The organism is Staphylococcus sp. ZWU0021 (assembly GCF_000798895.1).
GTDB lineage: Bacteria > Bacillota > Bacilli > Staphylococcales > Staphylococcaceae > Staphylococcus > Staphylococcus saprophyticus.
This window is the reverse complement of record NZ_JTLN01000023.1, coordinates 1-57671: the sequence shown is the minus strand read 5'-3', so window position 1 is coordinate 57671 and position 57671 is coordinate 1. Positions and strand designations below refer to the sequence as shown.

At 33.5% G+C, this 57671-nt stretch carries 60 protein-coding genes and 1 pseudogene (1 of these 61 running past the window's edge); 53 read left to right on the top strand and 8 right to left on the bottom strand.

Annotation, left to right across the window (positions count from 1 at the left end; translation table 11 throughout):
• A protein-coding gene (locus L987_RS05275; RefSeq protein ID WP_011302638.1) for a PTS mannitol transporter subunit IICB crosses the window boundary here: on the bottom strand, positions 1-615 show its beginning. It extends 912 nt beyond the left edge of the window; the window shows 615 of its 1527 coding nt (coding positions 1-615); its start codon is at positions 613-615; the stop codon falls past the left edge of the window.
• Between the two features lie 667 nt (positions 616-1282).
• Between L987_RS05275 and glmS the strand changes: the two genes are divergently transcribed.
• The 4 genes from glmS (at position 1283) to L987_RS05255 (ending at position 5630) form a co-directional block, all read left to right on the top strand.
• Positions 1283-3088: a glutamine--fructose-6-phosphate transaminase (isomerizing) gene (glmS, locus tag L987_RS05270; protein ID WP_047503342.1), complete on the top strand. Its 1806-nt coding sequence runs from the start codon at positions 1283-1285 to the stop codon at positions 3086-3088.
• A 415-nt stretch (positions 3089-3503) separates the two neighbouring features.
• Positions 3504-3860: a DUF2200 domain-containing protein gene (locus L987_RS05265; protein ID WP_047503340.1), complete on the top strand. Its 357-nt coding sequence runs from the start codon at positions 3504-3506 to the stop codon at positions 3858-3860.
• A gap of 60 nt (positions 3861-3920) precedes the next feature.
• Positions 3921-4706: an ABC transporter ATP-binding protein gene (locus L987_RS05260; RefSeq protein WP_011302641.1), complete on the top strand. Its 786-nt coding sequence runs from the start codon at positions 3921-3923 to the stop codon at positions 4704-4706.
• Positions 4707-4772: 66 nt separating this feature from the next.
• Complete coding sequence (locus L987_RS05255; RefSeq protein ID WP_047503338.1) at positions 4773-5630, top strand: HAD family hydrolase; 858 nt, start codon at positions 4773-4775, stop codon at positions 5628-5630.
• Between the two features lie 116 nt (positions 5631-5746).
• On the opposite strand, the gene L987_RS05250 is transcribed toward L987_RS05255, so the two are convergent.
• On the bottom strand, positions 5747-6853 hold the full coding sequence (locus L987_RS05250; RefSeq protein WP_047503336.1) for a hypothetical protein: 1107 nt from the start codon (positions 6851-6853) through the stop codon (positions 5747-5749).
• A gap of 131 nt (positions 6854-6984) precedes the next feature.
• On the opposite strand from L987_RS05250, the gene L987_RS05245 reads away from it, so the two are divergent.
• Complete coding sequence (locus tag L987_RS05245; protein ID WP_011302643.1) at positions 6985-7716, top strand: metallophosphoesterase family protein; 732 nt, start codon at positions 6985-6987, stop codon at positions 7714-7716.
• Between the two features lie 181 nt (positions 7717-7897).
• Here the strand turns inward: L987_RS05245 and czrB are convergent, their stop codons facing one another.
• The gene (czrB, locus tag L987_RS05240) at positions 7898-8863 is read right to left on the bottom strand and encodes a CDF family zinc efflux transporter CzrB (RefSeq protein WP_047503333.1); all 966 of its coding nucleotides are present in this window, start codon (positions 8861-8863) and stop codon (positions 7898-7900) included.
• 19 nt (positions 8864-8882) lie between these two features.
• On the bottom strand, positions 8883-9182 hold the full coding sequence (locus L987_RS05235) for an ArsR/SmtB family transcription factor (protein ID WP_011302645.1): 300 nt from the start codon (positions 9180-9182) through the stop codon (positions 8883-8885).
• A 153-nt stretch (positions 9183-9335) separates the two neighbouring features.
• Between L987_RS05235 and L987_RS05230 the strand changes: the two genes are divergently transcribed.
• The 9 genes from L987_RS05230 (at position 9336) to L987_RS05190 (ending at position 17488) form a co-directional block, all read left to right on the top strand.
• The gene (locus tag L987_RS05230; RefSeq protein WP_011302646.1) at positions 9336-9995 is read left to right on the top strand and encodes an NAD(P)-binding oxidoreductase; all 660 of its coding nucleotides are present in this window, start codon (positions 9336-9338) and stop codon (positions 9993-9995) included.
• Positions 9996-10125: 130 nt separating this feature from the next.
• A complete protein-coding gene (locus tag L987_RS05225; RefSeq protein ID WP_002482685.1) occupies positions 10126-10824 on the top strand; it encodes a FadR/GntR family transcriptional regulator in 699 nt (232 codons plus the stop codon).
• Positions 10825-11429: 605 nt separating this feature from the next.
• Positions 11430-12368, top strand: a complete 939-nt coding sequence (locus L987_RS05220) for a type I phosphomannose isomerase catalytic subunit (RefSeq protein ID WP_002482686.1) — start codon at positions 11430-11432, stop codon at positions 12366-12368.
• 24 nt (positions 12369-12392) lie between these two features.
• Positions 12393-12620 (top strand): hypothetical protein, encoded by a 228-nt coding sequence (locus L987_RS05215; protein WP_011302647.1) that lies wholly within the window; start codon positions 12393-12395, stop codon positions 12618-12620.
• A gap of 206 nt (positions 12621-12826) precedes the next feature.
• Positions 12827-13807 (top strand): YeiH family protein, encoded by a 981-nt coding sequence (locus L987_RS05210; RefSeq protein WP_011302648.1) that lies wholly within the window; start codon positions 12827-12829, stop codon positions 13805-13807.
• A gap of 72 nt (positions 13808-13879) precedes the next feature.
• A complete protein-coding gene (locus tag L987_RS05205) occupies positions 13880-15247 on the top strand; it encodes an EVE domain-containing protein (RefSeq protein WP_011302649.1) in 1368 nt (455 codons plus the stop codon).
• Between the two features lie 330 nt (positions 15248-15577).
• Positions 15578-15961: a thiol-disulfide oxidoreductase DCC family protein gene (locus L987_RS05200; RefSeq protein ID WP_002482690.1), complete on the top strand. Its 384-nt coding sequence runs from the start codon at positions 15578-15580 to the stop codon at positions 15959-15961.
• Between the two features lie 33 nt (positions 15962-15994).
• Complete coding sequence (gene rbsK, locus L987_RS05195; protein ID WP_011302650.1) at positions 15995-16858, top strand: ribokinase; 864 nt, start codon at positions 15995-15997, stop codon at positions 16856-16858.
• A 180-nt stretch (positions 16859-17038) separates the two neighbouring features.
• Complete coding sequence (locus L987_RS05190; protein WP_011302651.1) at positions 17039-17488, top strand: Dps family protein; 450 nt, start codon at positions 17039-17041, stop codon at positions 17486-17488.
• A 184-nt stretch (positions 17489-17672) separates the two neighbouring features.
• Here the strand turns inward: L987_RS05190 and deoD are convergent, their stop codons facing one another.
• Complete coding sequence (deoD, locus tag L987_RS05185; RefSeq protein ID WP_011302652.1) at positions 17673-18383, bottom strand: purine-nucleoside phosphorylase; 711 nt, start codon at positions 18381-18383, stop codon at positions 17673-17675.
• Between the two features lie 184 nt (positions 18384-18567).
• Here deoD and deoC point away from each other — a divergent pair, with 184 nt between their 5' ends.
• The 4 genes from deoC (at position 18568) to L987_RS05165 (ending at position 22149) form a co-directional block, all read left to right on the top strand.
• Positions 18568-19230, top strand: coding sequence for a deoxyribose-phosphate aldolase (gene deoC, locus L987_RS05180; protein ID WP_002482694.1), 663 nt, complete (start codon positions 18568-18570; stop codon positions 19228-19230).
• Positions 19231-19297: 67 nt separating this feature from the next.
• A complete protein-coding gene (locus tag L987_RS05175; protein WP_011302654.1) occupies positions 19298-20599 on the top strand; it encodes a pyrimidine-nucleoside phosphorylase in 1302 nt (433 codons plus the stop codon).
• Positions 20600-20611: 12 nt separating this feature from the next.
• The gene (gene deoB / locus L987_RS05170; protein ID WP_047503331.1) at positions 20612-21799 is read left to right on the top strand and encodes a phosphopentomutase; all 1188 of its coding nucleotides are present in this window, start codon (positions 20612-20614) and stop codon (positions 21797-21799) included.
• Positions 21799-22149 (top strand): DoxX family protein, encoded by a 351-nt coding sequence (locus L987_RS05165; RefSeq protein WP_047503329.1) that lies wholly within the window; start codon positions 21799-21801, stop codon positions 22147-22149. The genes deoB and L987_RS05165 overlap by 1 nt, the downstream gene beginning before the upstream one ends.
• Positions 22150-22242: 93 nt before the next feature.
• Here the strand turns inward: L987_RS05165 and L987_RS05160 are convergent, their stop codons facing one another.
• Positions 22243-22713 (bottom strand): S-ribosylhomocysteine lyase, encoded by a 471-nt coding sequence (locus L987_RS05160; RefSeq protein WP_002482698.1) that lies wholly within the window; start codon positions 22711-22713, stop codon positions 22243-22245.
• A gap of 283 nt (positions 22714-22996) precedes the next feature.
• Between L987_RS05160 and L987_RS05155 the strand changes: the two genes are divergently transcribed.
• From L987_RS05155 to L987_RS05145, 3 genes are all read left to right on the top strand, one after another.
• The gene (locus tag L987_RS05155) at positions 22997-24181 is read left to right on the top strand and encodes a M20 family metallopeptidase (RefSeq protein ID WP_041080792.1); all 1185 of its coding nucleotides are present in this window, start codon (positions 22997-22999) and stop codon (positions 24179-24181) included.
• Positions 24178-25374, top strand: coding sequence for an L-aspartate--L-methionine ligase LdmS (gene ldmS / locus L987_RS05150; protein ID WP_011302658.1), 1197 nt, complete (start codon positions 24178-24180; stop codon positions 25372-25374). Before L987_RS05155 ends, ldmS begins: the two co-directional genes overlap by 4 nt.
• Positions 25375-25732: 358 nt before the next feature.
• Positions 25733-26398, top strand: a complete 666-nt coding sequence (locus L987_RS05145) for a DUF2750 domain-containing protein (protein WP_047503326.1) — start codon at positions 25733-25735, stop codon at positions 26396-26398.
• A gap of 480 nt (positions 26399-26878) precedes the next feature.
• Here L987_RS05145 and coaW read toward each other — a convergent pair whose 3' ends face one another.
• Positions 26879-27676: a type II pantothenate kinase gene (gene coaW, locus L987_RS05140; protein ID WP_047503324.1), complete on the bottom strand. Its 798-nt coding sequence runs from the start codon at positions 27674-27676 to the stop codon at positions 26879-26881.
• Positions 27677-27891: 215 nt separating this feature from the next.
• Here coaW and L987_RS05135 point away from each other — a divergent pair, with 215 nt between their 5' ends.
• From L987_RS05135 to fabZ, 30 genes are all read left to right on the top strand, one after another.
• Entirely contained in the window at positions 27892-28752 is an 861-nt protein-coding gene (locus L987_RS05135) for a GNAT family N-acetyltransferase (protein ID WP_011302661.1), read from the top strand.
• A gap of 109 nt (positions 28753-28861) precedes the next feature.
• The gene (rpoE, locus tag L987_RS05130; RefSeq protein ID WP_047503322.1) at positions 28862-29407 is read left to right on the top strand and encodes a DNA-directed RNA polymerase subunit delta; all 546 of its coding nucleotides are present in this window, start codon (positions 28862-28864) and stop codon (positions 29405-29407) included.
• Positions 29408-29726: 319 nt separating this feature from the next.
• Entirely contained in the window at positions 29727-31337 is a 1611-nt protein-coding gene (locus tag L987_RS05125; RefSeq protein WP_047503320.1) for a CTP synthase, read from the top strand.
• Positions 31338-31594: 257 nt separating this feature from the next.
• A complete protein-coding gene (fdaB, locus tag L987_RS05120; protein WP_011302664.1) occupies positions 31595-32455 on the top strand; it encodes a class IIb fructose-bisphosphate aldolase FdaB in 861 nt (286 codons plus the stop codon).
• 380 nt (positions 32456-32835) lie between these two features.
• Entirely contained in the window at positions 32836-34095 is a 1260-nt protein-coding gene (locus L987_RS05115; protein ID WP_011302665.1) for a UDP-N-acetylglucosamine 1-carboxyvinyltransferase, read from the top strand.
• 86 nt (positions 34096-34181) lie between these two features.
• Entirely contained in the window at positions 34182-34505 is a 324-nt protein-coding gene (locus L987_RS05110) for a winged helix-turn-helix transcriptional regulator (protein ID WP_011302666.1), read from the top strand.
• A 412-nt stretch (positions 34506-34917) separates the two neighbouring features.
• Positions 34918-36345: an aldehyde dehydrogenase family protein gene (locus tag L987_RS05105; protein WP_011302667.1), complete on the top strand. Its 1428-nt coding sequence runs from the start codon at positions 34918-34920 to the stop codon at positions 36343-36345.
• 210 nt (positions 36346-36555) lie between these two features.
• On the top strand, positions 36556-37872 hold the full coding sequence (gene rho, locus L987_RS05100) for a transcription termination factor Rho (RefSeq protein ID WP_011302668.1): 1317 nt from the start codon (positions 36556-36558) through the stop codon (positions 37870-37872).
• 144 nt (positions 37873-38016) lie between these two features.
• Positions 38017-38274 (top strand): type B 50S ribosomal protein L31, encoded by a 258-nt coding sequence (locus L987_RS05095; RefSeq protein WP_002482711.1) that lies wholly within the window; start codon positions 38017-38019, stop codon positions 38272-38274.
• Positions 38275-38616: 342 nt separating this feature from the next.
• Positions 38617-39216, top strand: coding sequence for a thymidine kinase (locus L987_RS05090; RefSeq protein ID WP_011302669.1), 600 nt, complete (start codon positions 38617-38619; stop codon positions 39214-39216).
• A complete protein-coding gene (prfA, locus tag L987_RS05085) occupies positions 39216-40292 on the top strand; it encodes a peptide chain release factor 1 (RefSeq protein ID WP_002482713.1) in 1077 nt (358 codons plus the stop codon). The genes L987_RS05090 and prfA overlap by 1 nt, the downstream gene beginning before the upstream one ends.
• Positions 40279-41115: a peptide chain release factor N(5)-glutamine methyltransferase gene (prmC, locus tag L987_RS05080; RefSeq protein WP_047503317.1), complete on the top strand. Its 837-nt coding sequence runs from the start codon at positions 40279-40281 to the stop codon at positions 41113-41115. Before prfA ends, prmC begins: the two co-directional genes overlap by 14 nt.
• A gap of 93 nt (positions 41116-41208) precedes the next feature.
• Positions 41209-42252, top strand: coding sequence for an L-threonylcarbamoyladenylate synthase (locus tag L987_RS05075; protein ID WP_047503316.1), 1044 nt, complete (start codon positions 41209-41211; stop codon positions 42250-42252).
• Positions 42249-42671 (top strand): low molecular weight protein arginine phosphatase, encoded by a 423-nt coding sequence (locus L987_RS05070; RefSeq protein WP_011302672.1) that lies wholly within the window; start codon positions 42249-42251, stop codon positions 42669-42671. The genes L987_RS05075 and L987_RS05070 overlap by 4 nt, the downstream gene beginning before the upstream one ends.
• Before the next feature lie 145 nt (positions 42672-42816).
• On the top strand, positions 42817-43341 hold the full coding sequence (locus L987_RS05065; protein ID WP_047503313.1) for a TIGR01440 family protein: 525 nt from the start codon (positions 42817-42819) through the stop codon (positions 43339-43341).
• Positions 43342-43363: 22 nt separating this feature from the next.
• Entirely contained in the window at positions 43364-44602 is a 1239-nt protein-coding gene (gene glyA, locus L987_RS05060; protein WP_047503311.1) for a serine hydroxymethyltransferase, read from the top strand.
• A gap of 20 nt (positions 44603-44622) precedes the next feature.
• A complete protein-coding gene (upp, locus tag L987_RS05055) occupies positions 44623-45252 on the top strand; it encodes a uracil phosphoribosyltransferase (protein WP_002482718.1) in 630 nt (209 codons plus the stop codon).
• Positions 45253-45274: 22 nt separating this feature from the next.
• Positions 45275-46405 (top strand): non-hydrolyzing UDP-N-acetylglucosamine 2-epimerase, encoded by a 1131-nt coding sequence (gene wecB, locus L987_RS05050; RefSeq protein WP_011302676.1) that lies wholly within the window; start codon positions 45275-45277, stop codon positions 46403-46405.
• 159 nt (positions 46406-46564) lie between these two features.
• Complete coding sequence (locus tag L987_RS05045; protein ID WP_011302677.1) at positions 46565-46915, top strand: ATP synthase subunit I; 351 nt, start codon at positions 46565-46567, stop codon at positions 46913-46915.
• 27 nt (positions 46916-46942) lie between these two features.
• Positions 46943-47671 carry a F0F1 ATP synthase subunit A gene (gene atpB, locus L987_RS05040; RefSeq protein WP_011302678.1) on the top strand — a complete coding sequence of 243 codons (729 nt, stop codon included), beginning with the start codon at positions 46943-46945 and terminating at the stop codon, positions 47669-47671.
• Positions 47672-47710: 39 nt separating this feature from the next.
• Positions 47711-47917, top strand: a complete 207-nt coding sequence (gene atpE / locus L987_RS05035; RefSeq protein WP_002482721.1) for a F0F1 ATP synthase subunit C — start codon at positions 47711-47713, stop codon at positions 47915-47917.
• 98 nt (positions 47918-48015) lie between these two features.
• Entirely contained in the window at positions 48016-48543 is a 528-nt protein-coding gene (locus L987_RS05030; protein ID WP_011302679.1) for a F0F1 ATP synthase subunit B, read from the top strand.
• On the top strand, positions 48543-49082 hold the full coding sequence (locus L987_RS05025; RefSeq protein WP_002482723.1) for a F0F1 ATP synthase subunit delta: 540 nt from the start codon (positions 48543-48545) through the stop codon (positions 49080-49082). The genes L987_RS05030 and L987_RS05025 overlap by 1 nt, the downstream gene beginning before the upstream one ends.
• A 20-nt stretch (positions 49083-49102) precedes the next feature.
• A complete protein-coding gene (gene atpA / locus L987_RS05020; RefSeq protein WP_002482724.1) occupies positions 49103-50614 on the top strand; it encodes a F0F1 ATP synthase subunit alpha in 1512 nt (503 codons plus the stop codon).
• A gap of 31 nt (positions 50615-50645) precedes the next feature.
• Positions 50646-51512: an ATP synthase F1 subunit gamma gene (atpG, locus tag L987_RS05015; protein WP_047503309.1), complete on the top strand. Its 867-nt coding sequence runs from the start codon at positions 50646-50648 to the stop codon at positions 51510-51512.
• 21 nt (positions 51513-51533) lie between these two features.
• Complete coding sequence (gene atpD, locus L987_RS05010; RefSeq protein WP_002482726.1) at positions 51534-52946, top strand: F0F1 ATP synthase subunit beta; 1413 nt, start codon at positions 51534-51536, stop codon at positions 52944-52946.
• A 19-nt stretch (positions 52947-52965) separates the two neighbouring features.
• Entirely contained in the window at positions 52966-53370 is a 405-nt protein-coding gene (locus L987_RS05005) for a F0F1 ATP synthase subunit epsilon (RefSeq protein ID WP_002482727.1), read from the top strand.
• 261 nt (positions 53371-53631) lie between these two features.
• The gene (locus L987_RS05000; protein WP_011302682.1) at positions 53632-53865 is read left to right on the top strand and encodes a DUF1146 family protein; all 234 of its coding nucleotides are present in this window, start codon (positions 53632-53634) and stop codon (positions 53863-53865) included.
• Between the two features lie 106 nt (positions 53866-53971).
• Positions 53972-55237, top strand: coding sequence for a UDP-N-acetylglucosamine 1-carboxyvinyltransferase (gene murA, locus L987_RS04995; protein WP_047503307.1), 1266 nt, complete (start codon positions 53972-53974; stop codon positions 55235-55237).
• Between the two features lie 54 nt (positions 55238-55291).
• Positions 55292-55729 (top strand): 3-hydroxyacyl-ACP dehydratase FabZ, encoded by a 438-nt coding sequence (gene fabZ / locus L987_RS04990; RefSeq protein ID WP_002482729.1) that lies wholly within the window; start codon positions 55292-55294, stop codon positions 55727-55729.
• A gap of 57 nt (positions 55730-55786) precedes the next feature.
• Here the strand turns inward: fabZ and L987_RS04985 are convergent, their stop codons facing one another.
• Positions 55787-56227: a YwpF-like family protein gene (locus L987_RS04985; RefSeq protein ID WP_002482730.1), complete on the bottom strand. Its 441-nt coding sequence runs from the start codon at positions 56225-56227 to the stop codon at positions 55787-55789.
• Positions 56228-56417: 190 nt separating this feature from the next.
• Between L987_RS04985 and L987_RS04980 the strand changes: the two genes are divergently transcribed.
• Together L987_RS04980 and L987_RS04975 are read left to right on the top strand one after the other, a co-directional pair.
• Positions 56418-56837 carry a single-stranded DNA-binding protein gene (locus L987_RS04980; RefSeq protein ID WP_011302684.1) on the top strand — a complete coding sequence of 140 codons (420 nt, stop codon included), beginning with the start codon at positions 56418-56420 and terminating at the stop codon, positions 56835-56837.
• Positions 56838-57262: 425 nt separating this feature from the next.
• Positions 57263-57671 (top strand): annotated as a pseudogene (locus L987_RS04975) (transglycosylase); the annotation flags it as partial.

The following is a 57671-nucleotide window of genomic DNA, read 5'->3' as shown; positions in this document are numbered from 1 at the left end:
AACCCCATGGTTAATTGCATTGTTCAAGAAGACAATCTTAGCAGGTTCAACGATAATACTTACTAATGGAAGTAAATGTGCATGTACCAATGCTTCAACAGCAAGTGACAAGATATGCATAATAAATTCCATAATTGGAGCTAATATTTTAAATCCAACAATAGTCATGATGAATCCTAAGATACCAGCTGAGAAATTATTGAATAACATCTCAAAACCTTGTGGTGTTCTAGGTTGAATAAACTCATCTGTTTTCTTCATTAACCAACCTACAAGTGGTCCCATAATCATAGCACCAAGTAACATTGGTGTATCAGGTAATGCTACGATAACACCCATAGTTGCAACAGCAGCAATAATACCACCGCGCATTTCGTGAATTAAACGACCACCACTATATGCAATAAGCAAGGGAATTAAATATGAAATCATAGGTCCAGCTAATTCACTTAAATCTTTATTAGGCCACCAACCACCATCAATAAAGATTGCAGCGATAAAGCCCCATGCGATAAATGCACCGATATTCGGCATAATCATACTACTTAAAAATGAACCAAATGCCTGTACCTTACGTCCAAGACCTTTGTTTTCTTGCGTCTCTGTTTGTGACATAGAATTGCACCTCTTTTTCTCTTTTTATTTATAACTTTATTGTATGGGGGTACAGGGGAATAAACAATAGAAAGTAATTTCAAATTTGTCACAGTATCTTTGACAAGTTTGTGAATATAACTGGACACTTCATAAATATGGATATTACATGTTAAATGTCACTGATTAAGCACAAAGTTATTTTGTAAATAAATTGTTAATAAATTATTTGCATTAAGTAATAAGAACATTGTACAATTAATAATATTGATAGGAAGGAGGACAGTTTAAGCGTTAGTTCAATTAAAGCGCCTGTACAAGTGAAGAGGTTATGTGTTTGTAATTTAAGGTTTATAACAGAAATCTTAATAGACACGATAATCGAAGTTTGTAGACGAGGAGGGTAGTTATCGAACCATCGGCGGATGCTATCCCGGATGTGGCTCATTCGTTAACTTATTAAGGAAAACATTAGGGTAACCTGGTGCACAAAGTTAATAAGATAGCCAAAAATTAAATATAAAAATATACGGTGAATGAGATAACCATTGCCATCAAGGTATTTTCAATTTCTATATGATAAATATAGGGAGAAGTCTGCCTTCGATGGTTTATATTAAATTGGACAGGTTCGAATTCGCTAGAAGTTCAATTATCTCTTCACCATTAAATTGGAGGAAATTTTAAAATGTGTGGAATTGTTGGATATATTGGGCAAGATAATGCCAAAGAATTATTATTAAAAGGTTTAGAAAAATTAGAATATAGAGGTTACGACTCAGCTGGTGTAGCAGTGGTAAATGATGAAGGTACTTCAGTATTCAAAGCAAAGGGTCGTATCGCAGAATTAAGAAAAGTTGCAGATAGTGAAGCTACTGACGGTAATGTAGGTATTGGTCATACACGTTGGGCTACACATGGTGTGCCAAATTATGAAAATTCACATCCGCATCAATCAACGACGGAACGTTTTACATTAGTTCATAATGGTGTAATTGAAAATTATGAAGAATTAAGAAACGAATACTTATCAGATGTATCATTTATTTCTGAAACAGATACAGAAGTCATTGTTCAACTTGTAGAATATTTCTCAAATAGTGGCCTTGATACAGAAGCAGCATTTACAAAAGTTGTTTCACTATTAGACGGTTCATACGCTTTAGGATTAATTGATAATGAAGATAAAGATACAATTTATGTAGCTAAAAATAAATCACCATTATTAATCGGTGTAGGTGATGACTTTAACGTTATTGCATCAGATGCAATTGCTATGTTACAAGTTACAAATCGTTATAAAGAAATTCATGACCATGAAATCGTTATTGTTAAACGTGACGAAGTCATTATCAAAAATCAAAAGGGTCAAGTTCAAGAAAGAGAAGCATATACTGCACAAATAGATGCAGCAGACGCAGAAAAAGGCGTTTATGATCACTATATGTTAAAAGAAATTCACGAACAACCTGCAGTGATGCGTCGTATTATCCAAGAGTACCAAGATGAAGAGGGTAACTTGAAGATGGATCCAGAAGTGATTAAAGATGTTGCCGAAGCAGATCGTATCTATATCATTGCTGCCGGAACAAGCTATCATGCTGGTTTAGTAGGTAAAGAATTTATTGAAAAATGGGCTGGTGTCCCTACAGAAGTGCATGTTTCTTCTGAGTTTGTATATAATACACCTTTACTTTCTGAGAACCCACTATTTATCTACATTTCTCAATCAGGAGAAACAGCAGATAGCCGTGCCGTGCTTGTTGAAACAAACCGCTTAGGTCATAAATCATTAACAATCACTAATGTAGCTGGTTCAACATTATCACGTGAATCAAATCATACATTATTGTTACATGCAGGTCCTGAAATTGCAGTAGCATCTACTAAAGCTTATACAGCACAAATTGCAGTATTATCTATCTTGTCACAAATCGTTGCTAAAGAGCATGGTAAAGATGTTGATGTAAGTTTATTACGTGAATTAGCAAAAGTAACAACTGCAATCGAAACAATCGTAGATGATGCAGATATTATGGAACAAATTGCAACAGATTTCTTAAGAACAACGCGTAATGCGTTCTTTATCGGTCGTACTGGAGACTACAATGTCAGTTTAGAAGGCGCATTAAAATTAAAAGAAATTTCGTACATTCAAGCTGAAGGATTTGCTGGTGGTGAATTAAAACACGGTACGATTGCTTTAATTGAAGAAGGTACACCAATTATTGCACTTGCTACACAAGAAAGAGTCAACTTGTCTATTCGTGGTAACGTTAAAGAAGTAGTTGCACGTGGTGCAAACCCATGTATTATTTCAATGGATGGCTTGAACAAAGAAGGCGATTCATATGTTATTCCACATGTGCACGAACTATTAACTCCATTAGTTTCAGTTGTTGCATTACAATTGATTTCATACTATGCAGCATTACACAGAGATTTAGATGTTGATAAACCACGTAACTTAGCTAAATCAGTAACAGTTGAATAAAGAGCATATGATTAACAGCTAATTAGTAGTGCTATTGTAATATCTAATTTAAATGCATGAAATCATATATTGTATAAATAGGGCAAGAATGAAATCAAACTTAAAGTTTTGATTTCATTCTTGTTCTTTTTTTATAATAAAAAATATGACTTTGATTTATATTTCAGTGATATACAGTGCAATAGGCAGTATATTGAGAACTAAATGTTTGAGGTATGTAGTTAAATGATAGTTATTGTGGATTAATCATGAATTGTATTGTTTTAAATGAGTAGCACTAATATAAATCAACGATAACGATTACAATCAAATTTGAACTTTAATTATTATATAAATCAAAATATTTTTAAAATGTTATTATGTTTATTATGCTTATCATCATAACTAGATAAACTTTAAAAGTGAGTTGAATATAGTGGAAAAACCTAAAATTTATTCTATGGCTTTTGGAAAAGTATACGATTTATTAATTAAAAAAGTAGAGAAAAAGGATAGAACCAAACAAGAAGCGGATGAAATTATAAGATGGATGACAGGTTACACGCAATCAGAGATTGATCGCTTGGTTGCGGATGGGACAGATTATGAAACATTTATAAATCAAGCGCTTAACTTAAATCCAGAGCGAACAAAAATAACGGGTGTCATTTGTGGTGTACGTGTAGAAAATATGGAAGCCTCCGTTATGAAAGAAATTAGATATTTAGATAAAATGATAGATGAACTGGCAAAAGGAAAGGCATTGGATAAAATATTTAGACAACACAAATGATCGAATAAAGGTGATTTGTTAAGTCATGTTAGAAATTGCATAAGAGAAAAGGGGTATAACATGTTAATTGACTTGAAAAATATATCACGTAGAAAACAAGGTAAGGAAATCATTAAAAATGTGAGCTGGCAAATTAACGAAGGTGAAAAATGGATGCTTTATGGCCTAAATGGTGCTGGTAAGACAACATTGCTAAACATATTAAACGCCTACGAACCAAATACTGCTGGAACGATAAACTTATTTGGCATGCAACCAGGAAAAGTGGGCTATTCTGCTGAAACAGTCAGAGATTACATAGGGTTTGTTTCAAATAGTTTAATGGATCGTTTTCAAGATGGCGAATTGGTGCGAGATGTTGTAATTAGTGGCATATTTAATTCCATAGGTGTATTTAAAACTATAGAACCACATCATATTGAATTGGCACAACAATATTTAGAACAAATGGGGATGCGTGATTTTGAGTCAAAATACTATGGTTATCTATCTACAGGAGAACGTCAAAAGGTACTTATTGCTCGTGCGCTGATGGGTCACCCCAAATTACTTATTTTAGATGAACCAGCATCTGGCTTAGATTTTATAGCACGAGAAGATCTGTTACAAGCGCTCGAAAAATTATACCAACAACAACCTGAATTAGCTGTTATATATGTGACGCATTTTATTGAAGAGATTACACAAGATATACAAAAAGGCTTTTTACTGAAGCAAGGTAAGAATTATAAACAAGGTAATATTAAAGATATTTTAAATAGTGATGTTATGAGCAACTTTTTTAATAGAAATGTCAATGTACGCTATCAAAATCAACGCTACGCACTATTTATGAATAATGTGTAGATTGCACATTAGCATAGTTAATGCCATAATTTAAGATGATCATATGTGATGGAGGATTATATAAAAATGGATAATGTTAAGGCAATATTTTTAGATATGGATGGCACGATTTTACATAAAGATAATCGTGTTGATTTAGAAACAACAGAAGTTATTCAACAATTAAGAGATAAGGGATATAAAGTCTTTTTAGCAACAGGTCGTGCACATAATGAAATACATTATCTTGTTCCTGAATCATTTGCAGTCGATGGTATTATTAGTTCAAATGGTACTTTAGGAATGGTTAAGGATAGCGTTTTATTTAAGCACAGCTTGTCTTACAATGCTGTAATTGACATTGTACAACGCGCACAACAAGAGGCAATCTATTATGAAATATTCCCATTTGACAGTAATCGTATTGTTTTACAGGAAGATAAAGCATGGGCAAATGCATTATTTGAACCAGCCACGCCACCGGGTGATGTAGGTGTTTCCGAATGGTCTTCTCGAAAAGCTTCGCTCGTTGATAAGGTAGATTGGGAAACAAGTATACCTGAAAAATCATTTTCAAAAATTTATTTATTTTCACCAGATATTGAAAAAATAACAAACTTTAGAAATAACTTATTAAAAGATCAAGATAAGTTACAAATTAGTGTGTCTAATTCTTCACGTTGTAATGCTGAAACGATGGCATATCGTATTGATAAAGGGACGGGTATAAAAGAAATGATTGAGCATTTCGGCATCGCGCAACAAGAAACATTAGTGATTGGAGATAGTGACAATGATAAAGCTATGTTTGCATTTGGTCATTATACTGTCGCTATGAAAAATGCACGTCCTGAAATTCAAGCTCTAGCAGATGATGTGACTGATGATACTAATGAAGATAATGGTGCAGCACGTTATTTAAAAGCACGTTTCTTACAAGATTAAATGATAGGCATAGAGAAAATAAGGTAGTCATCTAATGGCTAAATGAAAAAGAGTCCGGGACATCTATTTTTGTCCCAGACTCTTTTTGCATCTGCGTGATTATTTTTCGAATGATATTACTTGTCAGTTTTATTTAGATTGTTTTTTAAATCTGATGTTTCATCTTTGACTTTGTCTTGCATGTTTTCAGATTGCTCAGTAACATTCGATTTTGTCTTTTCAGTTGTATCCGTTACACTGTTGCTTGCTTCAGATTGCTTACTTTCTAGTTCATTATCTATAGGTTGTTTTGACTTTTTATTTTTCTTAACTTTTGTAGTTTCAATGCTTTCACCATTACGATTATAGTACTGAATAATCGCTAATATATTTGTATAGTAAACGATTAATCTAATGATAATCACAATGACTGTAACAATGTAAATAATTACCATTGCTAATGTTTGAGACATACTACCAGTAAATATAGCAACCAATTGACTAATTGGATTAGCAAGTAGGATGACGATTAAATTTAGTAATAATAAACCAAGGTAGAATTTGAACCAAGTTTTTTGACCATTTTTAATGCCTTTAAATCCTCTTTTTACTGATGACCATGCACCATTACTAGGTTCTTTAACAAAAGCTAAAGTATAATTGATTGCGATAATCGCTAAGAACCAGTAAATGAATGATTGAATAAATAATACGATTGTTGCTGCGACAATTTGGTAAGCAAGAGACCATCCAAGTGCATGATCAGAACTACTTAATGGTCCTTGTAATGCTGAAAATAGTTGAACGATTCCTAAATTTAGTACTTTTGAAACTAGTAAATTAAGTAACAATGCGATAATAACAAAAACTAAAGTAAATAAAGAAAATTTTAATCCTTTTAAGTATTTGCCTTTTTTAAATGTTGAAAATAAATCTTTGAAATTTACCTTGTCTTTATTTAAAGCTTTGTCTATAGTGTAGATAGTTCCAGCTATTAATGGGTAACCAATAAATATAAATACGATTAATGGTATGAGTATTGCAAGTACAAGTGAAAATATGGCGCCACCGATAGGTTGTTGCATAGCCATTGCCATTAACAATTTATAAATAGCGGGTTGTACTGGCATAAATGTCAGGACTGTTAAAGCAAACAATATTATAAAACTTACAATTGTGAACATTAAAATTTTAGCATTTTGGGGTTTTGCATTTTGTAATGCTAATTTATGAAATTTAAACAAATTTTAAGCACTCCTTTTTAGTCATAAACATACGATATCAAAAATTTGATAATTTTAAAATTAATAGGTAACAAATTGGCAATAAAATGTTAAAATGTCCTAATGAGAAAAAGTTGAAAGGAGATATCATCATGAAATTTGCAATAATTACTGATGTTCATGGAAATTTTGATGCATTAGAAACTGTTTTAGATGATATTGATAGAAGAGAAGATATCAATAAGATATTTAACCTGGGTGATAATATCGGGGTTGGACATGAAACGAATAAAGTACTTGATGAAATTTTTGACAGAGATGATATGGAAATCATCGCGGGTAATCATGATGAAGCGGTGATGTCGATAGTGAATGACACACCTTATCCTGAAGACTTAAAAGACAAATTTTACGAACATCACCAATGGATTGAAAGTCATTTAGATGAAGATTATTACGACAGATTAAATGAACTACCACGTGTGATTGAAAAAACATTTAATCAAAAAAAAGTGCTGTTTATTCATTATGAAATACCAAATGAACAATTAACTACACCGATTGATGGTCAACCATATAGTCCAATTGTGGAACCTAGTGAAGAAAACATAAAAGCTTTGTTTGAAGATAAACAAGCAGATTTAATCGTGTTTGGTCACAACCACACTGTACATTTATATGATGATAAATCTACAGTTTATTTTAATCCGGGCTCTGTAGGTCTTAATAATGGTGCATATGCAGTTTATGGTATTGTAACGATTGATGAAAATGAATTTTCAATTGAACGTGTTAAAGTCCCATATGACAATGAAGAATTTATAAGAGGATTTGACGAGAAACAAGTACCAGCTAAAGCGCTGATATTTGATAAATTTTTATAAACACGTAATTTAAACCTATATATGCTGTATATAGGGGTAGACTATCAATAATGAAATCCCAAGTAGTGATTAATATTAGAAGTAGTAGAAATGCTAAATTATACTAAAGAAGCGAGCATGCGAAATCGACTTTGACTTTCGTACACTCGCTTTTTTTAATTTGTTTAATTGGTCAAGATTTTTAATGATCATGTGCATGATTGTGTGCAGTAGTTTTATATATAGATGAACATAACGTCTCATCGTCATGTTGGTGATCTTTGGTTTCTAACTGAATCGTCATATGTTGAATATTCAATTGTTGTAGTTTGTGTTCTATTTTATTTAACAATTGCTCACCTTGAGCTACTGACATCTCATGAGGGACAACAGCGTGACAACTTAATGCATTTAATTCATTAGATATTGTCCAAATGTGACAATCATGTACGCTTTGGATTGCATCCTCTTCCTTAATAGTGGCAATGACTTCAGACATATTTATATCGATAGGTGTACCTTCCATTAAAATGTTTAATGAAGACTTTGTAATGCCCCAACTACTTTTAATAATTAGCAGTGACACAATGATACTAGCTATTGGGTCAGCTATCGTTAAATTTAAAGTCCATATGAGTATCGCAGCGATAATAGCTCCAACAGAACCTAAAAGGTCTCCCATAACATGTAAGAAAGCACCACGCATATTAATGTTATGCGATGTATCGCCACCTCTAAACATTAATAAAGCAACAATGATGTTGACTATCAGGCCAGTAACGCTGATGATAAACATTTCAGTCGATTGTACTTCTACTGGATTAAAGAATCTTTCAATAGCTTCAATAATGATAATGATACCAATGACAAAAAGTGTTACGCCATTAAAAAGTGCAGCTAAAATTTCGAACCTTTTATACCCAAAAGTTTTATTTTTATTTGCATATTTTTCGGCATAGATAAAAGCAAGGAGTGCGACACCAAGTGAAATTGTATCACTAAACATGTGTAAACCATCCGAAAGTAAAGCCAAACTATTTGCTAAAAAACCACCGATTATTTCGACAATCATAAAACTACCAATAATTAAAAAGCTGATAAGCAATATTTTTTTATTATTAGTGTGTACATGACCGTGAGCATGATTATGTTCGTGATGTTCTGACATATGAATATCCACCTTTCAATTATTGTTTATGTGAGGCATGATGAATTGCTTGTTTTATTAAAGTAGTCACATGCGTATCATCTATTTGATAAATCATAGATTGCCCATGGCGATTCGATTTCACTAAATGTGCTTGTTTAAGAATACGTAATTGATGTGAAACATTTGATTGGCTTAAATTTAAAGTGTGTGCGATGTGACCTACACTACATTCGCCTTGAATCAAAAGGTGCATGATACGTAGGCGATTACCTTCGCTTAACGCTTTAAAAATATCGGTGACATATGTTACCGTTTGTTCATTAATTGATTCCGCCATATCTACTAACCTCATTTCTTCACATTAATATATGAATATTTGTTCATATATTAATATAATTTTGTTGAATAGTCAATGTTCAAAGCACAATAGTTTTAAAAATATGTAGAAGTGTTAAAATGAATTTAAGATTTTATTGAAGGAGGCTATATAATGAGTACATTAGTTATAGGTGCAAATGGTGGCGTAGGTCAATATTTAGTAAATCAATTAAAAGAAAGTGGCGAATCATTTGTCGCAGGTGTTAGAAAAGAAGAACAAGTGCAAGCTTTAGAAGACAATGGTGTGAAAGCGACATTGATTGATGTTGAAGCTGATGATATTGAAACGTTAACTCAAAAGTTACAAGGATTCGATAAAATTGTATTTTCAGTAGGATCAGGTGGTAGCACTGGTGCAGATAAAACAATTAGCGTAGATTTAGACGGCGCTATCAAATCAATTAAAGCCAGTGAAGCAAACCATGTAAAACAATATGTCATGGTGTCTACTTATGATTCTAGAAGAGAAGCTTTTGATGCAAGTGGTGATTTGAAACCATACACGATCGCGAAACATTATGCAGATGAATATCTTAAACAAGCGGATGTAGGTTATACAATTGTGCATCCGGGTATATTGTTAAATGATTCTGGCATAAACAAATTTGCAGCAGATGCATTTTTCGAAGATAAAGGTTCAATTCCACGCGAAGATGTTGCTTCAGTCATTAAAGAAGTACTTGCAACGGATGATTATATAAATACTGAATTTCAAGTTGTGAGCGGTGAACAATCAATCGAAGACGCATTAGACCAGTTTAAAAATAAATAAAATATAATTAAATAAAGAACCAATTTACATGATGGTGTAAATTGGTTCTTTTTTGTTAGAAATAATTGCTTTTTTAAGCAAATTACGAGCGAAAATTTGATACAATAAATTATATCGCTTGGAGGTTAATATGAATATTTCAAACCCAAAAATATATGAACAAGTTGCAGATATCATTTTAGAAAATATTAAATCTGAGGATTATCAGGTTGGTGATAAATTACCGTCTATCCAAAAATTAAGTAAGCAATTTGGAGTAAGCACAGCGTCAGTGAGGGAAGCGTTGAATGCACTGAGAACGATAGGCGTAATAGAAATGAAACAAGGATATGGTACTTTTATCAAACAAATTGAGCCTACTTTTTTTGAATTTGGGGACAAATTCAATTCTTTAGTTCAAATAAAAGAATTATTAGAACTAAGAGAAATTGTTGAAAGTGCAACAGTAGCAAATGCTGCACGATACCGTAATAAAGCAGATTTAGAAAAGCTAGCGACAGCATTGTCTGTGATGGGGGAAGCAGTAATTGATGGCACTTCAGGAGAAAAAGCAGATTTAGAATTCCACCTTGCAATCGCACATGCAGCTCAAAATTCATTATTAGTAGAGTTATTAAATAACATATCAGAACTTATGCAAAATTCAATGGAAGAAACTAGAAAAATATTTATCTATGATAAACAAAAAACAATGACTAAATTACTCGAAGAACACGAGATGATTTATCATGCCATTTTAGAGCAGGATGATAAGACAGCAGTTAAAGCCATGCAATCTCACTTACTCGAAGTAAAACAAACCATATTAGCTAACTTCAAAGAAACATAATAAAAAAAGCGCCATTTCACATGATAATATGAAAAGGTGCTTTTATCATGTTGTGTGGATTTTAGTAATTTTAGAGCAAGGTACTTATACATACATGAAATAGTGTCCAATAGTCAGCGTATTTTACATCTACTACTAAATAGAAAAGGGGCCTAAGACACCTATTTATGTCTCAGACCCCTAATAGCAAATTTTATAATTTGAAAAAGTAATCAGCTTTTCCAAATAATCATAAATTAATACAATACCTTATATGTAAAAACAGATAGAGTTTGTAAAAAACTCTATATCTAATTATAAAGTCAATTAGATTGTATTGGCAAGTCCAAACAAGAAAAATTTCCGGCGATAATATAATCGTTCATTAAAATGATTCGTCATGTGATTGTACAAAATAGAATGAACTACCAATTTAAATGGGTCGTTGATATAATAATAAGTGATTTTAAATATATTGAAATACGCGTATAGTCATTTATACTCTCAGTAATTATGTGATACAATCACACTAGTTCTGTAAAAAAAGATGAATTTAAATGAGAACATTCACTTAAAAAATATAATTTTAAATATGATTACAACTTAAGAATTTGGAGGTGCGATGAATGCCGTTATTTTTAAAACCAATTTTTCATGAAAAAATATGGGGTGGCAGTCGATTAAAAGAATTTGGATATGATTTACCCAGTGATTATATCGGAGAAGTTTGGGGGATTTCAGCACATCCAAATGGCAAATGTGAAATATTAAACGAACCATATCGTGGGCAAACACTAGATCAAGTATGGGATGAACATCGAGAACTATTTGGTGATTTTCCGAGCCAAGAATTTCCATTAATGACTAAAATTGTAGATGCCAGAGAATCTTTATCTGTACACGTACATCCAGATGATGCGTATGCATATGAAAATGAGAATGGACAATATGGTAAGTCTGAATGTTGGTATATTATAGATGCTGAAGAAGACGCTGAAATTATATATGGATTAAATACCCAATCGAAAGAAACAGCAATTGACAAGATTGATGAAGCGGATTACGATTCGTTATTTAATAAAGTGAAAGTTAAAGCGGGAGAATTCTATTTTATACCTGCTGGAACGATTCATTCTATTGGCGCAGGTGTACTTGTTTACGAAACGATGCAATCATCTGATGTGACTTATCGTGTGTTTGACTATGACCGTGCACAAGATTCAGGCGATAAACGCGAATTAAATCAAGTTAAAGCGAAAGAAGTAATTGAAATCGCAAATGAAAGTATTAATATACCAACAGATACTGAAATCATTGAAAATCATAAACGTACACAACTTGTTTCTAATGACTTTTTTACAATTGTAAAATGGAACATTTCAGGTACATTAAATTATATGAAACCAAGAGAGTTTGTATTGATTTCTGTGCTCAAAGGTGAAGGTCAAGTCATTATTGATGGTGAAGTATTCGATTTAGTACAAGGACAGAATTTTATATTAACGTCTGATGATTTAGATACAATATTTGAAGGTCAGTATGAATTGATTGTAAGTTACTTATAGAGATAGAAGTGGGAGTGCATTAAAATGATTAAGTTTTTATATGTATCACTTGTATGTGGTCTTTTATCTGGTGCAGGCATATTTTTAAAGACGGATATATTTCCTTCGATGGCTGTTCCAATGATTTTTGGTGTAATAGGAATTATTGCAGCATTGATTACAATACCGGATAAAGAAATAAATGGTATGCTCAAATTCGGTGGTGTGTTAATTAATACGATGCCAATTCTGGGCGCTTTAACGTTAACTTAATAATGTATAAATTGAGTATCTTTGCGATTGCGTGAATGATACTTTTTTTATGAATTTTATAAAATATGGAGAGACAATGTGTGATTAGCAATAAAGTTCTTAAACATAAGTTTAATTTTTCTTTATAACACCGTGTACATTTCAATATTTACAGTTTAGATAAGCTGAAATATGTTAAAATAGTATTTAAATTGGAGGTGGCAAGATTGGATAAAGCAAGAGGCCTCATTATGACTTTAGTAATCGCAATGGTCGCTACAATTATGGGCAGTAAATTCCCTATCATTGGGAGTGCTATATTTGCAATCATAATAGGTATTTTAATTAATAATATAATAACAATCCCTAAAAAATATGATGCTGGTATAAAATTCAGCAGTAAAAAAATATTACACTATAGTATAGTCGTGTTAGGGTTTACATTAAGCTTCCAATCTATTGGCACCATCGGTTGGAGATCTTTACCAATTATTTTTGTTACATTGTTTGCAGCGGCATTAATTGTTTATGTATTAATGAAACTGTTTAATATTAATGAACATTTAAGTATATTAATTGGGGTAGGGACTTCCATATGTGGTGGTTCAGCAATTGCCGCAACGAGTCCGGTTATAAAAGCAAAGGAAAGTGAAGTTGCATTTGCTATTTCGACGATTTTCTTATTTAATCTCATAGCAGTGTTCATCTTCCCACCAATTGGTCATATCATGCATATGGGACAAGCGACTTTTGGTTATTTTGGAGGAACGGCGATTAACGACACGTCAAGTGTCATTGCAGCAACTTCTAATTACGGTAAAACTGCATTGGAAACAGGGGCCGTTGTTAAATTAACACGTACGTTAATGATTATTCCAGTCGTTTTATTTTTTACATATAGAACTATTAAAAAAGAAAAAGAGAAGCAATCGCACACATCCATAGCTAAAATCTTCCCATGGTTTATTGTTTGGTTTGTCATAGCATCATTGATAAGTACAATTTTCAATTTTTCACCATCAGTGATTCATATGTTTCAACAATTATCGTTATTTTTAATTACAATAGCGATGGCTGGTATTGGTTTGAATGTGGATTTCAAACAATTTAGACAAGCGGGTATCAAACCTATATTACTTGGTTTAGTGACTTGGATCGTTGTTATTATTACAAGTTTAATCACTATGAAATTAATCAACTTATTGTAATGTTTGTTCTATAAGGTGATTTTTCATATAATAGGAAAAATAGAATTTTTATATGAGATAAGGAGTATCTAAATGGCAGAGGAAACAAGTTATTTTTGGTTAAACTGCGGTTATAATCGCTGGAACCATAATGAACCAATGGTTGGACAAACAACATTATTTGAATCAGGTGCACAATTTAATCCCTCTCAAGGTTTCCGTTCATTTAAACAGGCCAAAGTTGGTGACCAGGTCATCTTTTATCAAGTGCAGATGGACACTGGTTTATTAGGATTTGGTGAAATCACAAGTGTACAAACGGGTGCTCAAAATAAAATTCGCGTTCATTTTGAATTACAAGAACAATTAAAGCCGTTAACAGCTGATTATTTAAAAAGAAGTGAACAGTTAGAATTTAGAATGGGTAATATGAAAGAAACATTATTTAATCAAATTACTAAAGAAGAGTATGAACTAATCGTTAGCTTAGGCAAAGGCCAAACTAAAATACCTAGATACTTTTTTATATCTGAGGAACAAGAATTTGAACCAGAATCATATAACACGATATTTACACATACGTATAATGGTATAAAAAGAAATGGTTATCATTTTTATACACAGTTAGAAATAGGGGACCAACTTGTTTTTTATAATAAAAAACGAGAGCAATCGGTCATTGGCGTTGGTGAAGTGAGTAAACATATACATGAAAAGCCACCTATTCCTGGTAGAACTAATAGTACGGCTATTGAAGTATATTTTGAAAAAGAAATTGAACCTGTCTCATTAAGTACTTTGAATAAGCATCCTAAATTAAAAAATCTTTACTACTTACAGGAAAATGCAAAACAAGCGATTGCAAGTATGTCACAAACGCAATTTGAATCTATACTTGAAATGAGTGCGAATGATGGTTTGAAACCACAATTTGAAGCCGTGCAAAGCGATAATGTGATAGATAAGCCAGCAGAAGATTTGAAACCATTTATTCTGCTTGTAGTAGATAAAGGAGAAGGATTAAAAGCGGCAGAAGACTTATTGCAAAAAACAAATGCGAATCCAGTTATTACTTCTGGGCACCCGGATTTCACAGAAGACATGCTTTATGGAAAATATTTACCAAATGAGACGGGCGCTTTATATTATAGAGAAGGTTTTATAACGAATCTCATGCCTCGAAAAGATAAAAGTTATTTAGTTATAGATAATTTTAACCGTATAGATCCTGATATTTTTCAAACATATATCAATGTGTTGGAAGGCTATGAGATGACGTTACCACGTTATAATAAAGATGGTACTATGGTTAAATGGTCTAGAAAAAAAGATTCGTTTTATCATTTTAATCCGAATTGGCATATTGTCGCTATCACGTATGACAGTTTAAATGAAATTAAACAAAAATACACAGAACAGTTTCTAAAATATACTAGAATTGTTAAAGTGAACCAAGATTAAAAAGAGTTTAGAATAATTGAACTTATACGTTATGATGAAGCATAAGTAATTATGAAAGCATATGAAATGATCAATCCTTCAAGAATGGATTGGTCATTTTTTTATGCAAAGTATGACAATATAAATGTCTATTAATTATTTAAATTATAGTGGATACTTTTAAAACAGAAGCGTAAAAAAGACATAATGTTTTTAATCGACGAGCACTGATAGGAATAGGCAGATATAAGCACTTATGATTTATTTTAAGGAAATTAGGATATAATAAAAGTAAGTCCCATTATATAATGATAATGGTAGACTAAATATATCATTTTAGGAGCGTTGTATATGCCAATAATTTATTATGATGGTAACTGTGTTTATTGTTATAACTATGCGATCTGGTTAATTCAACACGGACTTTCTACACGTTATCAATTTGCCAAATTACAGGGTGATGTAGCACAAAATTTATTAGAAAATTATCCAGAAGCGCAACAATACGATAGTGTGATTTTACAAGAAGGTGACCAGTTGAAATATAAATCTGATGCAATTACAACCTTAATCACATCGTTGACTAACTACAAATGGTTAGGTATCTTGTTGCGTTTCGTGCCAAATATAATCAGAGATTTTGGTTATCAATTATTTGCTGATAATAGAAATCATATGTGGAAAACCCATTGGCATGAACCTAATGATTATGAAAAATCATTTTTTATTGACTGATTATTTTTTACTGAAAATACGGAGGAAACAAACATGGGAAAAATTATTGTAATTGGTAGTGCATCAATAGATTTAGTTGTAAAAACTGATATATTGCCCGAAGCAGGAGAAACAGTAATGGGCACTTCATTTTTTACTAATCCTGGTGGCAAAGGCGCAAATCAAGCGGTAGCGGCTGCACGCTTAAGTAATGAAGTGTATATGATAGGTGCAGTGGGCGATGATGCATACGGCAAACAAATTTTGGAAAACTTGAAAGATAATCATGTTGATACCACTTACATGGACATCATTGACAATGAGAAGTCAGGTACAGCACACATTACATTATTTGAAGATGATAATCGTATTATTGTCGTTCCGGCTGCCAATAACTATATTACACCAGATATTGTTTTGCCAAAGTTGGAAAACTTTGGTGAAGATGACATTATTTTGCTCCAACATGAAATTCTTGAAGCAACGGTTCAATCAGTTGTCACATATGCAGCAAAGCATGGTATCAAAGTTATTTTAAATCCTGCGCCTTATCGTGAATTGGATAAAGAAGTAATCGAAAAAGTAACATGGATAACGCCGAACGAATCAGAAAGTGAATTACTATTTGACCATCAAGTAGAACAAGCACTTAAAGCATATCCACGTAAACTTATTATTACGCAAGGCGCAAAAGGCGCATTGTTTTATAGCGATACGCAACAACTGATTGAAGGTTATAAAAAGGAAGTCATAGATACAACAGGAGCTGGAGATACTTTTAATGGTGCACTAGCAGTTGCATTAATTGAAAATAAGTCATTGGAAGATGCTGTGAATTTTGCTAATTTGGCTGGTAGTTTTTCAGTGACAGGTTTAGGTGCACAAGGCGCAATGCCGTATAGAAAAGACTTGGAATAAGTAGTGCGCAATTTGTTATAATAAGTGTAGGTCATTAAATGGACATCTAAATTAAAATGATTCTAATTTAGAGCACGAATATTCTTTACAGATTAGAATTATTATAATATAATAATTATTGTAATCAAGAACGGTGTTGTCATTTAATGATAATATTGAAATTTAAAGGAGAGATTTTACATGGCAAAAAGTAATGAAGAAGTAGTAAAAGTATTAAATCAACAAGTAGCAAACTGGACAGTCGCATTCACAAAATTACACAATTTTCATTGGTATGTAAAAGGTCCTAATTTCTTCTCACTACACACAAAATTCGAAGAATTATATGACGAAGCAAGTCAATACATTGACGATTTAGCTGAGCGTATTTTAGCTGCTGGTGGTAATCCAGTTGCAACATTAAAAGAAAGTTTAGATCTTTCAATTATCAAAGAAGCAGGCAAAGGTTACAAAGCTGAAGAAATGGTTGAAGAACTTTCACAAGACTTCGATAATGTATCTAAACAATTAGAAGAAGCAATTGAAGTTGCTTCAAATGCAGATGATGATGTGACTGAAGATATGTTCATCGGTATGCAAACAAATATAGATAAACATAACTGGATGTTAAAATCATATTTAGGTAGATAATACATTCAGTTTAAGATAAAGAGAATAGTGTCTGGGCATATAGCTTAGACGTATAAAAGAGGCCCTGTCTATTTAAATAGACAGGGCCTCTTTCTTTATAAAAAATGTTAGCTGAGTGTTATGAATTAGCACACTAGCTCTATATGTACTTATTTACATATCAATCTGAAACCTAAAGAAAATGTTATTCAGCAATTTCTAATGCTATTTCCATCATTTGAGTGAAAGAGTTTTGGCGTTCTTCAGCAGTTGTCGCTTCATCACGTAAGATATGATCGCTTACTGTAAATATGCCTAAAGCTTTTTTATTTGCATAAGTAGCGTTTAAATATAGTGCTGCAGACTCCATTTCAATACCTAAGACACCCATGCGTTGCCATTGTTCATTGAATGTAGGGTCGGCATTATAGAACGTATCAGAAGATAAGATATTGCCAACATGTGTCGTAGCACCGATATCATCTGCTTTTTGTTTAGCTTTTAATATTAATTCAAAATCTGCTAATGGTGCAAAATGACCAGGAATGTTGTATTGCTCCACATAACTAGAATTCGTAGAAGCACCTTGTGCAATAATCACATCATATAAGTTAACGTTTTCTTGTAAAGCACCGCATGAGCCGATACGGATGATTGTGTCTACATCAAAGAAATTGTATAGTTCATACGAATAGATACCAATACTTGGAACGCCCATACCTGATCCCATTACAGATACTTCTTTACCATTATATGTACCAGTATAACCAAACATATTACGTACTTCGTTAAATTGTTCAACGTTTTCTAAATAGTTATCCGCAATATATTTTGCACGAAGTGGATCCCCTGGCATTAATACGGTTTTAGCTATTTTTTTCCCATTAGGTTGAATATGAGGTGTTGCTTTTGTCATAATCATCTTCTCCTTTAAATTCTTTATCAAATTAAAGATAACATTTGTTTATTATTTTTGCGAATTTTTGTAGTATAGAGGTAAAGAGAGAATGTTTATAAACATATATGTTTAATTTTACTATATAATTATGAGTGGGTTAAAACACCATATGCTAATAAACAAAATAATAGGAGGATTTAATATGAATTACGCAAAATATATAGACCACACATTACTTAAACCGGAATCTACGAGAAATCAAATAGATAAAATTATCGAGGAAGCGAAAGCGTTTAATTTTAAATCGATTTGTATTAATCCAACACATGTAAAATATGCTGCTGAACAACTTAAGGGTTCAGATGTATTAGTATGTACAGTTATAGGTTTTCCATTAGGAGCATCAACAACTGAAACAAAAATATTTGAAACAGAAGATGCTATTAATAAAGGTGCATCAGAAGTAGATATGGTAATTAATATTGGTGCTTTAAAAGATGGACGCTTTGAAGACGTTCAAAAAGATATCGAAGGTGTCGTAGGTGCAGCGAACGGTAAAACAGTTAAAGTTATTATTGAAACATGCTTATTAACTGATGAGGAAAAAGTCAAAGCAAGCGAATTAAGCAAGGTAGCTGGTGCTGATTTTGTTAAAACATCAACAGGATTTGCTGGTGGTGGTGCTACACCTGAAGATGTTAAGTTAATGAAAGATACAGTGGGCGATGATTTAGAAGTAAAAGCTTCTGGTGGCGTTAGAAATCTTGAAGACTTCAATCATATGCTTGAAGCAGGTGCCACACGTATTGGCGCTAGTGCAGGCGTTGAAATTGTACAAGGTTTAGAAAGTGACTCAGATTATTAATAAATAACTGAAATCTTGTCTGAATACAGTTATGTATTGACTTGAAAAATAGGGGAGGCCAACTCATATGAGAATGGTAGATATTATTGAAAAAAAACGTGATGGTCAAGCGCTAACGAAACAAGAAATTGAATACTTTATTGATGGATATACAAATGGAGATATTCCTGACTATCAAGCTTCTAGTTTAGCGATGGCGATTTATTTTCAAGATATGAATGATGATGAACGAGCTGCCTTGACGATGGCGATGGTTAATTCAGGTGATGTCATTGATTTATCTAATATTAATGGGGTTAAAGTGGATAAGCACTCAACGGGTGGTGTTGGTGATACGACGACACTAGTACTTGCACCATTAGTGGCTGCGGTAGGTGTGCCAGTAGCGAAAATGAGTGGTCGCGGACTAGGCCATACTGGTGGTACCATTGATAAATTAGAATCAGTTGAAGGTTTCCATGTTGAAATTAGCGAAGAACAATTTGTTAAATTGGTTAATGAGGCGAAAGTTGCAGTCATTGGTCAAACTGGGAATTTAACACCCGCTGATAAAAAACTATATGGACTTCGTGATGTTACCGGTACGGTGAATTCAATTCCACTGATTGCATCGTCTATAATGAGTAAAAAAATTGCTGCTGGCGCGGATGCAATTGTATTAGATGTTAAAACCGGTAATGGCGCATTTATGAAAACGTTAGAAGATGCAGAAGCGTTAGCGCATGCCATGGTTCGTATCGGTAATAATGTAGGTAGAAATACAATGGCAATTATTTCGGATATGGGCCAACCACTTGGCAATGCAATAGGTAATGCTTTAGAAGTTAAAGAAGCGATTGAAACGTTGCAAGGTAATGGACCAGAAGACTTAACAGAGTTAGTTATGACGCTAGGTTCACAGATGGTAGTCGTCGGTGGAAAAGCTCAAAATCTTGATGAAGCACGTAAAATGTTAGAACAAGCAATTCAAGATGGTTCAGCGTTAGAAAGTTTCAGAACATTTTTAGAAAACCAAGATGGCGATGGTTCTGTTGTAGACGATGTATCAAAATTACCACAAGCCAAATATCAAATTGAACTACCCGCACAAAGTGAAGGCATTGTAACTGAAATTATTGCAAATGAAGTCGGTGTAGCTTCTATGATGTTAGGTGCAGGCAGACAAACTAAAGAAGACGAAATAGATTTAAGTGTGGGTCTCGTATTGCATAAAAAGGTTGGAGATAGCGTCAACAAAGGAGAGGCTTTGTTAACAATCCACAGCAATCAAGAACAAATTGATAACGTAAAAGATAAACTATTGCAAAGTATTACGATTAGTGACACTGGTAATGAACCAACATTGATTCATAAAATAATTACTGAATAGGAGAGGAATATTATGACTACACCATTTAAACGAGTTCATTTAATTGTCATGGACTCTGTTGGTATTGGAGAAGGACCTGATGCAAAAGCTTTTGATGATGAAGGCAGTCACACTTTAAAGCATACGCTCGAAGGATTTGAACAGTCATTACCTAACTTACAAAAATTAGGTTTAGGTAATATTGAACCTCTTCCGGTTATTGATAAAGAAGCGGAACCACAAGCTTTTTACACAAAAATGAGTGAAGCTTCAGTCGGCAAAGATACCATGACTGGCCATTGGGAGATTATGGGGCTAAATATCATGCAACCATTTAAGGTCTATCCAGAAGGATTTCCAGAAGAACTGGTTAATGAAATCGAAACGTTAACAGGACGTAAAGTTGTAGCCAATCGTCCTGCATCCGGTACGCAAATCATAGATGAATGGGGCGAACATCAGATGAAGACGGGTGATCTAATTGTCTATACTTCTGCAGACCCAGTACTTCAAATTGCAGCTCATGAAGATATTATTCCCTTAGAGGAACTATATGACATCTGTGAAAAAGTAAGAGAATTAACCAAGGATCCTAAATATTTAATAGGCAGAATCATTGCTAGACCTTATATTGGAGAGCCAGGTTCATTTAAACGAACTTCTAATAGACATGACTATGCATTAAAACCATTTGGTAGAACAGTAATGAATGAATTAAAAGATAATGGTTATGATGTCATTGCCCTTGGTAAAATTAATGATATATTTGACGGTGAAGGTGTGACTGAATCGATACGTACCAAAGATAACATGGATGGTATTGATAAATTAATTGAAACTGTGCAACGTGACTTTAATGGGTTAAGCTTTTTAAATCTTGTTGATTTCGATGCCCTTTATGGCCATCGTCGTGATAAACCTGGATATGCACAAGCGATTAAAGATTTTGATGAACGTTTACCTGAACTTATGAATCACTTACAAGAAGAAGATTTAGTTATTATTACAGCAGACCATGGTAATGATCCAACTGCAGATGGTACGGATCATACTAGAGAATACATTCCTGTACTTATGTTTAGTCCTAAAATGACTGACTATCATGAGCTAACGATAGACAGCACATTTAGTTCTTTAGGTGCAACGATTGCTGATAATTTTGGTGTGAAATTACCTGAATTTGGCAAAAGCTATTTGAAAGAAATGGGTGTTGAAAAGTAATGCATATTTTAAGAATGCTATTTGGAATTGTCTTTAGTGTTGCAGGGGTACTCCATTTTAAAGATGAAGAACAATTTAGATGTATTGTACCAGCGTACTTACCATTTCGAAAAGCAGCTGTGTTAATCACAGGCGTTATGGAAATCGTGTTTGGTGTCATATTATTAATGAAACAACCTACTAAGGGTCAAAAAAATGCACTCATAGCGTTTTTATGGGCGGTCTTACCAGCGAATATTTATATGGCGCGCAAACAAATTCCAATTGCTGGTCAACAACTTCCGAAATGGGCTTTATACGGACGTATTCCATTGCAATTTGTGATGATGAAATTAATCAAAAAATTATAACTTACTAAACTAAAATAAGAGAGCACATGCGTTTGAAATGACGCTGTGCTCTCTTATTTTATATATTTATAAAATGCTAACTCACATTATAAATTATTGTGCTTCACCATAGATATCATGCCATTCAGCTTTTTTGTCTAAGAATGTTTGGGCTATTTCTTTGGCGCCTTCTAATGAATGGCTAGCAGCCCAACCACATTGAACTTCATTACATGCTGGCACTTCTGTAGCATTTAATACATCTTTAATTGTTGCTTCGATAATATTTAACACATCTTCATAGTCATCATGATTGATAAATGAAACGTAAAATCCTGTTTGGCAACCCATTGGACTAATATCAACGACTTTATCTGAATGATTTCTAATATTTTCTGCCATTAAATGTTCTAATGAATGTAATCCAGGCATATCCATATGCTCTTTGTTTGGTTGTTTAAAGCGGATATCATATTTATGAATTACATCACCGTTAGCGCCTTCCATTTTCCCTGCTAATCTCACAAAAGGTGCTACAACGATTGTATGATCTAAATTAAAACTTTCTACGTTCATTTTTGGCATGGTGTATCCTCCTCATATATAACTTAAATTAATTGTAACAAGTTAAAAGAGGATTTACAATTTTTGAAATGTGGTATAAAGGGGTATGAAAGTTATTTTTATAAATTTCAGAAAATGAATGACAGAATTCAATAAACCCGATAGAATAAGTAATAATTAAATCATGTTTTGTGCATTATGAATCATATGTTGTGTTATTTAATAAATTACTTATTGCATTTGATTTATTTTATAAATTGAGTATAAACATAATGCCAAGTAATTTAGGAGGCAGTGTTGAATTATGGAAAATAAACAAATTGTATTGGACTATATAGAAAATGAAAAGTATAAATATTTAGAAATGAGCCATCAAATCCATCAAAGACCTGAATTAGGTAATGAGGAGATATTTGCATCTAGAACGTTAACGGAAACGTTAACGCAACATGGTTTTGAAGTCGAAACAAATATAGCAGGACATGCGACTGGCTTTATAGCAAGTTATGATTCAGGACAAACGGGACCAACTATAGGTTACTTGGCCGAATATGATGCATTGCCAGGGTTAGGTCACGCGTGTGGTCATAATATTATTGGTACCGCTAGTACATTTGCGGGTATAGCCTTAAAGCAAGTGATTGATAAAGTCGGCGGAAAAGTAATTGTATTAGGCTGTCCTGCAGAAGAAGGTGGAGAAAACGGTAGTGCTAAAGCGACTTATGTTAAAGAAGGTATTATTGATGATTTAGATATCGCCTTAATGGTGCATCCTGGTAATGAAACATACAGAACAATCAATACTTTGGCTGTAGATGTACTAGATGTTAAATTTTTTGGTAAAAGTGCGCATGCATCTGAAAATGCAGATGAAGCGAAAAATGCACTTGATGCAATGATTTCATATTTTAATGGGGTTGCGCAATTACGTCAGCATATAAAAAGTAGTCAACGTGTCCATGGCGTTATATTGGATGGTGGACAAGCAGCGAATATTATACCTGATTTTACACATGCGAGATTCTATACTAGAGCAACAAGTCGCCATGAGTTAGACATTTTAACTGAACGAGTTGGTCAAATAGCTAAAGGTGCGGCATTGCAAACTGGATGTGATTATGAATTTGGACCTATACAAAATGGCGTGAACGAGTTTATAAAATCTTCAAAACTAGATGATTTATTTGCTAAATATGCAACAGAAATGGGTGAAGCTGTCATTGATGATGATTTTGGTTATGGCTCTACTGACACGGGAAATGTGAGTCATGTTGTACCAACGATACATCCACATATTAAAATTGGATCACGTAATTTAGTAGGTCATACGCATAGATTTAGAGAGGCTGCAGCAAGTACCCATGGGGACCAAGCGTTAATTAGAGGTGCTAAGATTCTCTCGCTTATGGGATTAGAATTATTAACGAATCAAGCGTTGTTTGATGAGATTATTGAACAACATCAATTTATAAAGGGGCATAAAAAATGACTAAAGAACGCTCTCATAGACCCAAATTAACACTTAGTGACCTTTACGATTCTAGCGTTGTCTATACTTCTAGACCGTCTTATATTTCAAATCCATGGCTGGAACCTGAAGAACACCAATCGAATTTTTTAACAGGTAGAGAGCTGATAATAGCTAATCATATGCCAGTAATCGTTCATGAAGCGAGCGTCACTGATAAATTAAAGCAGTTATTTGAAGCGGTAGGGAAAACAATGCCTACAAATATCATTCAATTCAACGATCAACAAAGTTATGAACAAACTTTAAAAGTGTTAGCGCAAGAAGAGAATAAGAAAATTTATTTTCAATATATTCATGGTGAAGATATATTAACTAAAGCGCATTATGCACTAGATAAAGATATCTTTGTTGCATTAAATAATAAAGCAAGAATTCCTGAATGGACGAACAATCAATTCCTTCCCCGTCGAGAAGTTGTAAACATTGAAGATTTTGAGGCGGCGGTGTCTGAATGGTCGTTCCCATTTGTATTAAAACCTGGGGATGACTTACCAACTGCTGGCGGGTATGGTGTAATGATTTGTTATTCAGAAGAAGATTTAACAAAAGCAAAAACACGAATTGCTCAAGCTCAATCAGAAACAGACACAATGATTATAGAGCAAAAGATAGAAGCGATTGCTAATTATTGTGTACAATTTGCATATTCTGAAAATGGAGGCATACGATATATAGGTACTTCAGCTCAACTCACAGATGCTTACGGCTATTATAGTGGAAATGAAAATGCGCCGGATGTACCTAAACACGTGATAGAAGCTGGTAGAGAAATCATGGAAATTGGGGTATCTAAAGGTTACTTTGGCGTAGCGGGCTTTGACTTGTTATTAGACGACAAAAATGATGTATATGCGATTGATTTGAATTTTAGACAAAATGGTTCGACAAGTATGTTGTTGTTAGAGCCTTTACTTCAACAAGGCTATCATAAATTTTATAGTTATATTTCGCCTGGTGATAACGAACAATTTTTTGCGACAATTTTGAAATATGTGCGACTGGGCGTATTATTTCCACTTTCTTATTATGATGGTGAATGGTTTGAAAATGATACGGTGCAATCTAGATTTGGTTGTATATGGCATGCTGAAAACAAAGCTACGGTTGATACATTGGAGCAACAATTTCTAAAAGAGATTCAAGAAAAATAAAATGTGGAATTAAAATTAGTGGTTCTACTCAGTAGATAATAATTTAAAAGCTAAAAATGTAAAGTGTCTGGGACATAAATAGGTGTCTCAGATTTTTTAATTGGACAATAGATGTGAACTACTACCAGCGATCCAAAGTACTATTGATATATTTTATGCGAATGCGTAGTGGTTATGTATACGATTAGAATATTAGCCAAGGAAGAGAATGACTTTTATTCTTTAATTTTTATTGAAAAATTTGATTCCTGTTAATACTTTCTAAATTTATAAGGAACATTCGTTGATTGACTAGAAACATACAGTCATTTATATTTTAAATATAAGTAATTATTATAAATGAATTGAAGGTGAAAATATGTCTTACAAAGAAAGTTCATTTTTTCAAGATATTTTAATAAATGAAGTTTTTTATGTCGCAACTAAATCAAAGCATTTGATTAGACAAGAAATATCTGAACAAAATGTAGTATGTGCTTGGACAGATAAAGCAACAGCAGAAAGTTATTTAAATAAAGAGCAAATTGAATATGACAAAGTAAAAACGGTTGATATTGATCGTTTTGTAACTTATGAAATTGACGATATTTTTGATGAAGATGATGAGGTATTGATGAACCCAACTTCACATAAAGATGGTGAACGCGTTCGTATCGTTGCAGCTTCAAATGAATTGATGTCTGATTTGGATAGTATTAGATTGAAAGAATTTGTTAAAGATGTTGCTAAAGAAGATGCTGTGTTTGGATTAACTAATAAGAATGAAAAACAATTTATCATGATCAGTGATGAAGCACACCAAAAACCACATATTATGCCTGTATGGAGTATTAAAAACAGAGCTGAAAAGGTGAGAAATCAAGATTTTGAAGAATGTGAAATTATTGAGATTGAAGGGGAAGTATTTGCTGAATGGTTAGATACGTTACGTGATGATGACCATGCAGTTGCAATAGACTTGAAGCCAGGCGTAGTCGGAACAGTTGTGCCTGCTCAAAAAGTAATTGACCAGTTAACATTTTAATTAAAGGTTATCAACAATATAGCTGTTTATGAGTTATGTATTTATAATATTTATAATTTAGAGCACAAATTTTATCGTATCGAAATAGTTATAGATTTGTTTGGAGTAATAACTAGTTGAAATAAAGAGATTGAGTCATAAATAGATAATGTCAAAAAGTCTGGAACATAATTAGGCGTCTAGGCTTTTTGTCAATTTAAACAATTGGTGTAAAGTCCAACTGCTTATTTTAAACAGTTACATGATTAGTATCTGTATTATTCAATTTCATATTTATAAATAAAACAGTAATTTCTAGTGTTTTAAACTAGAAATTACAGTTTTTTGTTTATACCCATTCAGTATGATTGTAAAAATCCTATAAAATCATTTTTCATTTAGATAACTCATATAATGTCCTGTTTTTAATATGTCATATTGTGGCAGATAAACGTGCTTAATGAGCAGTCTATACATTATATAATTTAATGAATATAAGCATTATAAATGTATAGAACCTAGAGCACCAGAAAATGCACCATGCTCAATATAATAAGGTTCACACCCACGTAAAACAGTATAGTCTTTGACGACATCCTTTAATAAATCGTTATTGTGGAAGGAAGAACCGATATAGGCAACATTTTTTGTATTATGTTCTCTTGCGACAGTAATTGACATTGTCGTAATGACTTCACCGACGACTGCAATTACAGAAGCCAATTTATCTGCATCTGTAAATGATTCATCTAAATGATGTAGCACATTACCAAAGTTAGCTGCAGTTAAATCGCCAGAAATAGGAGGCTCACTATCTTTATATATATGTTTTACCTTTAAATCTATAATATCACGGTTACCATTTTGAGCTGTATCAGTTAACTGTTTATAGTTACTGATACCTGTGAGTAGGTATCCAAGGCCTTGTATCATACCGCCACCGGTGCCTATTCCGCCTACACGCTTTTGCGCTTTGCCATTTGAAAAATGAAGTGAAGTACCAGTACCAACATTAGTGAAAATATAATCATCTAAGAAATGACCTTGTTCTTCTAATAGAATTTCTAGCCCTTTAGCTGCAGCATCAAATTCAACAAATACACGAGATTCACAATTGAGTTGTTCATTAATTATGGCAGCTTGCCCACCCGTCAGATTAATGTTGTTACAATCTTGTTGATTTAACCATTGAATGACTTCCTCAATTTCAGTAGTTAATCTTGTGCTGTATGTTCGTTCACCGTTTTTTTCTTGAACAATTTTAATGAGCGTGCCACCAGCATCGACACCTATCTTCATCTGTATTCCCCCTAATAAAAATTTCCATTATAACTTATAGTATAATAAAATGAAGGAAAATCAAATATGGATTTAATAGGATTGATAGAATAGTTCACAATTAAGGCTGTTAATTAATTAGGTATGTTTCTAAATTATATGTAAATTTATAGGTTGATTTGATTCAGAAGTGGTATGAATAAATAACGACTACGTTTTTAATAGGGGATTAAAACATGTTTATAAAGGAAAATTTTGAAAATATTACGGTACAAGTTTATGAAGAAAAATATAGACAATCTTTATATGATTTCAAATTAAGTGAAAGACAGCAAATTTATTCATCATTACCTAAAGATGTATTGGATGATGCGATCAATGATGAAGATAGAATTCCAAATATTGCACTAAATGATGAAGGTGAAGTCGTTGGCTTCTTTGTACTGCATCAGTATTATCAACATGAAGGATATGACACGCCAAATCAAGTTATATATGTGAGATCCTTATCAGTCAATGAAGATTTTCAAGGTTATGGCTATGGTACGAAAATGATGATGTATCTGCCTAGGTATGTACAGACACTTTTTCCAAATTTTAACCATTTATATTTAGTGGTCGACGCTGAAAATAAAGGCGCTTGGAATGTTTATGAACGTGCGGGCTTTATGCATGCAGCTACAAAAGAAGAAGGACCTATTGGAAAAGAAAGGTTATATTACCTTGATCTAGATTCTAAACATGTCTCTTCTTTAAAATTAAAACCGAACACAGAAGAACAACCATTCAATATTCATATCATTGATTTAATTAAAGATGATAATAAAGTGGGATTTATTGCTATTGAAAGACATGAAGATCGAATGAATATCTCTTCGGTTGAAGTTAACAAAGAAGAACGGCACCATGGTATTGCTGAAAGCGCATTGAGACAATTATCTACATATGTACGTAAACATTTTGATAATGTAAAGTTATTGACAATCACTTTGTATGGTGAAAATAATGAATTAAAACCGTTATGTATAAACAGTAATTTTGTTGAAATAGATGCCGCAGATGATTATATTGTCTTTGAAAAATATATAAATTACTAAATGCGATTGCGAAATCAGGAATTGTCATTTATAATTTACATTTGTTATTATTACTTATGTTAAACTTAGTACTGATTTGGATAAACGCCTTTGAAAGGAAGAATAAATAATGAGAATTCAAGATTACACAAAAGAAATGGTTGATGAGAAATCATTTATCGATATGGCATATACGTTATTAAATGAAAAAAATGACACAATGAACTTATATGATATTATTGATGAATTTAAAGCACTTGGACATTATGAAGACGACGAAATCGAAAATAGAATTGTTCAATTCTATACAGATTTAAACACAGATGGTCGTTTTTTAAATGTTGGTGAAAATATTTGGGGATTACGTGATTGGTATTCAGTTGCAGATATTGAAGAAAAAATTGCGCCTACGATTCAAAAATTTGATATTCTGGACGACGATGATGAAGAAGATAAAAACTTAAAATTACTTGGTGAAGATGAGGCTGATGATGATGATATTCCAGCAGTTACAGATGACCAAGAGACTTTGAATGATCCAGAAGATCCAGAAGATGACGATGTTGATGAAGATCTTAATGAAACAGATATCGTTATCGATGAAGATGATGAAGATTTAGACGAAGAAGATGAAGAAGAAGAAGAATTTGAAGACGAAGAAGAAACAGAAGAATAATTCTTTGAGATTTAATTGACTTTTTTCGTGAACATGATAAAATTTTATTCGGGCTCCTTTAATTAGGACGACGTGTATAAATATTATACGCTCCCCCTTACAACCATGTGAGAGGGAGCGATTTTTTTGTTTTAAATAATATATCAGTTTTATAGTATTTTATATTTTGAAAGTACTTGTTACGACAATTAATACATATAATGATGAAGCATTTAAATATGTAAATGTTGTATCACAAAATTTAGCAACTAATTTGGAAATTTGATACGAATCAAAACGTATTGTAAGAAAATACGGTTTTAATCATAGGAGGCAGAACATGACAAAATTCATTTTTGTAACTGGTGGAGTTGTTTCTTCATTGGGTAAAGGTATCACGGCAGCATCTTTAGGAAGATTATTAAAAGATAGAGGATTAAAAGTCACGATTCAAAAATTTGATCCATACTTAAATGTTGACCCAGGCACAATGAGTCCATATCAACATGGTGAAGTTTTTGTGACAGACGATGGTGCTGAAACTGACTTAGACTTAGGACATTATGAGAGATTTATTGATATAAATTTAAATAAATATTCAAATGTAACGGCTGGGAAAGTTTATTCTCATGTCTTAAAAAAAGAGCGTCGTGGTGATTATTTAGGTGGTACAGTTCAAGTTATCCCGCACATTACGAATGAAATAAAAGAGCGTTTATTATTAGCTGGGGAAAGTACAAATGCAGATGTAGTTATTACTGAAATTGGTGGTACAACAGGGGATATAGAGTCATTGCCATTTATTGAAGCAATTAGACAAATCCGTAGTGATTTAGGACGCGAAAATGTAATGTATGTTCACTGTACTTTGTTACCATATATCAAAGCTGCTGGAGAAATGAAGACAAAACCAACACAACATAGTGTGAAAGAATTAAGAGGTCTTGGTATCCAACCAGATTTAATTGTTGTTAGAACAGAATATGAACTTACTCAAGATTTAAAAGATAAAATTGCGCTATTCTGTGATATTGATAAAGCAAGCGTTATAGAATGTCGTGATGCTGATTCATTATATGAGATACCTTTACAATTAAGTAAACAAGATATGGACGATATTGTGATTAAGCGTTTAGAATTAAATCCAAAATACGAAACGCAATTAGATGAGTGGCAATATTTATTAGATACGGTTAACAGTTTAGATGGCAAGATAACAATTGGTTTAGTAGGTAAATATGTAAGCTTACAAGATGCATATTTGTCAGTTGTCGAGTCATTAAAACATGCTGGCTATCCATTCAAAAAAGATATCGAAGTGAAATGGATTGATTCAAGTGAAGTTACCAATGAAAACGTTGCTGAAATATTAGCAGAAGTTGATGGTATATTAGTACCTGGTGGATTTGGATTCCGTGCAAGTGAAGGTAAGATATCAGCTATTAAATATGCACGTGAAAATAATGTGCCATATTTCGGTATTTGTTTAGGTATGCAATTAGCAACTGTTGAGTTTGCTCGAAATGTCATTGGACTAGATGACGCGCATTCAGCAGAATTAGATCCTAATACACCACATCCTATAATCGACTTATTACCAGAACAGAAAGATATCGAAGATTTAGGCGGTACACTACGCTTAGGTTTATACCCTTGTCATATCAAAGAAGGTACATTAGCAAATTCAATTTATAATGAAACTGAAATTGAAGAAAGACACCGTCATCGTTATGAATTTAATAATGAATATAGAGAACAACTCGAAGCAAACGGAATGGTGTTTTCTGGAACAAGTCCAGATGGTCGTTTAGTAGAAATGGTAGAAATTCCAAGCAATGACTTTTTCGTTGCATGTCAATTCCATCCAGAATTTTTATCAAGACCTAATCGCCCTCAACCGATTTTCAAAGCATTTATAGAAGCATCATTGAACCATCAGCAATCTAAATAATATGTTAAGACACACATACTCGAACTATTACGTCGAGATGTGTGTCTTTTTTTATTTAGTGCTTCGTTCAAATGTATGTATATAAAAATGGGGTATAAACGATTATTAAAATTTGAAATTTAGGCGATTTTTATACATCTAGAATAAAAATATAAAATAAAAACGCTTACAAATATATTGAAGAATGCAAAAGGTATATGACTTTGATATAATTAGATTGTAAAAATATGTGCTTAAAGCACCAAGGAGGAACTTTCATGCCTTTAGTTTCAATGAAAGAAATGTTAATAGATGCAAAAGAAAATGGTTACGCAGTAGGTCAATATAACCTTAATAACTTAGAATTCACTCAAGCAATTTTAGAAGCTTCTCAAGAAGAGAACGCTCCTGTAATTTTAGGTGTATCTGAAGGTGCTGCTCGTTACATGGGTGGTTTCTATACAGTTGTTAAAATGGTTGAAGGTTTAATGCATGACAAAGAAATTACTGTACCAGTTGCAATTCACTTAGACCACGGTTCAAGCTTTGAAAAATGTAAAGAAGCAATTGACGCTGGATTTACATCAGTAATGATTGATGCTTCACATGGTTCATTCGAAGACAATGTTGAAATCACTTCAAAAGTTGTAGAATATGCTCATGAACATGGTGTTTCAGTTGAAGCAGAATTAGGTACTGTTGGTGGACAAGAAGATGATGTAGTTGCTGACGGCGTAATCTATGCAGATCCTAAAGAATGTCAAGAACTTGTTGAAAAAACAGGTATCGATACATTAGCGCCAGCATTAGGTTCAGTACACGGACCTTATAAAGGTGAACCAAAATTAGGATTTAAAGAAATGGAAGAAATTGGTGCTTCTACAGGATTACCATTAGTATTACACGGTGGTACAGGGATCCCAACGAAAGATATCCAAAAAGCAATTCCTTTTGGTACTGCTAAAATCAATGTAAATACAGAAAACCAAATTGCTTCAGCTAAAGCTGTTCGTGAAGCTTTAGACAATGATAAAGAAATGTATGATCCTCGTAAATATTTAGGACCTGCACGTGAAGCGATTAAAGCTACTGTTATTGGTAAAATTAAAGAGTTTGGTACATCTAACCAAGCAAAATAAGTTAACGAATAACTTTTGATACTTTATATATGTTGTATCGATTTATGAGGGCGAGACGTCGAAATCAAATTCATTTTTTTGATTTCTGCTTCGCTCTCTTTTTTATGTTATAATTTGTTAGGTTTGTGTAAAAAAGCAATCAGGAAAGCACGGATAACATAAAATTTTAATAATAAATCCTTATAATTATGATTTGAATTGGTAAATAATGGGAATTGAAACAATAGTAAAAAAAATTATATACAAGAGAAAACACTTTATTTTATATGAAATAAATTTTAATAAACTGATGTGCTTTGCAAACTGTAATAAATTAATTTATAATGCAAATGATGTTATGGAAGAGAAATATTGATTGAAAGGCAAAGGAGAACATACGAATGGCTCAAGAAGTGATTAAAATTAGAGGTGGTCAAACACTAAAAGGTGAAGTGAACAACCACGGTGCTAAAAATAGTGCAGTAGCAATTATTCCAGCCGCAATTTTGGCTGAAGACAAAGTAACAATTGAAGGCCTTCCAGAAATCTCTGATGTAGAAACTTTAGTAAGTTTACTTGGAGATTTAAATATTAAGACTGAATTAGATGGTATGACATTAAATGTTGATCCAAATGAAATTGAAAATGCACCATTACCTAATAATAAAGTAGAATCGTTACGTGCTTCATATTATATGATGGGCGCTATGTTAGGTAGGTTTAAAAAATGTGTGATTGGATTACCAGGTGGTTGTCCTTTAGGACCGAGACCCATTGATCAACACATTAAAGGTTTCAAAGCTTTAGGTGCTAAAATTGATGAATCAAGTTCTACATCAATGAAGATAGAGGCTGACAAATTAACAGGTGCGAATATCTTTTTAGATATTGTAAGTGTTGGTGCAACAATCAATATTATGCTTGCAGCAGTTCGTGCTGAAGGTCAAACTGTCATTGAGAATGCTGCAAAAGAGCCAGAAGTAGTTGACGTAGCTAATTTCTTAACAAGCTTAGGTGCAGATATCAAAGGCGCTGGCACAAGTACGATTAAGATTAATGGCGTAGAACATTTACACGGTTCACATCATCAGGTCATTCCAGATAGAATTGAAGCTGGTACATATATGTGTATTGCCGCAGCATGTGGTGAAGATATAACAATTAATAATATTATTCCAACGCATGTAGAACCATTAACAGTGAAATTAAAAGAGCTTGGTGTTGATATTCAAGTTGGTGATGATAGCGCCGTAATCCAACGTAGTACACCATATGCTAGTGTTGATATTAAAACACTTGTATATCCTGGATTTGCTACCGATCTTCAACAACCTATTACCCCATTATTGTTTATGGCTGATGGTGTATCATTTGTTACCGAAACGATTTATCCAGCACGTTTTAGACATGTAGATGAATTGAAAAACATGGGTGCAGATATTTCGGCAGATAATGGTACAGCAACAATTAAGCCATCTAAACTTACTGGCGCAGAAGTTTATGCTAGTGATTTACGTGCAGGTGCTTGCCTTATTGTAGCTGGTTTATTAGCTGAAGGTGTTACAACAATTTATAATGTGAAGCATATTTATCGTGGTTATACTAATATCGTTAGTACTTTAAAATCTTTAGGTGCAGACATTTGGACTGAAGAAGTATAGAAAATGTGGTATAATAAATATACTTAGTAACCAAAGTGTACTTAGTTTAAATGATAATAGAATAAATCGATATTGAGGTGATGACCATGAAGGTTTGCCCTTATCTAGAAGAAACCTTTAAAATAGTAGGTAGAAGTTGGAATGGTCTTATTATTAATTATTTATCTAGATGTACGGAAAAGTCTGCACACTTTTCAGATATGAAACGTGATTTAAAGACAATTACACCACGTGCACTTAGCATAAAGTTAACGGATCTTAGTGAATGGGGACTAGTTGAAAAGAAAGTGGTTTCTACCAGTCCAATGAATATTCTTTACCAACTGACAGATAAAGGTGATGCTTTAGCAGCAGCATTAGTGCCAATGGAAAAATGGGCTCAAGATTATATTGAACTCGAAAATAAATAGTAATTAAATTCTAAAGTAAAAGCGAAATTCAAAATATTACTAAAAGAGAATGGAGCACACAGTCTTAATTAGGTATTTCTAAAGACAATCAATTCTATTAGTTGTGATTGGAAAGTAGCGTATTAAAGTGGAAGTATAATTTAATCATTTTCGATTGCTCTGAATTTTTAAAGAGACCAAGACATAAATCGATGTCTTGGTCTCATTTTGTATATGAATTGGAGGGTACATGTAGTTATTCACTGAATAACAAAATGGCGCTGAAATTTAATGGGTTAAAAAAATTGTGTAAAATGAATGGAAAACGCTTTATAACAACGTTTGCTACGATTTGGCGTGAGCACTTATGTTTAAAAAAATGAAATCTCGGTTAAAATGGTATTATCAACAAAAGTTAAGGAGTGAATTATTGATGAGAAATTTCACTAAACAATATATCAACGGAGAATGGGTTGAAAGTACAAGTGGAGAAACACTTGAAGTAATTAATCCTGCAACAGAAGAAGTTGCTGGTACGATTGCTAAAGGTAATAAAGAAGACGTGGAAAAAGCTGTAGAAGCAGCAGATAACGTATATTTAGAATTCAGACACACTTCAGTTAAAGAAAGACAAGATTTATTAGATCAAATAGTACAAGAATATAAAAATAGAAAAGAAGACTTAATTCAAGCAATTACAGACGAATTAGGTGCACCTCTATCTGTAGCGGAAAATGTACACTATCAAATGGGCTTAGATCATTTTGAAGCAGCACGTGATGCATTAAATGATTTCCAATTTGAAGAACGTCGAGGCGATGATTTAGTTGTCAAAGAAGCAATCGGTGTTTCAGGACTTATTACACCATGGAACTTCCCAACAAATCAAACGTCATTGAAATTAGCTGCTGCTTTTGCTGCTGGTAGTCCGGTAGTATTTAAACCTTCAGAAGAAACACCATTTGCAGCTATTATATTAGCAGAAATTTTTGATAAAGTGGGTGTACCTAAAGGTGTATTTAACTTAGTCAATGGTGATGGACAAGGTGTAGGTAATCCATTAAGTGAACATCCAAAAGTAAGAATGATGTCATTTACTGGTTCTGGCCCAACAGGTTCAAGTATTATGAAAAAAGCTGCAGAAGATTTCAAAAAAGTATCACTTGAACTAGGTGGTAAATCACCTTATATTATTTTAGATGATGCTGATATCGATGGTGCAGCAAGTGCAGCTGCTAATAAAGTAGTGTTCAACACAGGGCAAGTTTGTACTGCAGGTACAAGAACAATCGTTCCAGCAAGTATAAAAGAAGACTTTTTAACAGCTGTAAAAGAAAAATTCAGTCAAGTAAAAGTAGGTAACCCTAGAGAAGAAGGTACACAAGTTGGACCAATTATAAGCAAAAAACAATTTGACCAAGTACAAGCCTATATTGACAAAGGTATTGAAGAAGGTGCCGAATTATTATATGGTGGCCCTGGTAAACCTGAAGGATTAGACAAAGGTTACTTTGCAAGACCAACTATTTTTAATAATGTAGATAACAGCATGACAATTGCCCAAGAAGAAATATTTGGACCAGTAATGTCTGTGATCACATATAATGATTTAGATGAAGCAATCAAAATTGCAAATGATACAAAATATGGTTTAGCTGGTTACGTTTATGGTAGTGATAAAGATACACTTCATAAAGTAGCACGTTCAATTGAAGCAGGTACAGTTGAAATTAACGAAGCTGGACGTAAACCTGATTTACCATTCGGTGGTTATAAACAATCTGGTTTAGGCCGTGAATGGGGCGACTACGGAATCGAAGAATTCTTAGAAGTTAAATCAATTGCAGGTTACTACAATTAATAAGTTAATTTAATAGGTAATGTGAATCTATATGAGAGTAGAACAATGAAATCTTTTTAAGAGAAATTAGATTTCTGTTCTACTCTCTTTTTATAATTTATATATCGAAATACATTTTGTAATTAAATAGGAAATTTGCTATAGTTATAAAAGTAGTAGCGTAGTTACTATGTTATTTAAAAAACTTATTTATGAAATGGGTGCAAGATAATGCCTGAAAAAGTACGAACATCACCTCAGTATGAATCGTTCCACGAGTTATACAAAAATTACACTACAAAAGATCTCACTCAAAAAGCAAAATCTCTTAAGCTAACAAACTATAGTAAATTGAATAAAAAAGAACTTGTTCTCGCGATTATGGAAGCGCAAATGGAAAAAGATGGTAACTATTATATGGAAGGCATTCTAGATGATATCCAACAAGATGGTTATGGCTTTTTAAGAACAGTTAATTATTCTAAGGGAGAAAAAGATATCTATATCTCAGCTAGTCAAATTCGTCGTTTTGAAATTAAACGAGGAGATAAAGTGACTGGTAAGGTTAGAAAGCCAAAGGATAATGAAAAGTATTATGGTTTATTACAGGTTGACTTTGTTAATGATGAGAATGCAGAAGAAGTAAAAAAACGTCCTCATTTCCAGGCGTTAACGCCGTTATATCCAGAAGAAAGAATTGTGTTAGAAACTACAAAGCAGAATTTTTCAACTCGAATCATGGATTTAATCACGCCAATTGGATTAGGACAACGTGGACTTATCGTTGCACCGCCTAAAGCAGGGAAAACCTCTTTATTAAAAGAAATTGCAAATGCAATTGCAAAGAATAAACCTGATGCAGAATTATTTGTATTATTAGTAGGAGAACGACCAGAAGAGGTTACTGATATAGAAAGATCTGTAGAAACTGCAGAAGTAGTTCATTCTACATTTGATGAGCCACCTCAACACCATGTCAAAGTTGCAGAATTATTATTAGAACGTGCGAAACGCTTAGTTGAAATTGGTAAGGATGTCATTATACTAATGGATTCTATAACAAGATTGGCACGTGCTTATAACCTTGTTATTCCGCCAAGTGGTCGTACGTTATCTGGTGGGTTAGATCCAGCATCTTTACACAAACCAAAAGCATTCTTTGGTGCAGCAAGAAATATTGAAGCGGGTGGCAGTATGACTATATTAGCTACAGCTTTAGTTGAAACTGGTTCGCGTATGGATGACATGATTTACGAAGAATTTAAAGGTACTGGAAACATGGAGTTACATTTAGATCGTAAATTAGCAGAACGTCGAGTATTTCCAGCAATTGATATTGGACGCAGTTCAACACGTAAAGAAGAATTGCTCATTGATCCCAAAGAACTGGATTCATTATGGCAATTACGCAATATGTTTACAGATTCAACGGACTTTACAGAAAGATTTGTTCGTAAACTCAAACGAACAGACAATAACCAAGAATTCTTTGAACAGTTACAAAAAGCTGCTAAAGAAAGCACAAAAACGGGTAAACCAATCATTTAATTACTAAATGATTCATAGATATAATACCAATATGAGATTTAGGGTTGCGTTTTATATTTATAGACATTATAATTATCAAGTATTGGGTAAAAAACTCACAAAAAACTCTGTTCCAGATGGTTCAGGGCAAAGGAGCTGAAAATAATGAGACAAAATATTCATCCTGAATATCACAATGTTATCTTTTTAGATACTACTACAGATTTTAAATTCTTAAGTGGTTCAACTAAAACATCATCAGAGACAATGGAATGGGAAGATGGTAATGAATACCCAGTTATTCGTTTAGACATTTCATCTGATTCACATCCATTCTACACAGGACGTCAAAAATTCGCTGCGGCGGATGGTCGTGTGGAACGTTTCAACAAAAAATTCGGATTCAAATCAAGCAACGAATAATTGTTGGTATAAGGCATTCTCATTTTATGAGAATGCCTTTTTATGTTAAAAAGCACTTCCTAATCACAAATAGATATCATAAACAATGTTGAAATTCCTTTATTTTATGAGTAACGATACTGGCTGCAAGTATACCATTAAATTTAAGTTTGTATACAATGTTGAAACAAAATGGATCAGTTTTGTTAGTAGGCAGTTCAATGAGAATTTAACGATAGTTCTATTTATATATCCCAAATTGTTACATAAAATTAACGCAGTAACTTGAAAATATATCCTATTTTGTAGTGGAAAATATGATATAATGAATCGATTATGTTTTGAAAAAAGGTGGAACGCATAATGTATGAAACTTATCATTCCGGGTGGATTGAATGTATTACTGGAAGTATGTTTAGTGGCAAATCTGAAGAGCTTATTCGTCGATTAAGACGAGGGCTTTATGCTAAACAAAAAGTAGTTGTATTTAAACCAGCTATAGATGACCGCTATCATAAAGATAAGATTGTTTCTCACAATGGCAATGCTATAGAAGCAATTAATATTTCGACAGCAGCTGAGATATTAAAGCACGATTTATCAGAAGTAGATGTAATTGGAATAGACGAAGTGCAATTTTTTGAAAATGGTATTGTACATATAGCTGAACAGTTAGCTGAAAAAGGACATAGAGTCATTACTGCTGGTCTAGATATGGACTTTAGAGCACAACCTTTCGAGCCAATGCCACAATTGATGGCTGTGAGTGAGGATGTAACTAAACTTCAAGCAGTTTGTGCGGTTTGCGGTGCATCGTCAAGTCGTACGCAAAGATTAATTGATGGTAACCCAGCAAAAATCGACGACCCAGTCATTTTAGTTGGTGCTAATGAAAGCTATGAACCCAGATGCAGAGCGCATCATATAGTAGCGCCTAGCAATACTGAGAAGGAGGAAATGTAGTGTTTGATCAATTAGACATAGTAGAAGAAAGATATGAACAATTAAATGAAATGTTAAGTGATCCTGATGTCGTAAATAATCCAGATAATTTACGTAAATATTCTAAAGAGCAGGCAGAATTACAAAAAACAGTGGACGTTTATCGCGATTATAAACAAACAAAAGAAGATATTTCTGAAGTAGAAGAAATGTTACGTGATACAAAAGATAATGATGAAATTGAAATGTTGAAAGAGGAACATCAAACACTTCAAAATAAAGTACCTAAGTTAGAAGAAGAACTTAAGTTCTTATTGATCCCTAAAGATCCTAATGATGACAAAGACGTTATTGTAGAAATTCGTGCAGCAGCAGGTGGAGATGAGGCGGCAATTTTTGCTGGTGATCTATTTAGAATGTATTCCAAATATGCTGAAACGTTAAATTATAAGACAGATATTGTAGAAGTTACCGAAAGTGATCATGGTGGTTATAAAGAAATAAGTTTTTCTGTTTCTGGTAATGGTGCTTTTAGTAAATTAAAATATGAGAATGGTGCACACCGTGTACAGCGTGTACCTGAAACTGAATCAGGCGGACGTATCCATACATCAACAGCTACAGTTGCAGTACTTCCTGAGGTAGAAGATGTTGAAATAGAAGTTCGCAACGAAGATTTGAAAATTGACACATACCGTTCAAGTGGTGCAGGTGGTCAGCACGTTAATACAACAGATTCAGCTGTGCGTATTACACATATTCCAACCGGTGTTATTGCGACTTCTTCAGAAAAATCGCAAATCCAAAACCGTGAAAAAGCACTAAAAGTATTAAAAGCACGCTTATTTGATATGAAATTACAAGAAGAGCAACAAAAATATGCTGCCCAACGTAAATCAGCAGTGGGTACAGGAGATCGTTCAGAACGTATCAGAACCTATAACTATCCGCAAAGCCGTGTAACAGATCATCGTATTGGTTTAACTTTACAAAAATTAGACCAAATTATGGAAGGTAAGTTGGATGAAATTATTGATGCTTTAACTTTAGCGGAACAAACTGATAAATTGAAAGAATTAAATAATGGTGAATTATAAAACATTATTAAATCAAGCTAAAGTGAAATGCAATGAACAAGGTATTGAATCAACGCGTGCCGAATGGTTAATGTTTGATTTGTTTAATTGGTCTAAAGCCAATTACTTAATGCATATGGATGATGAAGTAACACTTCAACATAAAAACTTATTTGATGACGCAACACAAAGAATGCTAAATGATGAACCAATACAATATATCCTAGGTAAACAAACATTCTATGGTGAAGTTTTTAAAGTGAATAAGCATTGTCTTATTCCAAGACCTGAAACAGAAGAAGTAATGCTTCATTTTTATAATCAACTTCATTCAGGAGATTGTGTTGTAGATATAGGCACGGGGAGTGGGAATATACCGATTTCATTAAAAAAATTGGACCCTTCATTAGAAGTTTATGCTACAGATTTATATACTTCAGCGTTATCTGTCGCTAAGGCTAACGCTAAGATGCACCAAGTAGAAATTAGATTTCTACTTGGTGATACATTAATGCCACTGATTGAGCACGGCATCAAAGTAAATGGACTTATTTCTAATCCGCCATATATTGATGATAATGATGCATTAATTATGGATAATACAGTGTTAAACTATGAACCACATACTGCGCTTTTTGCAAAAAACAATGGCTATGATATCTATGATAAAATTATAGATCAGTTACGCGAAGTATTATTGCCAAATGCGAAAGTTGTGTTTGAAATTGGATTTAATCAAGGACAAACATTGAAACAACGTATTATTGAGAAATATCCAAGTTTAGATGTACAAATCATTAAAGATATAAATAATAACGACCGAATAATTTCATTTGTTTGGTGATCATAAGTTATGTGCTAAACATGATTAATCATGAGAGTGCATAACTTTTTATTTTGTTTTAAAATAGATAACAAGATGAAAGGGTGTGTCTAAGTGAATACAAAAATATGGGATTTACGCCAATCTAATAATCAATTGAATACAGATAATGAACTGAATGATATAAAAGTAATTTTTGAAAATGGCGGTTTAATTGCTATACCAACTGAAACTGTATACGGATTGGGTGCAGATGCACGTAATGAAGCAGCAATTAAACACATTTATAGTGCGAAAGGTAGACCATCTGACAATCCTTTAATTGTTCATATCTATAAAGTTGAACAAATACAAGCTTTTACAGATAAGCTGTCAAAAGAAGTTGAAATGTTAATGAATGAATTTTGGCCTGGACCGATTTCATTTATTGTTCCATTAAAAAAAGGCTATTTATGTGAAAGTGTTAGTGGTGGGTTAGATTCCATTGCAGTGCGTATGCCAAGTCATCCAATCGGAAGACAAATACTAAAATATGTTGATATGCCAATTGCGGCACCCAGTGCAAATTTGAGTGGCAGACCCTCACCGACTACATTTGAACATGTTTATCGTGATTTGGACGGGCGTATCGATGGTATTGTGAATGGAGACCAAAGTGAAGAGGGGTTAGAAAGTACTGTGCTCGATTGTACACAATTTCCATTTAAAATCGCTAGACCCGGTTCTATCACAAAATCTATGATAGAAGCGGTTATTCCAGACAGTGTGACAACAATAGGTACATTAGATTCTGAAAAACCAATTGCTCCAGGTATGAAATATAAACATTATTCACCTGATACACCAGTAAAAATATTGAAGTCTTTTAATGCGTTACCTACATCGACTTCAAATTGGACACAAACAGCGTTTATCGTACCTCGTAGCAAACAAGCGTTAATACCAGAAGCTGCGAAATTTATACCTTTATGCGAAGATGAAAATGATATTAAAGGGGCTAATCATAATCTTTATCAAATATTGCACCAGTTAGACCAAGACGATCAAATTCAACATGCCTTTATTTATGGATTTGATTTGAATGATAACACTACGGCAATTATGAATAGAATGATGAAAGCGGCTAATCAATCTATTATTGAAGGAGCAGATTTATGAAAATCATTTTTGTTTGTACAGGAAATACTTGTAGGAGTCCTATGGCTGAAAGTATCGCTCAGTCCAAATTACCTAACCATACAATTGTGTCACGTGGTATGTATGCTATAGATGGTCAACCGATATCAGATCATACTAAGGAAATTTTACTTGAGCGTCATTTAAATGTGCCATACCAAGCCCAGTCTTTTACTGCTTCAGATATAAATGCAGATTTAATATTGACGATGGGTTCATCTCATAAGCGCATAATTAAGGAATTGTATGATAACACCGATCACGTATTTACTTTAAATGAGTATGTAGACAAGATAGGAGAGGTTTCCGATCCGTTTGGTGGGAGTAAATCTGCATATCTTGAAATATATAATGAATTAAATTTACTGATAGATAGTTTAAAAAATAAAATATTAAACTAATAAATTAGTGAAATTAGTATAAGTACGTTAGTAAATACGTTATAATAAAAACGTGTAGCAAATTTGCTATCAGTCAATTTTGTATGTTTTAAAGCGGTTTGAGATTCAATTACTTTTTATGTCATTAATAAAAAGGGGTGCAAGAATGGAAGATTTGAAGTTATTGTTAGATGAATTAAAATCACAATCTTTTTTCAAGGCTAATGAATTATGCATTATCGGTTGTTCAACATCAGAAGTCATTGGTGAACGCATTGGTAGTGTAGGTTCTATGGAAGTAGCTAAAGAAATATTTAATTCATTGAAAGTAATCGAAAATGAAACGGGCGTTTCTTTTGTATATCAAGGTTGTGAACATATAAACAGAGCGGTAACAATAGAAAGAGCACAATTCAATCCCCTCACGATGGAAGAAGTTACGGTTGTACCAGATGTTCATGCTGGCGGAAGTCTTGCCACTTATGCATACAAGCATATGGATGAACCAATAGTTGTTGAACATATATCGGTACCTAAAGGTATTGATATTGGTCAAACCCTTATTGGAATGCACATCAAGCATGTCGCTATTCCAGAACGTACAAGTGTTAAGCAAATTGGTGAAGCAATTGTAACCATCGCTTCTTCAAGACCTAAGAAAATTGGTGGCGAAAGAGCAAAATATAACTAATACAGAAACGAGGGAATTACCAATGTCATTTATTCAAAAGCAAGATAAAGAAATATATGAAGTGATTCAAAATGAATTTAACCGTCAAAATAACAATATCGAGCTCATTGCTTCAGAGAACTTTGTTTCAGAAGCAGTTATGGAAGCCCAAGGATCAGTGTTAACGAACAAGTATGCTGAAGGCTATCCTAATAGAAGATATTATGGCGGTTGTGAATACGTAGATGTGTCAGAAACATTAGCTATTGATCGTGCTAAAAAATTATTTGGCGCAGAACATGTTAATGTTCAACCACACTCAGGATCTCAGGCCAATATGGCTGTTTATCTCGTAGCATTAGAACACGGTGATACTGTATTAGGTATGAATTTAAGCCACGGTGGCCATTTAACACATGGTGCACCTGTGAACTTTAGTGGTCAATTTTATAACTTTGTGGAATATGGTGTAGACCAAGAAAATGAGCAAATTGATTATGATGAAGTATTAAAAGTTGCTAAAGAACATAAACCTAAATTAATTGTTGCTGGTGCATCAGCTTATTCAAGAACAATCGATTTCAAACGATTCAAAGAAATTGCTGATGAAGTTGGCGCAAAATTAATGGTTGATATGGCACATATCGCTGGTTTAGTCGCAGTTGGTTTACATCCAAATCCTGTGGAATATGCAGATTTTGTAACGACAACTACACATAAAACATTACGCGGACCTCGTGGTGGCATGATTTTATGTAAAGAAGAATATAAAAAACAAATTGATAAAACGATATTCCCAGGTATCCAAGGTGGCCCATTAGAGCATGTGATTGCTGCTAAAGCAGTTGCATTTGGTGAGGCATTACAAGATGACTTTAAAGTTTATCAACAACAAGTGATTCAAAATGCTAAAACATTGGCTAACACATTGACTGACGAAGGATTTAGAGTTGTATCTGGAGGCACGGATAATCACCTCGTCGCAGTAGACGTCAAAGGTTCTGTGGGTATTACAGGTAAAGTTGCTGAAGAAACACTAGATGCAATTGGAATAACTTGTAATAAAAATACAATTCCTTTTGATCAAGAGAAACCTTTCGTAACGAGTGGTATTCGTTTAGGTACCCCAGCTGCAACAACACGTGGTTTTGATGAAACTGCTTTTGAAGAAGTTGCGAAAATCATTAGTTTAGTTTTAAAAGACCCAGAAAATGAAAAAGCATTAGCCGAAGGGAAAGAAAGAGTTAATACTTTAACTTCAAAACATCCTTTATATAATTAAAAATTGGAGGAAATAAATTTATGGGCAAAGTACATGTTTTTGATCACCCACTTATTCAACACAAATTAAGTTATATCCGTGACGTACATACTGGGACTAAAGAATTTAGAGAGCTAGTAGATGAAGTAGGTATGTTAATGGCATATGAAGTTACAAGAGATTTAGAATTACAGGATGTGGAAATAGAAACACCAGTAACAAAAATGATTGCTAAAAGATTAACAGGTAAAAAATTAGCGTTTGTACCAATATTAAGAGCAGGATTAGGGATGACACAAGGTATTTTAACATTAGTACCTGCAGCTAGAATAGGTCATGTGGGTCTTTATAGAGATCCTGAAACACTAGAAGCCGTTGAATATTTTGTGAAATTACCACAAGATATTGAAGAAAGAGAAATTGTAGTTGTAGACCCAATGTTAGCAACAGGTGCTTCAGCTATAGAAGCTATTAATTCATTAAAAAAACGTGGTGCTAAAAATATTCGTTTTATGTGTTTAATCGCTGCCCCTGAAGGTGTAGAAAAATTACAAGCAGCTCATGAAGATGTGGATATATTTATCGCTGCATTAGATGAAAAGCTTGATGATCATGCATATATCACACCAGGTTTAGGTGATGCAGGTGACCGTTTATTCGGTACAAAATAGTTTCGCCCAGGAGTGGAGTAAAATGAAAAAAATAATGACTGTTTTCGGCACACGTCCAGAAGCAGTAAAAATGGCACCTCTAATTCAAGCGTTGAAACATGACGATGCGCTAGAACCTATCGTAGTTGTTACGGCTCAACATAGAGAAATGCTTGATTCAGTTCTGACTAGCTTCCACATCACACCAGATTATGATTTGGATATCATGAAACAAGGCCAGTCACTGTCTGAAATTACGTCACGTATTTTATCGAGACTAGAGGATGTTATAAAGAAAGAACAACCAGATATGATACTCGTTCATGGTGACACAATGACGACGTTTGCTGGTAGTTTAGCAGCATTATATAATCAGATTCCTATAGGTCATGTCGAGGCTGGCTTAAGAACATGGGATAAATATGCTCCATTTCCTGAAGAAATGAATAGACAAATGGTAGGGGTAATGGCAGATTTGAATTTTGCCCCTACCAATAATGCTGCTCACAATCTTTTAGCAGAAAACAAACCAGAGGAATCAATCGTTGTGACAGGTAATACGGCTATAGATGCTATGAAGACGACAATACATGATCACTATCATTCTGAGATTATAGCAAAGCATAAAGATAAACGTATCATTTTGTTAACTGCGCACCGACGTGAAAATATTGGTGAACCTATGGTGCATATATTTAAAGCTGTTAGAGATATTGTCGAAGCATTTGAAGATGTCGTTGTGGTTTACCCAGTGCATAAAAATCCTAAAGTTAGGGAAATTGCAGAAACTTATTTATCAAATCACGAGCGAATTGAATTGGTGGAACCATTGGAAGTCGTGGATTTTCATAATTTTGCCCATCAATCATACTTGATATTAACAGATTCTGGAGGTGTGCAAGAAGAAGCGCCTTCATTAGGTAAACCTGTACTTGTGTTAAGAGATGCTACAGAAAGACCCGAAGGTGTGAATGCTGGTACGCTTAAAATAGTAGGCACCCACGAGAAAAACATATTTGATTCTACGAAACAATTATTAGATGACAAAATGTTATATGACAAAATGAGCCATGCACGAAATCCTTATGGAGATGGAAATGCCGCTTTACGAATTTGTGAGAATATCAAATATTATTTTCATATAATTTCCAAAAAGCCAGAATCATTCAAATAATTAAAAAGGGGGAATGTGTCGGTTCTGTGACAATTTGAGAAAAAATTAAACTACATTTTGTATAGAATTGACACGTTAACTACCCCTATATTATTATTAAAACTGTATGATTGAAATGGTTCTCATTATTGCATGAAAAAGATGAAGTGAGGCATAGTCATGGAACGTTTCAACATCATTTTTAATAGATACATTCAATACTATTTATATGGTATAGTTGTACTATTAATTGTGTTTATTTTCACATACTCACCATTTATATTAGGACTTATAATAGGTACAATTGGATCACTTTTTAATACTTTTACTTTCGAATATTATTTAGCAAAGGCAAAAGAAAAAGATAACATACATATTTCAACGGGCAACGTTTGGAGATATTTAATAGTGGTTCTAGCATGTTGTATTTGGTATTTTTATAAGGATGAAATTAATATCATTGGTGTGGTTATTGGTTTAATGATTTCATATGTTTTAATTGTTTTCAAACCATTTTTACACAAGAAATAAATTTTAAAACGAAAGAGGTGAGAAAGCATGAATCATAAAGACCCTCTAGTCAGCTGGAATGTATTTGGTCTAGACGTCGTGTTTAATCTTTCATCAATTATGATGTTGATTATTACAGCAGTTATTGTTTTTGTCATAGCTATTATTTGTACACGCAACCTCAAAAAACGACCAACTGGTAAACAAAATTTCATAGAGTGGGTTTTTGACTTTGTAAGAGGTATTATTGAAAGTAACATGGCATGGTCAAAAGGTGGGCAATTCCATTTCTTGGCAGTAACACTTATATTCTTTATATTTGTGAGTAATATGCTAGGACTTCCATTTCAATTAATTTCAGGGCATACGTTGTGGTGGAAATCACCAACAGCTGATGCGACAGTTACTTTAACACTGTCAACACTCATCATTCTATTAACACATTTTTATGGTGTTAGAATGAAAGGTACAAAAGGTTATTTCCAAAACTATACAAAACCAATCTTTTTATTACCAATTAATATCTTTGAAGAATTCACTTCAACTTTAACGTTAGGTCTTCGACTCTACGGTAATATTTTCGCAGGTGAATTGCTATTAGGATTATTGGCAGGATTAGTAACAGGTGATTCAACTAGAGCATGGGGTTGGATAATCGGTTTACCTGGTTTAGTTGTTTGGCAAGGGTTTTCAATTTTCATCGGTACAATTCAAGCATATATTTTCGTTATGCTTTCAATGGTTTACATGTCCCATAAAGTTCAGGACAGTCATTAATTAATTAAATTTTAAAGAAAAACTAGGAGGATTTTATAAATGAATTTAATCGCAGCAGCAATCGCAATCGGCTTATCAGCATTAGGTGCAGGTATTGGTAATGGTCTTATCGTTTCAAGAACAGTAGAAGGTGTCGCTCGTCAACCAGAAGCACGTGGACAATTAATGGGTATTATGTTCATCGGTATCGGTTTAGTTGAAGCATTACCTATCATTGGTGTAGTTATCGCTTTCATGTCACTATAATTCAACTAATTATTATGGCGAAGTCTGAAAGACTTTCGCCGTTCGTTTTTATCAATAATGTCTTATGATTATAATGTATGAAAGGAGTGTCTATGTAAGTGACTGCTACGACAAATATGTTTGTACTTGGTGCAGCTGGAACTAGCGGCGTTCAATGGGGGACAATAATCGTTACGCTTGTAACTTTTCTTATCTTATTAGCTTTATTGAAAAAGTTCGCATGGGGTCCATTAAAAGATGTAATGGATAAACGTGAACACGATATTAATAAAGACATTGATGATGCTGAACAAGCTAAATTAAATGCACAAAAGTTAGAAGAACAAAATAAACAAACACTAAAAGAAACACAAGATGAGGTTCAAAAGATTTTAGAAGAATCTAAAGTTCAAGCACGAAAACAACATGAAGAAATTATTCATGAAGCAAATATCAGAGCTAATGGCATGATTGAAACTGCACAGAATGAAATCAACAGTGAAAAAGAACGTGCAATTGCAGATATTAACAACCAAGTTTCTGAGCTTTCTGTTTTAATCGCTTCTAAAGTACTGCAAAAAGAAATCTCAGATAAAGATCAAAAAGCTTTAGTTGAAAAGTACATAAAAGAGGCAGGCGATAAGTAATGGCAAACATAGCAAAAAAATATGCCAAAGCATTATTTGATACTGCTAAAGATGCAGACATACTTGACGACATGTACGATGAATTTTCAACAATTAATGAAGCAGTTCAATCTGAAAATAAAAAGCTACAAGCATTGGATGCAGATCCACAAAAAGATGTTGAGCAACGTCGTCGCTTCGTAAGCATTGTATTTGGACAAACGAACCAATACTTGCAGAATATGCTGACAATACTTGCTAGCAATCGTCATTTAGGACACATTCATGAAATATATATCGCGTTTGAAACATTATATAATGAACAGCATAATCAAGACTATGCTGTAATCGAATCCGTATATCAATTGTCAGAAGAAGAATTATCAAGTATAGAAGAAATTATTAAAGCACGAACTAAACTTTCTAAAATAATGATTACTAACAAAATCAATCCTGAACTTATCGGTGGTATCAGAGTTAAAGTTGGTACGAAAGTGATGGACGCAAGTATTAAAAATGATCTTGCGCAATTAGAAAGACAATTTATTAGAGTGAAATAAAATTTGAAGGAGTGACATAGATGGCCATTAAAGCTGAAGAAATCAGTGCATTACTTCGCTCACAAATCGAAAATTATGAGTCGGAAATGGCAGTTACTGATGTAGGTACAGTACTACAAATTGGTGACGGTATCGCATTAATCCACGGATTAAACGATGTTATGGCTGGTGAGCTAATAGAATTCAAAAGTGGCGTTCTAGGCTTAGCACAAAACTTAGAAGAATCAAATGTCGGTGTAGTTATTTTAGGACCATACGCTGATATCAAAGAAGGGGACGAAGTAAAACGTACTGGACGTATTATGGAAGTTCCTGTAGGTAACGAACTTATTGGTCGTGTTGTGAACCCACTTGGACAACCTATTGATGGACAAGGTCCAGTTAATACAACAAGCACAAGACCTGTAGAGAAAAAAGCAACAGGTGTAATGGACCGTAAATCAGTTGATGAACCATTACAAACTGGTATTAAAGCCATTGATGCACTTGTACCAATTGGTCGTGGTCAACGTGAATTAATCATTGGTGACCGTCAAACAGGTAAAACTACGGTTGCTATTGATACAATTTTAAACCAAGCTGATCAAGATACAATTTGTATTTATGTTGCTATTGGACAAAAAGATTCAACTGTTCGTGCTAATGTTGAAAAGCTACGCCAAGAAGGCGCGTTAGATTACACAATTGTTGTTTCTGCTTCAGCAGCTGACCCAGCTCCAATGCTTTATATTGCACCATATTCAGGTGTAGCTATGGCTGAAGAATTCATGTTTGCTGGTAAAGACGTTTTAATTGTTTATGATGATTTAACGAAACAAGCTGCAGCTTACCGTGAGTTATCACTATTATTACGTAGACCACCAGGCCGTGAAGCATACCCAGGTGATGTGTTCTACTTACATAGTAGATTACTTGAAAGAGCAGCGAAGTTAAATGATGATTTAGGTGGAGGCTCTATTACTGCCTTACCAATTATAGAAACACAAGCAGGCGATATCGCAGCTTATGTACCAACTAACGTTATTTCAATTACAGATGGACAAATCTTCTTACAATCTGATTTATTCTTCTCAGGTGTAAGACCTGCCATTAATGCTGGTCAATCTGTATCACGTGTTGGTGGTTCTGCACAGATAAAAGCAATGAAAAAAGTTGCTGGTACGTTACGTTTAGATTTAGCTTCTTATCGTGAATTAGAGTCATTTGCACAATTTGGTTCAGATTTAGATGAGTTTACAGCTAAAAAATTAGAACGTGGTAAACGTACGGTTGAAATCTTAAAACAAGATAAAAACAAACCACTACCTGTCGAAAATCAAGTATTAATTATTTATGCATTGACTAAAGGTTATTTAGATGACATCCCAGTAGAAGATATTACTCGTTTCGAGGAAGAATTAAATCTTTGGGCTAAGTCTAATGCGACTGAACTATTAAATGAAATTAAAACATCAGGTGCATTACCAAAAGATGAAGCATTTGAATCAGCAATTACAGAATTCAAAAAAAGCTTTAGCAAATCAGAAGCATAATAGTTAATCTTAAATAAAAGGTGGTGAGATAATGGGATCTCTTAAAGAGATTGATACACGTATAAAATCAACCAAAAAAATGAAGCAAATTACGAAAGCAATGAACATGGTATCAAGTTCTAAATTGCGCCGTGCGGAATGCAACACGAAACAGTTCAGACCATATATGGAAAAAATGCAAGATGCAATTACTGCAGTTGCAGGTTCAGATAAAAATTCACGTCACCCAATGTTACAACAACGGGAAGTGAAGAAAAGTGCCTACCTAGTGATTACAAGTGATAAAGGTCTTGCAGGTGCTTACAATGCAAACGTATTAAAACACCTTATAAAAGATATTGAAGAAAAACATGCAAGTAAAGATGATTATTCAATTGTAGTATTAGGTCAAACTGGTGTGGATTTCCTTAAAAATAAAGGTTATGACATACATGATTCACTTATAGATGTACCAGATCAACCTTCTTTTAAAGAAGTACAAGCAATAGCTAAAAAAGCTATAGGTTTGTATAGTGAAGGAGAAGTTGATGAGGTGAAAATTTATTTTAGTCATTTCGTAAGTGTATTAGAAAATACACCTTCTACCAAAACTGTGCTTCCATTGTCTCCTGAGGACTCTAGCTTAGGACATGGTCAAATGTCATCATATGAGTTCGAGCCAGACAAAGAGGCAATATTGAGCGTCATTTTACCTCAATATGTTGAAAGTTTAATATATGGAACGATTTTAGATGCAAAAGCAAGTGAACATGCTACGCGTATGACTGCAATGAAAAATGCATCAGATAATGCGTCAGAAATTATTGATGACTTATCTATTCAATATAACAGAGCAAGACAAGCAGCAATTACTCAACAAATCACTGAAATTGTCGGTGGCTCAGTTGCGCTTGAATAATTATTAAAGGAGGAAAAAAACATGGGATTAGGCCGTGTAACTCAAGTTATGGGTCCAGTAATTGATGTTCGCTTTGAGCACAATGAAGTTCCAGAAATTAACAATGCCTTAGTCGTAGACGTTGAAAGAGATGAAGGTACAGTATCTCTTACATTAGAAGTGGCATTACAACTTGGCGATGATGTCGTACGTACAATTGCAATGGATTCTACTGATGGTGTTAAACGTGGTACAGAAGTTCGAGATAGCGGAGATAGCATCAGTGTTCCAGTTGGTGATGCTACGTTAGGACGTGTGTTTAATGTTCTTGGTGATACAATTGACTTAGACGAGAAGCTTGATACTTCTGTCAAACGTGATCCAATTCATAGAGAAGCACCTGCATTCGATCAATTATCAACAAAAGTTGAAATCTTAGAAACAGGTATTAAAGTAATTGATTTACTTGCACCATATATTAAAGGTGGTAAAATCGGTTTATTCGGTGGCGCTGGTGTAGGTAAAACTGTATTAATTCAAGAATTAATTAATAATATAGCTCAAGAACATGGTGGTATTTCAGTATTTGCCGGCGTAGGTGAACGTACGCGTGAAGGTAATGACTTATACTACGAAATGAGTGATAGTGGTGTTATTAAGAAAACAGCTATGGTCTTCGGACAAATGAATGAGCCACCTGGTGCGCGTATGCGTGTTGCTTTATCAGGCTTAACAATGGCTGAACACTTCCGTGATGTACAAGGACAAGATGTTTTACTATTTATTGATAACATATTCAGATTTACGCAAGCTGGTTCAGAAGTATCAGCACTATTAGGTCGTATGCCATCAGCCGTTGGTTATCAACCTACACTTGCTACTGAAATGGGTCAATTACAAGAACGTATTACATCAACAACTAAAGGATCTGTAACGTCAATCCAAGCAGTTTTCGTACCTGCCGATGATTATACTGACCCAGCACCAGCAGCTGTCTTTGCTCACTTAGATGCTACAACTAACCTTGAACGTAAATTAACGGAAATGGGTATTTATCCTGCCGTTGATCCGCTTGCATCTACTTCTAGGGCATTAGACCCTACAATCGTTGGTCAAGATCATTATGAAATAGCTCGTGATGTACAATCTACATTACAAAAATATAGAGAATTACAAGATATTATTGCTATTTTAGGTATGGATGAATTATCAGAAGAAGATAAACAAACTGTTGAACGTGCACGTCGTATCCAGTTCTTCTTATCACAAAACTTCCACGTAGCTGAACAATTTACTGGTCAAAAAGGTTCATATGTACCTGTTCAAAAAACGGTAGAAGGCTTCAAAGCAATTTTAGATGGCGAATATGATCATATTCCTGAAGATGCATTCCGTCTTGTAGGTAGTATGGAAGAAGTAATCGCAAAAGCTAAAGATATGGGTGTTGAAGTTTAAAAATTAGGAGGTAAAGATAATGAACACATTAAGCCTAAATATTGTCACTCCTAATGGTTCTGTTTACGACCGAGAAGATGTTAATCTTGCAGTATTACAAACTACTGCAGGAGAAATCGGTGTTATGTATGGACATATTCCAACAGTTGCAGCACTTGAAATTGGCTATGTCAAAATAAATTTTGACGGTGGTTCAGAATATATTGCAGTGAGTGAAGGTTTTGTTGAGGTTAGACAAGATAAATTATCAATTATTGTACAAACTGCAGAACCTGCGAATGAAATAGATGTTGCTAGAGCTGAATTAGCAAAATCTAGAGCAGAATCTCATTTGAATAATGAAGAAGATAACAGCGACGTTAATAGAGCCAAACGTGCTTTAGAAAGAGCGAATAACCGTATTCGCGTCGCGAACTTACAATAAATTATATCATTGGTGAGTGGGATGTTACTTTTTCCATTTAGGCATCTACTACTCACTCCAAAAAGAGTCTAAGACATGAAAAATGTCTTAGACTCTTTTTTTAGAGACGTAAGTTCGTATAGTAAAGTAGACACAAAAATAAAAAGTGAAGTGCTCAAACAACAAAAGCATTATAGTTAATTAAATTCTGCAATTCTTAAGTATCTTTTAATGATTATTTCGTGTAAAATAAATTGACAGTCTAAAGTGAGGAGTTATTGTATGGAGTATCTAGGACAATTTTCAATTGTACATCTTATCTTACATGTGGTTTGTATTTGTATTGCTTATTGGGCATTAAATGCAGTGAGATTAGAGCAGTTTTTTAAAAAGGGGTATCCCTTACAAGTTCAAATTTGTATGATTTTTTTAGCAATATTACTTGGAACAGCTGTTAGTAATTTTATTGTGGATTTGTTACAATACTCAACGCAAATAAAATATTTAGCACAATAATTCAAATACTTGTATATCTTTTTGAATTATAGATATAATAATTTAGAAGTACATAAAATAGTTTAATTAAAATGAAATATATAATTAGCAAAGTGGAGGATTTAAGATGGATATGATAGAAATTAATGGTGGAAATAGATTAACTGGTGAGGTTAAAGTGTCAGGTGCCAAGAATGCTGTATTACCAGTATTAACTGCTTCACTTTTAGCATCAGAAGGTGTCAGTAAACTTATGAATGTACCTGCATTAAGTGATGTAGAAACGATTAATAATGTGATTTCAACATTAAATGCAGAAGTTTCATACGATAAAGACGAAGAATCAGTAACTGTAGATGCAACGAAAGAATTAAATGAAGAGGCACCATATGAATATGTAAGTAAAATGAGAGCCAGTATTCTTGTTATGGGTCCATTATTAGCCCGCTTAGGTCATGCTAAAGTCGCATTGCCAGGTGGTTGCGCAATTGGTTCAAGACCAATTGAACAGCACATCAAAGGTTTCGAAGAACTTGGTGCTGATATTCATATGGATGGTGGTTTTATTTATGCAAGTACTGAAAATGGATTAAAAGGTACAACCATTCATTTAGACTTCCCAAGTGTTGGCGCAACGCAAAATATTATCATGGCAGCTTCACTAGCAGAAGGTAAAACAGTATTAGAAAATGTTGCAAGAGAACCAGAAATCGTTGATTTAGCAAATTATATTAACGAAATGGGAGGTAACGTTTCTGGAGCTGGCACGGATACGATCATTATCCATGGTGTAGAAACACTTCACGGTGTGGAACACGCGATTATTCCTGATAGAATTGAAGCAGGTACACTCCTGATTGCTGGTGCGATTACACGTGGTGATGTACTTGTAAATGGTGCTATAAAAGAACATATGACAAGCCTTGTTTACAAATTGGAAGAAATGGGTGTGAATCTAGATTATCAAGATGACGCAATTCGCGTAAGAGTAGAAGATGAATTAAAACCCGTAGATATTAAAACATTACCACATCCAGGATTCCCTACGGATATGCAATCACAAATGATGGCATTATTACTAACAGCTGAAGGACATAAAGTAGTAACTGAAACTGTATTTGAAAATAGATTTATGCATGTAGCTGAATTTAAACGTATGAACGCTAAGATTTCTGTCGAAGGCAGAAGTGCTAAGATTGAAGGTAAGAGTGAACTACAAGGTGCACAAGTAAAAGCTACTGACTTACGTGCAGCAGCAGCACTTATATTAGCCGGACTTGTAGCTGATGGAACGACGCTAGTAACAGAATTAAAGCATTTAGACAGAGGTTATGTTGACTTACACGGTAAATTAGAAGCACTAGGTGCAGATATAAAACGAACACAAGCTTAATACATGATTCGCAATTGAAGTGGCGATTCAAGAACAAGATGGAGGAAGTAAACAATGGAAACAATTTTTGATTATAACCAAATTAAAGAAATCATACCGCATAGACAACCATTTTTATTAATTGATCGTGTTGTTGAATATGAAGTAGGTACACGTTGTGTGGCTATTAAACAAGTATCAGGTAATGAACCGTTTTTCCAAGGTCATTTTCCGGAATATGCAGTTATGCCTGGTGTTTTAATTACAGAAGCGCTTGCTCAAACAGGTGCAGTAGCGATTTTAAATAGTGAAGAAAATAAAGGGAAACTTGCATTTTTTGCTGGAATTGATAAATGTCGCTTCAAAAAACAAGTTACTCCTGGAGATACTTTAAAATTAGAAGTTGAAATAACAAAAATGCGTGGGCCAATCGGTAAAGGTAACGCAAAAGCTACCGTCGATGGTGAAGTAGCATGTAGTTGTGAATTAACGTTTGCAATTCAAGCAAAGTAAATAAAAGACCTCAAGCTCAGTTGTAAATACAACGGTTTGAGGTCTTTTTTATAGTAATTATTTTTCTATTTTTTCATCTTTTAATCTTGGTTTAGATTGCATCATACGATTGAAAGATTTTTTAAGTTCGTCTCCTGTTAAACCTTCATCAATAAGTTGTTCTAATAAACTTTCTGCATATACTTGTCTTAATGTATAAATATGACATTCAAAAACGATGGAGATTGTACTTTCCAGTTTTTTTATGTTTTTAATCGTCGCATCAAAAAGAGCCGGATCATTTGCTGGACGTGTAATCACTACGCGTATATCTAATAAAGTTTCATCATCCATATATTGTTTCATTGTTTCATAATGATAATCTGAAATAACAATTTCTAATAACCAACCAGTTCCACTATTTTCTTTATTGATAATAACGCCATCTTCTATTTCATATTCTGTAACGCCACCACTATCTGATACGATTTGAAATCGAACAGCTTTAAATGATTTCATCGTCCTCACATCCAATTAATAAATTTAACTTCTACAATTATTCGAATTATACAATCATTATAACGTAATTTTAAAAGAGAAAGGTAAAATTTGTAGAATTTAGTATTAAAACATCTTTTGAATTCTGTGTTATTGTACTTTGACGGTATTGTGTAAAATTCATAGAATATAGTTATAAAGGAGGTGACATATGATTAATAACATTGTTATCGTAGGGCGACTAACTAAGGACCCTAAAATATATGATAAGGAGGAGAAAAAATTAGCTACATTTTGTGTAGCTGTATCAAGGAACTATAAAGATAAGAATCAAACCCCGGTATGTGATTATTTATTTTGTAAAGCATTTGGAAAAATGGCAACAAACATTGAGAAATATACGAAGCAAGGCTCACTTGTAGGTATAACAGGCCAAATGCAATCACATAAATATGAAAAAGAAGGTCAGACGCATTTTGTATCAGAAATACTTATTGAATCAATTAAATTCATGTCTCCACAAAACAAAGATAAAAATGATTTACTTTTTGAACCATTCCCGCTAGAGCATTCCCAAAATGCATTTAAAGACATTAACGTACAAAATAATGATATATATGAAATTGTATAAACCACCCACCCTAAATCTACCCCTAATCTAATCATCCACTTTAATATACATTTAAATCCTACTATCAATTATACTTCTATTGGCTATCCCTCTTAAAATATCCCTATAAGAGGGATAGCTTATTTAATATAGAATCAGCAATCAAATCGCTAATAAGTAATTTAAATAAAACTGAATAATCTGATATATTACAATTATATTACGTGAAATTTTACTTTTCATAGCTTTTAAAAACTATCACAGAAGTTTTTAAAGGGATAAAAAATTATATTCAAAGATAAATTAAATGTAATTTCATTGTAAAAAAAGCCGATTTTTTTTATTTCACTGTAACCTACAACAATTTTTTGAATGTTATAGTTGTATTTGCAAATTAATCATAAATAAAAATAAACTTAATTACCTTATAGGAGGACTTTTTTACAATGAAAAAAACAGTAGTAGCATCAACATTAGCAGTTGGACTTGGCGTAACAGGATTCGCAGCAGGAAATTCAGCAGACGCTTCAGAACAAGGCGTTGACAAAGCCCAATTAGCTCAACAAGCTCAAACTAATCTAGAATCATTAAATGAAGCGCCAGTACAAGACGGTGCTTATAATATAAACTTTAATTACAATAATACTGATTATAGCTTCCAATCAGACGGTCAATATTGGACTTGGAGCTATGGACAAGGTTCAACTAATGCACCAGCACAAGAAACTGCTGAGCAACCACAACAAGTTGACCAACCACAACAAACTGAGCAAGCTTCAACTGAACAACCAGCAGAAGAAGCTGCACCACAAACTGAAGAAACACAACAACCACAACAAGAAGCAACTACACAAA

Excerpts from the sequence above, each read along its gene's own strand:
- glmS (WP_047503342.1), top strand. The coding sequence starts at position 1,283 with ATGTGTGGAATTGTTGGATATATTGGGCAAGATAATGCCAAAGAATTA.
- L987_RS05260 (WP_011302641.1), top strand. The coding sequence starts at position 3,921 with ATGTTAATTGACTTGAAAAATATATCACGTAGAAAACAAGGTAAGGAA.
- L987_RS05255 (WP_047503338.1), top strand. The coding sequence starts at position 4,773 with ATGGATAATGTTAAGGCAATATTTTTAGATATGGATGGCACGATTTTA.
- L987_RS05245 (WP_011302643.1), top strand. The coding sequence starts at position 6,985 with ATGAAATTTGCAATAATTACTGATGTTCATGGAAATTTTGATGCATTA.
- czrB (WP_047503333.1), bottom strand. The coding sequence starts at position 8,863 with ATGTCAGAACATCACGAACATAATCATGCTCACGGTCATGTACACACT.
- L987_RS05235 (WP_011302645.1), bottom strand. The coding sequence starts at position 9,182 with ATGGCGGAATCAATTAATGAACAAACGGTAACATATGTCACCGATATT.
- L987_RS05230 (WP_011302646.1), top strand. The coding sequence starts at position 9,336 with ATGAGTACATTAGTTATAGGTGCAAATGGTGGCGTAGGTCAATATTTA.
- L987_RS05225 (WP_002482685.1), top strand. The coding sequence starts at position 10,126 with ATGAATATTTCAAACCCAAAAATATATGAACAAGTTGCAGATATCATT.
- L987_RS05220 (WP_002482686.1), top strand. The coding sequence starts at position 11,430 with ATGCCGTTATTTTTAAAACCAATTTTTCATGAAAAAATATGGGGTGGC.
- L987_RS05215 (WP_011302647.1), top strand. The coding sequence starts at position 12,393 with ATGATTAAGTTTTTATATGTATCACTTGTATGTGGTCTTTTATCTGGT.
- L987_RS05205 (WP_011302649.1), top strand. The coding sequence starts at position 13,880 with ATGGCAGAGGAAACAAGTTATTTTTGGTTAAACTGCGGTTATAATCGC.
- L987_RS05200 (WP_002482690.1), top strand. The coding sequence starts at position 15,578 with ATGCCAATAATTTATTATGATGGTAACTGTGTTTATTGTTATAACTAT.
- rbsK (WP_011302650.1), top strand. The coding sequence starts at position 15,995 with ATGGGAAAAATTATTGTAATTGGTAGTGCATCAATAGATTTAGTTGTA.
- L987_RS05190 (WP_011302651.1), top strand. The coding sequence starts at position 17,039 with ATGGCAAAAAGTAATGAAGAAGTAGTAAAAGTATTAAATCAACAAGTA.
- deoD (WP_011302652.1), bottom strand. The coding sequence starts at position 18,383 with ATGACAAAAGCAACACCTCATATTCAACCTAATGGGAAAAAAATAGCT.
- deoC (WP_002482694.1), top strand. The coding sequence starts at position 18,568 with ATGAATTACGCAAAATATATAGACCACACATTACTTAAACCGGAATCT.
- L987_RS05175 (WP_011302654.1), top strand. The coding sequence starts at position 19,298 with ATGAGAATGGTAGATATTATTGAAAAAAAACGTGATGGTCAAGCGCTA.
- deoB (WP_047503331.1), top strand. The coding sequence starts at position 20,612 with ATGACTACACCATTTAAACGAGTTCATTTAATTGTCATGGACTCTGTT.
- L987_RS05165 (WP_047503329.1), top strand. The coding sequence starts at position 21,799 with ATGCATATTTTAAGAATGCTATTTGGAATTGTCTTTAGTGTTGCAGGG.
- L987_RS05160 (WP_002482698.1), bottom strand. The coding sequence starts at position 22,713 with ATGCCAAAAATGAACGTAGAAAGTTTTAATTTAGATCATACAATCGTT.
- L987_RS05155 (WP_041080792.1), top strand. The coding sequence starts at position 22,997 with ATGGAAAATAAACAAATTGTATTGGACTATATAGAAAATGAAAAGTAT.
- ldmS (WP_011302658.1), top strand. The coding sequence starts at position 24,178 with ATGACTAAAGAACGCTCTCATAGACCCAAATTAACACTTAGTGACCTT.
- L987_RS05145 (WP_047503326.1), top strand. The coding sequence starts at position 25,733 with ATGTCTTACAAAGAAAGTTCATTTTTTCAAGATATTTTAATAAATGAA.
- coaW (WP_047503324.1), bottom strand. The coding sequence starts at position 27,676 with ATGAAGATAGGTGTCGATGCTGGTGGCACGCTCATTAAAATTGTTCAA.
- L987_RS05135 (WP_011302661.1), top strand. The coding sequence starts at position 27,892 with ATGTTTATAAAGGAAAATTTTGAAAATATTACGGTACAAGTTTATGAA.
- rpoE (WP_047503322.1), top strand. The coding sequence starts at position 28,862 with ATGAGAATTCAAGATTACACAAAAGAAATGGTTGATGAGAAATCATTT.
- L987_RS05125 (WP_047503320.1), top strand. The coding sequence starts at position 29,727 with ATGACAAAATTCATTTTTGTAACTGGTGGAGTTGTTTCTTCATTGGGT.
- fdaB (WP_011302664.1), top strand. The coding sequence starts at position 31,595 with ATGCCTTTAGTTTCAATGAAAGAAATGTTAATAGATGCAAAAGAAAAT.
- L987_RS05115 (WP_011302665.1), top strand. The coding sequence starts at position 32,836 with ATGGCTCAAGAAGTGATTAAAATTAGAGGTGGTCAAACACTAAAAGGT.
- L987_RS05110 (WP_011302666.1), top strand. The coding sequence starts at position 34,182 with ATGAAGGTTTGCCCTTATCTAGAAGAAACCTTTAAAATAGTAGGTAGA.
- L987_RS05105 (WP_011302667.1), top strand. The coding sequence starts at position 34,918 with ATGAGAAATTTCACTAAACAATATATCAACGGAGAATGGGTTGAAAGT.
- rho (WP_011302668.1), top strand. The coding sequence starts at position 36,556 with ATGCCTGAAAAAGTACGAACATCACCTCAGTATGAATCGTTCCACGAG.
- L987_RS05095 (WP_002482711.1), top strand. The coding sequence starts at position 38,017 with ATGAGACAAAATATTCATCCTGAATATCACAATGTTATCTTTTTAGAT.
- L987_RS05090 (WP_011302669.1), top strand. The coding sequence starts at position 38,617 with ATGTATGAAACTTATCATTCCGGGTGGATTGAATGTATTACTGGAAGT.
- prmC (WP_047503317.1), top strand. The coding sequence starts at position 40,279 with ATGGTGAATTATAAAACATTATTAAATCAAGCTAAAGTGAAATGCAAT.
- L987_RS05070 (WP_011302672.1), top strand. The coding sequence starts at position 42,249 with ATGAAAATCATTTTTGTTTGTACAGGAAATACTTGTAGGAGTCCTATG.
- L987_RS05065 (WP_047503313.1), top strand. The coding sequence starts at position 42,817 with ATGGAAGATTTGAAGTTATTGTTAGATGAATTAAAATCACAATCTTTT.
- glyA (WP_047503311.1), top strand. The coding sequence starts at position 43,364 with ATGTCATTTATTCAAAAGCAAGATAAAGAAATATATGAAGTGATTCAA.
- upp (WP_002482718.1), top strand. The coding sequence starts at position 44,623 with ATGGGCAAAGTACATGTTTTTGATCACCCACTTATTCAACACAAATTA.
- wecB (WP_011302676.1), top strand. The coding sequence starts at position 45,275 with ATGAAAAAAATAATGACTGTTTTCGGCACACGTCCAGAAGCAGTAAAA.
- L987_RS05045 (WP_011302677.1), top strand. The coding sequence starts at position 46,565 with ATGGAACGTTTCAACATCATTTTTAATAGATACATTCAATACTATTTA.
- atpB (WP_011302678.1), top strand. The coding sequence starts at position 46,943 with ATGAATCATAAAGACCCTCTAGTCAGCTGGAATGTATTTGGTCTAGAC.
- atpE (WP_002482721.1), top strand. The coding sequence starts at position 47,711 with ATGAATTTAATCGCAGCAGCAATCGCAATCGGCTTATCAGCATTAGGT.
- L987_RS05025 (WP_002482723.1), top strand. The coding sequence starts at position 48,543 with ATGGCAAACATAGCAAAAAAATATGCCAAAGCATTATTTGATACTGCT.
- atpA (WP_002482724.1), top strand. The coding sequence starts at position 49,103 with ATGGCCATTAAAGCTGAAGAAATCAGTGCATTACTTCGCTCACAAATC.
- atpG (WP_047503309.1), top strand. The coding sequence starts at position 50,646 with ATGGGATCTCTTAAAGAGATTGATACACGTATAAAATCAACCAAAAAA.
- atpD (WP_002482726.1), top strand. The coding sequence starts at position 51,534 with ATGGGATTAGGCCGTGTAACTCAAGTTATGGGTCCAGTAATTGATGTT.
- L987_RS05005 (WP_002482727.1), top strand. The coding sequence starts at position 52,966 with ATGAACACATTAAGCCTAAATATTGTCACTCCTAATGGTTCTGTTTAC.
- L987_RS05000 (WP_011302682.1), top strand. The coding sequence starts at position 53,632 with ATGGAGTATCTAGGACAATTTTCAATTGTACATCTTATCTTACATGTG.
- murA (WP_047503307.1), top strand. The coding sequence starts at position 53,972 with ATGGATATGATAGAAATTAATGGTGGAAATAGATTAACTGGTGAGGTT.
- fabZ (WP_002482729.1), top strand. The coding sequence starts at position 55,292 with ATGGAAACAATTTTTGATTATAACCAAATTAAAGAAATCATACCGCAT.
- L987_RS04985 (WP_002482730.1), bottom strand. The coding sequence starts at position 56,227 with ATGAAATCATTTAAAGCTGTTCGATTTCAAATCGTATCAGATAGTGGT.
- L987_RS04980 (WP_011302684.1), top strand. The coding sequence starts at position 56,418 with ATGATTAATAACATTGTTATCGTAGGGCGACTAACTAAGGACCCTAAA.